This window comes from Vibrio sinensis, from assembly GCF_003605645.1.
Lineage (GTDB): Bacteria > Pseudomonadota > Gammaproteobacteria > Enterobacterales > Vibrionaceae > Vibrio > Vibrio sinensis.
On record NZ_QVMU01000003.1, the window covers coordinates 173,015 to 230,685 of the forward strand.

Annotated in this window: 51 protein-coding genes, 2 pseudogenes and 1 riboswitch (2 of these 54 running past the window's edge); of the genes and pseudogenes, 33 read left to right on the forward strand and 20 right to left on the reverse strand. The window is 42.5% G+C overall.

The window, feature by feature from the left end:
- On the forward strand, positions 1-340 hold the 3' portion of the coding sequence (locus DZ860_RS05800; RefSeq protein WP_243641820.1) for a YdcF family protein. The gene continues 320 nt to the left of window position 1, outside the view; 340 of the gene's 660 nt are visible here — the last part of the coding sequence; the start codon falls outside the window, past its left edge; its stop codon occupies positions 338-340.
- A 298-nt stretch (positions 341-638) separates the two neighbouring features.
- On the opposite strand, the gene clpA is transcribed toward DZ860_RS05800, so the two are convergent.
- Positions 639-2,912: an ATP-dependent Clp protease ATP-binding subunit ClpA gene (gene clpA / locus DZ860_RS05805; protein ID WP_120029976.1), complete on the reverse strand. Its 2,274-nt coding sequence runs from the start codon at positions 2,910-2,912 to the stop codon at positions 639-641.
- A gap of 40 nt (positions 2,913-2,952) precedes the next feature.
- The gene (gene clpS, locus DZ860_RS05810) at positions 2,953-3,273 is read right to left on the reverse strand and encodes an ATP-dependent Clp protease adapter ClpS (RefSeq protein WP_120029977.1); all 321 of its coding nucleotides are present in this window, start codon (positions 3,271-3,273) and stop codon (positions 2,953-2,955) included.
- Positions 3,274-3,734: 461 nt separating this feature from the next.
- On the opposite strand from clpS, the gene cspD reads away from it, so the two are divergent.
- Positions 3,735-3,956, forward strand: coding sequence for a cold shock domain-containing protein CspD (gene cspD / locus DZ860_RS05815; protein WP_120029978.1), 222 nt, complete (start codon positions 3,735-3,737; stop codon positions 3,954-3,956).
- 97 nt (positions 3,957-4,053) lie between these two features.
- On the opposite strand, the gene DZ860_RS05820 is transcribed toward cspD, so the two are convergent.
- The gene (locus tag DZ860_RS05820) at positions 4,054-6,279 is read right to left on the reverse strand and encodes an NADP-dependent isocitrate dehydrogenase (protein WP_120029979.1); all 2,226 of its coding nucleotides are present in this window, start codon (positions 6,277-6,279) and stop codon (positions 4,054-4,056) included.
- Between the two features lie 298 nt (positions 6,280-6,577).
- Between DZ860_RS05820 and DZ860_RS05825 the strand changes: the two genes are divergently transcribed.
- The 3 genes from DZ860_RS05825 to DZ860_RS05840 all read left to right on the forward strand — a co-directional run bounded on the left by DZ860_RS05825 (position 6,578) and on the right by DZ860_RS05840 (position 10,635).
- Positions 6,578-7,276 carry a pseudouridine synthase gene (locus tag DZ860_RS05825; RefSeq protein ID WP_120029980.1) on the forward strand — a complete coding sequence of 233 codons (699 nt, stop codon included), beginning with the start codon at positions 6,578-6,580 and terminating at the stop codon, positions 7,274-7,276.
- A 710-nt stretch (positions 7,277-7,986) separates the two neighbouring features.
- Positions 7,987-10,119, forward strand: coding sequence for a protein-disulfide reductase DsbD family protein (locus DZ860_RS05835; RefSeq protein ID WP_439333101.1), 2,133 nt, complete (start codon positions 7,987-7,989; stop codon positions 10,117-10,119).
- Positions 10,120-10,635, forward strand: coding sequence for a protein disulfide oxidoreductase (locus tag DZ860_RS05840; protein WP_120029982.1), 516 nt, complete (start codon positions 10,120-10,122; stop codon positions 10,633-10,635). It abuts the gene before it with no gap.
- A 144-nt stretch (positions 10,636-10,779) separates the two neighbouring features.
- On the opposite strand, the gene aspS is transcribed toward DZ860_RS05840, so the two are convergent.
- Positions 10,780-12,579, reverse strand: a complete 1,800-nt coding sequence (gene aspS, locus DZ860_RS05845; protein WP_120029983.1) for an aspartate--tRNA ligase — start codon at positions 12,577-12,579, stop codon at positions 10,780-10,782.
- Positions 12,580-12,925: 346 nt separating this feature from the next.
- Here aspS and DZ860_RS05850 point away from each other — a divergent pair, with 346 nt between their 5' ends.
- From DZ860_RS05850 to DZ860_RS05875, 7 genes and pseudogenes are all read left to right on the forward strand, one after another.
- Positions 12,926-13,792 carry a DUF72 domain-containing protein gene (locus DZ860_RS05850; RefSeq protein ID WP_120029984.1) on the forward strand — a complete coding sequence of 289 codons (867 nt, stop codon included), beginning with the start codon at positions 12,926-12,928 and terminating at the stop codon, positions 13,790-13,792.
- A 230-nt stretch (positions 13,793-14,022) separates the two neighbouring features.
- Positions 14,023-14,760, forward strand: coding sequence for a carboxy-S-adenosyl-L-methionine synthase CmoA (gene cmoA, locus DZ860_RS05855; protein ID WP_120029985.1), 738 nt, complete (start codon positions 14,023-14,025; stop codon positions 14,758-14,760).
- A gap of 120 nt (positions 14,761-14,880) precedes the next feature.
- Complete coding sequence (gene cmoB, locus DZ860_RS05860; RefSeq protein WP_120029986.1) at positions 14,881-15,852, forward strand: tRNA 5-methoxyuridine(34)/uridine 5-oxyacetic acid(34) synthase CmoB; 972 nt, start codon at positions 14,881-14,883, stop codon at positions 15,850-15,852.
- A 262-nt stretch (positions 15,853-16,114) separates the two neighbouring features.
- Positions 16,115-16,223: pseudogene (locus tag DZ860_RS24945) on the forward strand (ATP-dependent Zn protease); the annotation flags it as partial.
- Positions 16,224-16,405: 182 nt separating this feature from the next.
- A pseudogene (locus DZ860_RS24950) lies at positions 16,406-16,867 on the forward strand (ATP-dependent zinc protease family protein); the annotation flags it as partial.
- 8 nt (positions 16,868-16,875) lie between these two features.
- Positions 16,876-18,381 (forward strand): inactive transglutaminase family protein, encoded by a 1,506-nt coding sequence (locus tag DZ860_RS05870; protein WP_120029988.1) that lies wholly within the window; start codon positions 16,876-16,878, stop codon positions 18,379-18,381.
- Between the two features lie 3 nt (positions 18,382-18,384).
- The gene (locus DZ860_RS05875; protein ID WP_120029989.1) at positions 18,385-19,359 is read left to right on the forward strand and encodes an alpha-L-glutamate ligase-like protein; all 975 of its coding nucleotides are present in this window, start codon (positions 18,385-18,387) and stop codon (positions 19,357-19,359) included.
- Between the two features lie 151 nt (positions 19,360-19,510).
- On the opposite strand, the gene mukB is transcribed toward DZ860_RS05875, so the two are convergent.
- Genes mukB through cmoM form a run of 4 tightly spaced genes read right to left on the reverse strand, consistent with a single transcriptional unit; the run spans position 19,511 to position 26,820 of the window.
- Complete coding sequence (gene mukB, locus DZ860_RS05880; protein WP_120029990.1) at positions 19,511-23,971, reverse strand: chromosome partition protein MukB; 4,461 nt, start codon at positions 23,969-23,971, stop codon at positions 19,511-19,513.
- Positions 23,968-24,690, reverse strand: a complete 723-nt coding sequence (mukE, locus tag DZ860_RS05885) for a chromosome partition protein MukE (RefSeq protein ID WP_120029991.1) — start codon at positions 24,688-24,690, stop codon at positions 23,968-23,970. Before mukE ends, mukB begins: the two co-directional genes overlap by 4 nt.
- On the reverse strand, positions 24,671-26,008 hold the full coding sequence (gene mukF, locus DZ860_RS05890; protein ID WP_120029992.1) for a chromosome partition protein MukF: 1,338 nt from the start codon (positions 26,006-26,008) through the stop codon (positions 24,671-24,673). Before mukF ends, mukE begins: the two co-directional genes overlap by 20 nt.
- 2 nt (positions 26,009-26,010) lie before the next feature.
- On the reverse strand, positions 26,011-26,820 hold the full coding sequence (gene cmoM, locus DZ860_RS05895; RefSeq protein ID WP_165862856.1) for a tRNA uridine 5-oxyacetic acid(34) methyltransferase CmoM: 810 nt from the start codon (positions 26,818-26,820) through the stop codon (positions 26,011-26,013).
- A gap of 96 nt (positions 26,821-26,916) precedes the next feature.
- Between cmoM and elyC the strand changes: the two genes are divergently transcribed.
- Positions 26,917-27,720 (forward strand): envelope biogenesis factor ElyC, encoded by an 804-nt coding sequence (elyC, locus tag DZ860_RS05900; RefSeq protein ID WP_120029993.1) that lies wholly within the window; start codon positions 26,917-26,919, stop codon positions 27,718-27,720.
- Between the two features lie 154 nt (positions 27,721-27,874).
- Here the strand turns inward: elyC and torR are convergent, their stop codons facing one another.
- Positions 27,875-28,585 (reverse strand): two-component system response regulator TorR, encoded by a 711-nt coding sequence (gene torR, locus DZ860_RS05905; RefSeq protein WP_120029994.1) that lies wholly within the window; start codon positions 28,583-28,585, stop codon positions 27,875-27,877.
- 238 nt (positions 28,586-28,823) lie between these two features.
- Here torR and torD point away from each other — a divergent pair, with 238 nt between their 5' ends.
- From torD to DZ860_RS05930, 5 genes are all read left to right on the forward strand, one after another.
- Positions 28,824-29,471, forward strand: coding sequence for a molecular chaperone TorD (torD, locus tag DZ860_RS05910; protein WP_120029995.1), 648 nt, complete (start codon positions 28,824-28,826; stop codon positions 29,469-29,471).
- Positions 29,472-29,685: 214 nt separating this feature from the next.
- A complete protein-coding gene (gene purR / locus DZ860_RS05915; protein ID WP_120029996.1) occupies positions 29,686-30,693 on the forward strand; it encodes an HTH-type transcriptional repressor PurR in 1,008 nt (335 codons plus the stop codon).
- 143 nt (positions 30,694-30,836) lie between these two features.
- Positions 30,837-30,926, forward strand: a riboswitch (cyclic di-GMP riboswitch).
- A gap of 260 nt (positions 30,927-31,186) precedes the next feature.
- The gene (locus tag DZ860_RS05920) at positions 31,187-31,780 is read left to right on the forward strand and encodes a TfoX/Sxy family DNA transformation protein (protein WP_120029997.1); all 594 of its coding nucleotides are present in this window, start codon (positions 31,187-31,189) and stop codon (positions 31,778-31,780) included.
- 189 nt (positions 31,781-31,969) lie between these two features.
- Positions 31,970-32,665 carry a TVP38/TMEM64 family protein gene (locus tag DZ860_RS05925; protein ID WP_120029998.1) on the forward strand — a complete coding sequence of 232 codons (696 nt, stop codon included), beginning with the start codon at positions 31,970-31,972 and terminating at the stop codon, positions 32,663-32,665.
- Complete coding sequence (locus DZ860_RS05930) at positions 32,662-32,967, forward strand: DUF7577 domain-containing protein (RefSeq protein WP_120029999.1); 306 nt, start codon at positions 32,662-32,664, stop codon at positions 32,965-32,967. The genes DZ860_RS05925 and DZ860_RS05930 overlap by 4 nt, the downstream gene beginning before the upstream one ends.
- Here the strand turns inward: DZ860_RS05930 and DZ860_RS05935 are convergent.
- The 5 genes from DZ860_RS05935 to DZ860_RS05955 form a co-directional block, all read right to left on the reverse strand.
- Positions 32,964-33,764: an alpha/beta fold hydrolase gene (locus tag DZ860_RS05935; RefSeq protein ID WP_120030000.1), complete on the reverse strand. Its 801-nt coding sequence runs from the start codon at positions 33,762-33,764 to the stop codon at positions 32,964-32,966. The genes DZ860_RS05930 and DZ860_RS05935 overlap by 4 nt on opposite strands.
- A 158-nt stretch (positions 33,765-33,922) precedes the next feature.
- Entirely contained in the window at positions 33,923-35,383 is a 1,461-nt protein-coding gene (glgA, locus tag DZ860_RS05940) for a glycogen synthase GlgA (protein ID WP_120030001.1), read from the reverse strand.
- Positions 35,373-36,590 (reverse strand): glucose-1-phosphate adenylyltransferase, encoded by a 1,218-nt coding sequence (gene glgC, locus DZ860_RS05945; protein WP_120030002.1) that lies wholly within the window; start codon positions 36,588-36,590, stop codon positions 35,373-35,375. Before glgC ends, glgA begins: the two co-directional genes overlap by 11 nt.
- A gap of 495 nt (positions 36,591-37,085) precedes the next feature.
- Positions 37,086-39,713 (reverse strand): type I DNA topoisomerase, encoded by a 2,628-nt coding sequence (topA, locus tag DZ860_RS05950; RefSeq protein WP_120030003.1) that lies wholly within the window; start codon positions 39,711-39,713, stop codon positions 37,086-37,088.
- Between the two features lie 339 nt (positions 39,714-40,052).
- Positions 40,053-40,706, reverse strand: coding sequence for a Qnr family pentapeptide repeat protein (locus DZ860_RS05955; RefSeq protein ID WP_120030004.1), 654 nt, complete (start codon positions 40,704-40,706; stop codon positions 40,053-40,055).
- A 311-nt stretch (positions 40,707-41,017) separates the two neighbouring features.
- Here DZ860_RS05955 and DZ860_RS05960 point away from each other — a divergent pair, with 311 nt between their 5' ends.
- On the forward strand, positions 41,018-41,266 hold the full coding sequence (locus DZ860_RS05960; protein WP_120030005.1) for a DUF2498 family protein: 249 nt from the start codon (positions 41,018-41,020) through the stop codon (positions 41,264-41,266).
- Between the two features lie 92 nt (positions 41,267-41,358).
- Here the strand turns inward: DZ860_RS05960 and aroA are convergent, their stop codons facing one another.
- Both aroA and DZ860_RS05970 read right to left on the reverse strand, forming a co-directional pair.
- The gene (aroA, locus tag DZ860_RS05965; RefSeq protein WP_120030006.1) at positions 41,359-42,642 is read right to left on the reverse strand and encodes a 3-phosphoshikimate 1-carboxyvinyltransferase; all 1,284 of its coding nucleotides are present in this window, start codon (positions 42,640-42,642) and stop codon (positions 41,359-41,361) included.
- Positions 42,643-42,783: 141 nt separating this feature from the next.
- A complete protein-coding gene (locus tag DZ860_RS05970) occupies positions 42,784-43,239 on the reverse strand; it encodes a glycine zipper 2TM domain-containing protein (protein WP_120030007.1) in 456 nt (151 codons plus the stop codon).
- Positions 43,240-43,256: 17 nt separating this feature from the next.
- Here DZ860_RS05970 and aat point away from each other — a divergent pair, with 17 nt between their 5' ends.
- From aat to infA, 3 genes are all read left to right on the forward strand, one after another.
- Positions 43,257-43,970 carry a leucyl/phenylalanyl-tRNA--protein transferase gene (gene aat / locus DZ860_RS05975; protein WP_120030008.1) on the forward strand — a complete coding sequence of 238 codons (714 nt, stop codon included), beginning with the start codon at positions 43,257-43,259 and terminating at the stop codon, positions 43,968-43,970.
- Position 43,971: 1 nt separating this feature from the next.
- Complete coding sequence (locus DZ860_RS05980; RefSeq protein WP_120030009.1) at positions 43,972-44,670, forward strand: arginyltransferase; 699 nt, start codon at positions 43,972-43,974, stop codon at positions 44,668-44,670.
- Between the two features lie 79 nt (positions 44,671-44,749).
- Positions 44,750-44,968: a translation initiation factor IF-1 gene (gene infA / locus DZ860_RS05985; RefSeq protein ID WP_120030010.1), complete on the forward strand. Its 219-nt coding sequence runs from the start codon at positions 44,750-44,752 to the stop codon at positions 44,966-44,968.
- A 92-nt stretch (positions 44,969-45,060) separates the two neighbouring features.
- Here the strand turns inward: infA and DZ860_RS05990 are convergent, their stop codons facing one another.
- Together DZ860_RS05990 and cysS are read right to left on the reverse strand one after the other, a co-directional pair.
- Positions 45,061-45,639 carry a thymidine kinase gene (locus DZ860_RS05990; protein ID WP_120030011.1) on the reverse strand — a complete coding sequence of 193 codons (579 nt, stop codon included), beginning with the start codon at positions 45,637-45,639 and terminating at the stop codon, positions 45,061-45,063.
- A gap of 202 nt (positions 45,640-45,841) precedes the next feature.
- Positions 45,842-47,224: a cysteine--tRNA ligase gene (gene cysS, locus DZ860_RS05995; protein ID WP_120030012.1), complete on the reverse strand. Its 1,383-nt coding sequence runs from the start codon at positions 47,222-47,224 to the stop codon at positions 45,842-45,844.
- Between the two features lie 200 nt (positions 47,225-47,424).
- Between cysS and DZ860_RS06000 the strand changes: the two genes are divergently transcribed.
- From DZ860_RS06000 to DZ860_RS06015, 4 genes are all read left to right on the forward strand, one after another.
- Positions 47,425-47,919, forward strand: a complete 495-nt coding sequence (locus DZ860_RS06000) for a peptidylprolyl isomerase (RefSeq protein ID WP_120030013.1) — start codon at positions 47,425-47,427, stop codon at positions 47,917-47,919.
- Positions 47,920-47,964: 45 nt separating this feature from the next.
- The gene (lpxH, locus tag DZ860_RS06005; RefSeq protein WP_120030014.1) at positions 47,965-48,702 is read left to right on the forward strand and encodes a UDP-2,3-diacylglucosamine diphosphatase; all 738 of its coding nucleotides are present in this window, start codon (positions 47,965-47,967) and stop codon (positions 48,700-48,702) included.
- Between the two features lie 76 nt (positions 48,703-48,778).
- Entirely contained in the window at positions 48,779-49,993 is a 1,215-nt protein-coding gene (locus DZ860_RS06010) for an EAL and HDOD domain-containing protein (protein ID WP_120030015.1), read from the forward strand.
- A gap of 185 nt (positions 49,994-50,178) precedes the next feature.
- Positions 50,179-50,679, forward strand: a complete 501-nt coding sequence (locus tag DZ860_RS06015; RefSeq protein ID WP_120030016.1) for a YchJ family protein — start codon at positions 50,179-50,181, stop codon at positions 50,677-50,679.
- 120 nt (positions 50,680-50,799) lie between these two features.
- Here DZ860_RS06015 and DZ860_RS06020 read toward each other — a convergent pair whose 3' ends face one another.
- Positions 50,800-51,087, reverse strand: a complete 288-nt coding sequence (locus tag DZ860_RS06020) for a YeaC family protein (RefSeq protein WP_120030017.1) — start codon at positions 51,085-51,087, stop codon at positions 50,800-50,802.
- Between the two features lie 103 nt (positions 51,088-51,190).
- Here DZ860_RS06020 and DZ860_RS06025 point away from each other — a divergent pair, with 103 nt between their 5' ends.
- Positions 51,191-52,009, forward strand: a complete 819-nt coding sequence (locus tag DZ860_RS06025) for a DUF2989 domain-containing protein (protein ID WP_120030018.1) — start codon at positions 51,191-51,193, stop codon at positions 52,007-52,009.
- A gap of 52 nt (positions 52,010-52,061) precedes the next feature.
- On the opposite strand, the gene msrB is transcribed toward DZ860_RS06025, so the two are convergent.
- Complete coding sequence (gene msrB, locus DZ860_RS06030) at positions 52,062-52,457, reverse strand: peptide-methionine (R)-S-oxide reductase MsrB (RefSeq protein WP_120030096.1); 396 nt, start codon at positions 52,455-52,457, stop codon at positions 52,062-52,064.
- A 358-nt stretch (positions 52,458-52,815) separates the two neighbouring features.
- Between msrB and gap the strand changes: the two genes are divergently transcribed.
- From gap to DZ860_RS06060, 6 genes are all read left to right on the forward strand, one after another.
- Positions 52,816-53,811 (forward strand): type I glyceraldehyde-3-phosphate dehydrogenase, encoded by a 996-nt coding sequence (gene gap, locus DZ860_RS06035; RefSeq protein WP_120030019.1) that lies wholly within the window; start codon positions 52,816-52,818, stop codon positions 53,809-53,811.
- A gap of 197 nt (positions 53,812-54,008) precedes the next feature.
- Positions 54,009-54,890: a D-hexose-6-phosphate mutarotase gene (locus tag DZ860_RS06040; protein ID WP_120030020.1), complete on the forward strand. Its 882-nt coding sequence runs from the start codon at positions 54,009-54,011 to the stop codon at positions 54,888-54,890.
- A gap of 105 nt (positions 54,891-54,995) precedes the next feature.
- Positions 54,996-55,823, forward strand: a complete 828-nt coding sequence (rlmA, locus tag DZ860_RS06045) for a 23S rRNA (guanine(745)-N(1))-methyltransferase (protein ID WP_120030021.1) — start codon at positions 54,996-54,998, stop codon at positions 55,821-55,823.
- A gap of 73 nt (positions 55,824-55,896) precedes the next feature.
- A complete protein-coding gene (locus tag DZ860_RS06050) occupies positions 55,897-56,862 on the forward strand; it encodes a ChaN family lipoprotein (RefSeq protein ID WP_120030022.1) in 966 nt (321 codons plus the stop codon).
- Positions 56,863-57,110: 248 nt separating this feature from the next.
- Entirely contained in the window at positions 57,111-57,455 is a 345-nt protein-coding gene (locus DZ860_RS06055) for a hypothetical protein (protein WP_120030023.1), read from the forward strand.
- Between the two features lie 126 nt (positions 57,456-57,581).
- On the forward strand, positions 57,582-57,671 hold the 5' end (the start) of the coding sequence (locus DZ860_RS06060) for a BCCT family transporter (protein ID WP_120030097.1). Its footprint extends 1,806 nt past the window's final position; 90 of the gene's 1,896 nt are visible here — the first part of the coding sequence; the start codon lies at positions 57,582-57,584; the stop codon falls past the right edge of the window.

Below are 57,671 nucleotides of genomic sequence, written 5' to 3' on the forward strand. Positions count from 1 at the left end.
TATTCTTTTTACCGCAAAGCGATTAAGTGATCTTAGCCTCCATTTCGACAGTTTCATCTTAGTTCAAAAACCATACATGGAAAGACGTGCATTCGCTACTTTCCAAAAACAATGGCCACTACCTTTCAAACGAGTCAGCGTTACATCAACAAAGGCATCATTTTTCGATTACTTCACTCAAGATATCGACTTATATATGGTACTTGAAGCGATGCTCGGTGATTTTGAACGGATAAAGAGTTACCCGAAATTGGGCTTTCAAGTGGAACAAGAGATCCCATCTAATGTCGAAGCGGCGTACTGTGCATTAACTACCAGCCTAGTCACATCTCAGGTCTAGCCACATCCTAACCTAACTCCACTCCCAGTGAGCCGAACTAGCACGCTATTTTCTATATAATTGTTCGGCTCTATAATTGCTCGGTATAGTTGCCCTGTATGCCTCACCCGTTTCAGTTATCCGCGTACAAACGTTTAGATAACACGACTACTGAGATAGAGGTGCAGGGATAAAAGCTACAGAGATAAAAAAAGCCAGAACAGAGTTCTGGCTTTTTGTTGCAGTTGTGCCCCGTTCTGAAATGTGTTCACACGTGAGAACGAATGATGACAACTGCGATACTATTTAAAAAAACGGACTAGTGAACAGCCGGCTCTTTTTCTTTCTTAAACTTAAATTCAAGCTCATCGCCATTTAAGTCAACGCGTACCGTACCACCATCAACCAACGAACCAAATAACAGTTCATTCGCTAACGGTTTCTTCAATTGTTCCTGAATAACACGGCTCATTGGACGAGCACCCATTGATTTATCGTAGCCTTTCACCGCTAACCAATGACGTACGTCATCAGCCACTTCCATTGATACGCCACGCGCATCAAGCTGAGCTTGCAGTTCAACGATAAACTTATCAACCACTTGATGGATGACATGCTCATCTAAGCTGTTGAACCAGATAATATTATCTAGACGGTTACGGAATTCTGGCGTGAATACTTTCTTAATCACTGACATCGCATCATGGCTATTATCTTGCTGAATCAAACCAATTGATTGTTTGGTTGTTTCCTGCACACCAGCGTTGGTTGTCATCACCAAAATCACATTACGGAAATCAGCCTTACGGCCGTTATTATCCGTTAATGTACCGTTATCCATAACTTGCAGTAGCAAATTAAAGATATCTGGGTGAGCTTTTTCAATCTCATCAAGTAGTACCACAGAATGCGGATTTTTGATCACGGCGTCGGTTAGTAAACCACCTTGGTCATAACCTACATAACCAGGAGGGGCACCAATAAGTCGGCTCACAGAGTGACGCTCACCATACTCAGACATGTCAAAACGCAGTAATTCAATGCCCAATAATTTAGAAAGTTGCACCGTGACTTCTGTTTTACCTACCCCAGTAGGACCCGCAAACAAGAACGAACCAACTGGCTTATTCTCAGCACCTAAACCGGCACGAGTTAGCTTAATCGCTTCACTAAGCACATCAATGGCATCATCTTGACCAAAGACCAGCATCTTCATTTTTTCATCCAGCTTTTGCAGGATTTCTTTATCTGATGACGATACTGATTTCTCAGGAATTCGAGCCATTTTTGCAACCATAGCTTCAATGTCAGCTACGCCTACTGTTTTCTTACGACGGCTTGCTGGAGCTAAGCGGCTACGAGCACCCGCTTCATCAATCACATCAATTGCTTTATCTGGCAAATGGCGTTCGTTAATGTATTTTGCTGAAAGTTCTACCGCAGCACGTAGCGCTTTATTGGTATAACGAACTTCGTGGTGCGCTTCATATTTTGGTTTCAGACCAATCAGAATCTTGGTTGTGTCATCAATTGACGGTTCTACTACATCAATTTTTTGGAAGCGACGAGACAGAGCTCGCTCTTTCTCAAAAATATTGCTGTATTCTTGATACGTGGTTGAACCGATACAACGAAGTTTACCGCTACTCAATAATGGCTTGATTAAGTTCGCCGCATCCACTTGTCCGCCTGAAGCTGCGCCAGCACCGATGATGGTATGAATCTCATCAATAAATAGGATGGCATCATCTTCTTTTTCTAGCTGTTTCAAAATCGACTTAAAGCGCTTTTCAAAATCACCACGGTATTTAGTACCAGCTAGCAATGAACCGATATCAAGAGAATAGATTACGCTATTTTGAATAATTTCAGGCACTTGACCCTCAACAATTCTCCAAGCCAGTCCCTCAGCAATCGCCGTTTTACCAACACCAGCTTCACCAACAAGTAGTGGGTTGTTTTTACGACGACGGCATAAGACTTGAATCGTTCTTTCTAATTCTTTATCTCGACCAATTAACGGGTCAATTTGGCCTTGCTTAGCCACTTGATTCAAGTTGGTCGCAAAGCTCTCTAGTCTATCTTCTGAATTGACTTCTTCGGCATTGCTTTCGTTACCAAAAGAATCCGATGATGATTCGCCATCGCTTGAGCTTGACGCTTTGCTAATGCCATGGGAAATGAAGTTAACAATGTCTAAACGGCTTACATCGTTTTTCTTTAATAAATACGCCGCATGTGACTCTTGTTCGCTAAAAATGGCAACAAGTACGTTAGCACCTGTCACTTCACTACGTCCTGAAGATTGAACGTGGAACACAGCTCGTTGTAAGACACGCTGGAAGCTTAGCGTCGGCTGCGTTTCTCGCGTTTCATCATTTTCTGGAATTAAAGGGGTGGTTTGGTCAATGAATACATCCAGTTCGTTGCGTAGAACATCGATGTCAGCACGACACGCCGTAAGTGCATCTCGCGCAGCATCATTTTCCAGCAAGGCTAGCAGGAGGTGTTCGACAGTCATAAACTCATGTCGCTTGTCTCTAGCACGAGCAAACGCGCCATTCAGACTCGACTCTAATTCTTTATTCAACATAAGACCTCCTTAAAGAACAACTTGGTTGTTCGAACAAACGTTAGGCTTGTTCCATTGTACAAAGCAGTGGGTGCTCATTTTCCCTGGCATACATAGTGACTTGAGCCACTTTGGTTTCGGCCACCTCTGCGGTAAATGTTCCACAAATGGCTTTACCATCATAGTGCACCTGGAGCATCACTTGTGTTGCTTTGTCGATATCCATAGAGAAGAAGCGCTCAAGGATCTCTATTACAAAATCCATCGGGGTGTAATCATCATTGTTTAGTACAACGTTGTACATCGATGGCGGCTTAACTTTGGTTTTTTCTCGCTCCAGTAAATCTGAGTCTGGAGTAACCCATTCAAAATGCTTGCTCATGATTCATTTATGTTTAGAAAGTAGCTCAGTTATGTTAACACGTTACCATACGGAAAAAATGGTGCTAACTCTTAGTAAGGAAAAAAAAGAGGCAAGCAAAAAAAAGCCCTTACTTAGAGACTAATGCAGCAATTCTATCGCTGCAAATAAAAGATAGGTTTCCATCGCTAACTCACCACCAAGTGTTCAAAAAATAACCTAAAACACTTAATTTACCCCCATTAAATCATATGAAACACTCTTTTGAGTTGCACAAATGTAAAATGATCTGCGTATTTGTTTGTAAATATGTTGTAGATAATACCTTTTTACTATTGACTGAGTTGAATCATTGACTACATTGGTCAAATAGTGACTAAAAATTTGGCTGAGTCTGAATTGATATTCACTGTATGGACTACACAAGAGGGTCGTGTAGACATTAAACAACATCAGTAAATAATGCATGAGGGATGTATAGCATGGCTACAGGTACAGTAAAATGGTTTAATAATGCCAAAGGATTTGGTTTCATCTGCCCGGAAGGTGAAGACGGTGACGTATTTGCTCACTACTCCACGATTCAGATGGATGGTTACCGTACTCTGAAAGCTGGCCAACAAGTTTTTTTCGAAGTAGAAGAAGGTCCTAAAGGATACCACGCAAGCTTGGTGACGCCGGTAGAACTCGAGCAAGCGAAGTAATACCAAATAAAATCGTACCATCGATTAAAACGATAGAAAAACCCGCCAATTTGGCGGGTTTTATTATTAGTGATGCGACTTTAGTTCTATTCGCAATTTATCGGTTGATAATCGCGTTCAGCTTCGCACTTGGACGCATAAGCGGAGACACCTTATCAAACTCAGGGGCGTAGTAACCGCCTAAATCGCCAACGACACCTTGAGCATTATTCAATTCAGCAACGATTTGCTCTTCACTTGATGTTAAAGCTTCAGCAATTGAAGAGAATTCAGCAGCAAGTTCTGCATCCGTCGTCTGCGCAGCCAAGGCTTGTGCCCAGTACGTAGCCAAATAGTAATGGCTACCACGGTTATCTAGCTCACCTACCTTACGAGATGGTGACTTGTTGTTATCTAAGAACTGCCCTGTCGCTTTATCCAGCGCATCTGCCAATACTTGTGCTTTTGCATTTCCAGTCAAGTTGCCTAAATGCTCGAGAGAAGCAGCAAGAGCTAAGAACTCACCTAAAGAGTCCCAGCGTAGGTGGTTTTCTTTCTCTACCTGTTGAACGTGTTTTGGCGCTGAACCACCCGCGCCCGTTTCAAACAGACCACCACCATTCATTAGCGGTACGATAGAAAGCATTTTCGCCGATGTGCCGAGTTCTAAAATTGGGAACAAATCTGTCAGGTAATCACGTAAAACATTACCCGTTACAGAAATGGTATCTAGCCCTTCTTTGATACGCTCTAGTGAAAATTCACACGCTTCCAGTGGTGCTAAGATCTTAATGTCTAGCCCTGCTGTATCATGTTGAGGTAAATAAGCATTCACTTTTTTGATCAATTGCGCATCGTGGGCGCGGTTTTCGTCTAACCAAAATACCGCAGGAGCACCTGTCGCGCGTGCTCGCGTTACCGCTAATTTCACCCAGTCTTGAATTGGCGCATCTTTAACTTGGCACATACGGAAAATGTCGCCCTCTTCAACGCTTTGCTCTAAAAGCACCGCGCCTGAAGCGTCTACAACACGTACCGAACCTGCCGCATCAAGAATAAAGGTTTTATCATGCGAACCATATTCTTCAGCTTTTTGAGCCATTAGGCCAACGTTAGGTACGCTACCCATGGTTGTCGGATCAAATGCACCATGTTCTTTACAGAAATCGATCACCGCTTGGTAGATACCTGCATAACAACGATCTGGGATCAATGCTTTGGTATCTTTCTGCTTACCGTCTGGCCCCCACATTTGACCAGATGAACGCAACATCGCTGGCATTGATGCATCAACAATAATATCGCTTGGTACATGGAGGTTAGTAATACCACGATCAGAATCAACCATGGCTAATGGTGGCTGAGTTTCGTAAACCGCAAGCAACGCAGCCTCAATTTCGTCTATTTTATCTTGAGGTAGAGCTTGAATTTTTGCGTAAACATCACCGATACCGTTGTTTACGTCCACACCCAACTTATCAAAAAGCTTGCCATATTTAGCGAATACATCTTTGTAGTACACCTTGACTGCATGACCGAAAATAACTGGATCAGAAACTTTCATCATGGTCGCTTTCATATGCAAAGACAGCAGAATATCTTGAGTTTTTGCTTGCTCTATTTGTTCTTCAAAAAATGCAACCAATGCATTCTTGTTCATCACAGAAGTATCTATGATCTCTTTATCTTGTAGTGCAAAGGATGATTTCAGCTTTTTAACGCGGCCATCTTGTGCAACGAATTCAATTTTAACTTTCGTTTCACCGTCAATGGTGACCGATTTTTCACTGCCAAAGAAATCATGATCTTCCATTGTCGCGACATGCGATAACGAATCTTTCGACCATGCACCCATTGAATGTGGGTTTTTCTTTGCGTAGTTCTTGACAGAAAGTGGCGCTCGGCGATCTGAGTTACCCTCACGTAGTACTGGGTTTACCGCACTACCTTTGATCTTATCGTATGTCGCTTTAATGGCTTCTTCTTCGTAAGTACTCGGCTCTTCTGGATAGTTAGGTAAGTTATACCCTTTTGTTTGAAGTTCTTTGATCGCCGCTTGTAACTGAGGAAGTGATGCCGAAACGTTTGGTAACTTGATGATGTTTGCTTCTGGTGTTTTGGCCAATTCACCAAGCTCTGTGAGTGCATCATTAATACGCTGAGATTCATCTAAATGTTCTGGGAAATTAGCAATAATACGCCCAGCAAGAGAGATATCACGTGTATCAACGTTGATACCTGATGAAGCGGTGAATGATTGAATGATTGGTAATAAAGAATAGGTTGCCAACGCTGGCGCTTCGTCAGTGATTGTATAGATGATTGTAGGTTTTTCTGTAGGCATGAAATTTCCCTATTGTTCTAACAAACGCATTTATTCATGGGTTTGTGTATGGTCGCTTACGATTTGGTACAGCATCCCCTCAAAAGTTATTAGCGATTTTGCGCCTCTTCCTGCAATCTGCATCATTCCTTAAAATACAGAATCGTTGAGAGCGGATAGTTATAATTAAACAAAACCGAGATAATAGTCTATCATCTTGCTCGCTAATCCTGATTTTGGGCGCGCAAATGATAGATCAAATGGCGCATTATTAACACTAAATCTCACGTTTTATTTACATTTTTGTAGGGTACTTAACATGTCACACTCTCGATATAGTGACTCTTCCTCTTCGACACCACGTAGCAAAAATAGTGGTGATAAACGACGTAATTCGTCCGCAAATGGGCGTACTCACTCTTCCACGCATCGTCGAAAAACGACCAACACGAAACCAAGAGTGACAGCAGAAGAGAGGAAAGTAATTGCATTCAATAAGCCTTACGATGCATTGAGTCAATTCACCGATGGTGATGGCCGAAAAACGCTCGCGGACTTTATTCCGGTCAAAAATGTCTATCCTGCAGGACGCCTTGATCGTGACAGTGAGGGTTTACTGTTATTGACTAATGACGGTATTTTGCAAGCAAAGCTTACTCAACCCAGTTCAAAGTCGCCAAAAACTTATTGGGTGCAAGTTGATGGTGCACCGACTGAAACCGACTTAGATAAGCTACGCCAAGGCGTTGAGCTTAATGATGGAATGACATTACCAGCAAAAGTTGAGTTAATGGCAGAACCTGATATCTGGCAAAGAACACCACCGGTGCGCTTTAGAGCCAATATTCCGACGACTTGGCTCGCGATCACTATCGTCGAGGGACGCAATCGACAAGTTCGCCGCATGACGGCTAATATCGGTTTCCCAACACTACGTTTGATTCGCTATTCAACGGGTGATGTGACTCTTGATGATTTGCAGCCGGGTGAATGGAAAGAAATTCAACTCAAAATCTAGTCTACGATCTTTAAAGTCATTTGATTTGTGATCTTTAATTTGTGGCATGTCCAAAGCAGCGACATGCCCATACAAATGAATCATTACAAATCAACGGTTGAATTGTTGACGCGACTTACCTAACCTTGCGTCACATCCACATATTATGATTGATGAACGACTTGCCATTTAAACAACGTTATTTAGCACAATGGGCGCTATTGCTCGTCGGGTTAGTGATCACCACTTGCCTGAGTCAAACGCTATCCCAAATAACTCAACTAAATACACTTCAATGGAATCAGTTCAACAATAGTTTGACCCTAAATCAGTCATTCCAAAATAAAGCACCACAGCTAAAACAAGACGTTCGCGTCTTATACTCCGAGTATTTTTCCGCTCCGTCACAGAATAATAAGCTCACACAACCCAGTGACTCATGTAGTCTTGCAAGCCAGCTGTTGCCTCAGATCCATTCAAAGACCGATTGGATTGCTCCATTCATTGTTTTGGCTCTGCTGAGCTTTTTATTTATCTGCGCTCCAAGTCAATACTTGCTTCGTAGACATGTTAACTTTCCAACACCAAAGCGACGTTTACACGTTACACATTGTGTTTTCCACGAATAAACACTTCCCACTAAGTCATTCTTCCCTAAATACTTACTGGAGACATTCGTGTTAACTCATACTCGTGCTCGACCTTTTGGGTCTAAAACATCTTTATTTTCTATATGGCGTCACTATCTTGTTATAGCCACGCTAATTCTTTTGTCTGGTATCACTTCACTGCTAAGTGGGCCTGCTTACGCTCAATCGACAGGTTGGATCACTGATCCTACCCATCCTCCTGTACAGCTTCGATTTATGTCGACGGGGGAACACAACTTCAGCAATAAAACGGTTCAAGCCGTACTGGATATCGAACTTGATGGCGATTGGAAAACGTATTGGCGAAGTCCTGGAGAAGGTGGAATTGCGCCTGATTTGGATTGGTCAGCGTCTGACAATATTGAAAACGTCGAGTGGCACTGGCCCATTCCCGGATACTATGATCAGCTTGGTGTTACGACGCTCGGATATAAGTCCCACGTCAGCTTTCCTATCACATTAACGCTTACCGATATTAGCCAGCCGGCGGTATTTGAAGCGCGACTCCGTTTGCCATCTTGCACCAATATTTGTGTGATTACTGATTATCAGATCAAGCTGCCGATCGATCCAAAAACACTCTATATTGATCAACAAGCACTGTTTTTATTCAATCAAGGGATGAGCCAAAGCCCACGCGATTCAAGTAACTTAAAGCTTGATGGCCTTTATTGGGATGCGGCAAAACAACAGCTAGTTGCAAAAATCACCAACCGAATCTCATGGGAAACTCCCCAGTTATTAGTCGATGGTAGCCAAGTAGAAGATGAGTTTTTTGCAAAACCACACCTCTATTTTGATAAGGACAGTCAGCACAAAACGCTCACTGCAGTGTTCGATGTAACCAATTGGGCTGGCAATGTAGACTTAGAAAATAAATCCGTTTCACTGACCATATCCGATCAAACATTCGCCACTGAATTGGTTGCACCTATTGGCAATACACCCATTAGCTATTCAGACAACACCATGAGTTTCTTCTTAATGGTTGGATTTGCACTGCTTGGAGGGTTAATACTCAATATTATGCCTTGTGTATTGCCCGTACTCGGAATGAAGCTCAATAGCATCCTAATGTTCAACCAAATATCGCCCAACACACCACCGGGTTCGGTAAAAGAGATTGCATTCAAGCGAGAAGTCAGAACATCTTTTGTCGCATCCGCATTGGGGATTATTGCCTCATTTATGTTACTCGCTTTCACTTTAAGCGTTCTTAAATTGGGCGGTCATGCCATCGGCTGGGGTATCCAATTCCAAAACGTGGGCTTTCTGGCGTTAATGCTAGTGGTTACGCTCACTTTCTCTGCCAATTTACTTGGTTTGTTTGAATTTCGTCTACCCGCCAACCTTAATACCTGGATGGCAACAAAGGGGAATCATTCTTACGCGGGGCACTTTGTTCAAGGAATGTTTGCCACATTACTTGCTACCCCATGTAGCGCGCCATTTTTAGGCACTGCGGTGGCTTACGCTTTAGGGGCAAGCTACCAAGAATTATGGGGAATATTCCTTGCTCTTGGGGTTGGTATGAGTGCGCCTTGGCTATTATTCGCTCTCTTCCCTAGCTTGGTCAATTTTATGCCCAAACCTGGGGCTTGGATGTTCAAAGTAAAAATGATCTTTGGCTTAATGATGCTAGTGACGAGTCTATGGCTCGCCAGCTTACTCACGCCTTTCATTGGTCAGTTTGCTACGTTCGTGTTAAGTACTACGCTCTTACTGTCCATGATCATCGCGTTAGGCATTAAGTTTGGTAAACGGGTATTGATTCCGATTATTGGCATTATGACTGTCGTATTGGGCGCAGGTTTGATCATGGGAAGCCTCACTGCAGATCGCTGGGCAACGCCGATCATTGATGATTTAGCGTGGCAAAAATTACAAACGGAAAAGATCGTTCCATTAACTGAGCAAGGTAAAACCGTATTTGTTGATGTCACAGCTGATTGGTGTATTACGTGTAAAGCCAATAAGATCGGTGTGATCTTGCAAGATCCCGTGTATAGCACATTAAAGCAGGACGATATCGTATTAATGAAAGGTGATTGGACAACGCCGAGTGATGAGATTATGCAATATCTGCAAAGTAACGGTCGCTATGGTGTACCTTTCAATATTGTCTATGGTCCTAATGCACCTCAGGGCATTCCACTATCGGTCATTTTGTCTGAACAACAAGTCATGCAAGCCATTGATAAAGCGAGCCAATAAATGAATGTACCAACTAAAAAACCACGCTGGCGCTATTGGTTGAAAGAGTTTTTTTTCGCGTTAGTCATTATCACTGGAGGATCTTATGCGATGGATTTCTACCATAGTAGTGATGCTCCCGTTGGCCCTGCACCAGAAATTCAAGCGCTTGATATTAACGGTGACCTCATTGATGTAAACGCACTCAGTCACAATGGTGAACCTGTTATCGTCTATTTCTGGGCAACTTGGTGTGGATCTTGTAAATGGGTAAGCCCAACCATCGATTGGTTTGCCAATGATCATCAAGTCGTCACTGTCGCATTGTCGTCCGGTGAAAACTCTCGTATCCAAGCTTACCTAACTGCCAAGCAACTTGGCTTTCCAGTTATTAATGACGCCCAAGGAACCATAAGCCGGGAATGGGGAATCAGTGTTACTCCGACGATTGCTATCATCAAAGGCGGGGAAATAAAGTATATGACTGCTGGTATCACAACCCCTTGGGGGCTTTGGCTACGAACTCTATTCTCCTAGGCAAAACAATAATCTAGACAGAAGCAGGCACCTAGATAGAATCTGAAGCAAAAAAAATCGCCCACTATCAAAGTGGGCGATTTATTAAAGACTTATCAAAACAGACAAGAGCAAAAGATAAATAGGCTCAATTCAACCTATTGCTTATTCTGCGTCTTTCGCTTGTGTTTCTTCTGCCGCTTTCGCTGCTGCCGTTACTGCAATCGCAAGCTCTTCAAGAGAAGCTGGGTTCGCAAGGCTTGGAGCATTAGTCAATAGACATGCAGCCGCTGTTGTTTTAGGGAACGCGATAACATCACGGATGTTGTCTGTACCACATAGCAGCATCACTAGACGGTCTAGACCGAATGCAAGACCAGCGTGTGGTGGCGTACCAAATTTAAGTGCTTCTAGTAGGAAGCCAAATTTCGCTTTTTGCTCATCAGCTTCGATACCTAGGATGCTAAATACTGCTGATTGCATTTCTGCGTTATGGATACGTACTGAACCACCACCAACTTCGTAACCGTTGATAACCATATCGTAAGCATTTGAGTTTGCTGACGCAGGGTTTGCGATTAGCTCTTCAGCAGTTAAGCCTAGAGGAGAAGTGAATGGGTGATGCATTGCATGTAGGTTGCCTTCGTCATCTTCTTCAAACATTGGGAAGTCGATAACCCATAGCGGTTTCCATGCTGCTTTATCAGTAAGCTCAAGGTCAGTACCTAGCTTCAGACGCAGTGCACCCATCGCTTCAGTCACAACTCGCTTGCTGTCTGCACCAAATAAGATGATGTCGCCAGTTTCAGCTTGAGTACGCTCAAGTAGTTGTGCAACCACTTCTTCGTTTAAGAATTTAGCAACAGGTGACTGTACGCCTTCAAAGCCAGCTGCACGATCGTTCACCTTCATCCATGCTAGGCCTTTCGCGCCGTAGATACCAACGAAGTTAGTGTATTCGTCGATTTGCTTACGAGATAGCGCTGCACCACCAGGTACACGAATTACCGCTACGCGGCCTTTTTCATCGTTAGCTGGGCCAGAGAACACTTTGAAGTCAACATCTTTAAGGATGTCAGCCACGTCAACAAGCTCAAGAGGGTTACGTAGATCAGGTTTGTCTGAACCAAAACGACGGGCTGCTTCTTCAAATGACATGATTGGGAATTCACCCAGATCAACATTAAGTAGCTCTTGCCACATTTGACGAATCATCGCTTCAGTTTTTTCACGTACTTGCTCAGCTGACATGAATGAAGTTTCGATATCGATCTGAGTAAATTCAGGCTGACGGTCAGCACGTAGATCTTCGTCACGGAAACATTTAACGATTTGGTAGTAACGGTCAAAACCAGACATCATTAGCAGCTGTTTGAATAACTGTGGTGATTGAGGTAGCGCGTAGAAACTGCCTTTATGTACACGGCTTGGTACTAGGTAGTCACGAGCGCCTTCTGGCGTTGCTTTAGTTAGTACAGGAGTTTCGATATCTAGGAAGCCATTTTCATCTAGGAAACGACGTACAAAGCTTGATGCTTTAGCACGTAGCTTGATGCGATCACTCATTTCTGGACGACGTAGGTCTAGGTAACGGTATTTTAGACGCTGTTCTTCTGAGTTCTTTTGGTTGAAGTCTAGAGGAAGCACGTCAGAACGGTTAATGATCTCTAGCCCTTTAGCTAGAATCTCAACTTCACCTGTTGCCATGTCTTGGTTTACTTGGCTTTCAGGACGAGCGTTCACAACACCAGTCAATTTGATACAGAATTCATTACGAAGTTGGTTAGCTACTTCGTACGCGTCAGCCATGTCTGGATCAACTACTACCTGAACGATACCTTCGCGATCTCGCATATCAATAAAAATTAGACCGCCTAAGTCACGACGACGATTTACCCAGCCGCACAGTTCTACAGTTTGTCCTGCAAGGGACTTGTTCAGGTGACCACAGTAATGGGTACGCATAATGAAATTCCCAATCTCTTAATATTTGTTAATTACTTTCTACCCGTTCGCCAATGGAAGGGTAGAGCAAAGATCCATTTATACGCTGAAAGTCATTTTAAATCGACTATTCAGAATACGATTTATTACGATTAATCCTGTATTGACGTTTTTTAAGCCAACTAACGAGCAAAACAACATCAATTACAAAAAATTGGTTCAGATTATATCCCCAAATGCCATTAAGATACAGGGGGGACAGCGTCTGAGTTCTTGATAAACCGCCTCTGATAGTTGGAAGTAAAGATTGCACTTTGCTCGTGATGTTTCGTACAGTATCCCAAGGAAATATAACTTGCGGTATGGTATGGATTCTCTCCCGATTCGGCTTGGTCTCACGATGTGGTCGCACAATCAATGGCAACAAAGTTTTTACGGCAAAGGCACTCTACCTGCCGAACGTTTGCAACGCTACGCGCAAGTCTTTCACACCGTTGAGGGCAACACGACTTTCTATGCGACGCCATCGCAATCGACCGTCTTAAATTGGAAATCTGCAACCAGCGATCATTTCAAATTCACATTTAAATTGCCGCAAGCCATCACCCACCAGCAAATGTTGAGAGGCACTCAAGCACAATTAAAAGATTTCCTTCAAGTTATGGCTCCCCTGCATGAAAGAATCGGTCAATGGACGATTCAACTTCCCGCAGCTTTCTCTCCAGAATACCTCGATCGATTAAAAAAATTCTGTCGCTATTTCCCATCGGACTTCCCTCTCGGTGTTGAAGTTCGTCACCCAGAATTCTTCGTTAAGCAAGCGGCTGAAAAAGAGTTCAACCAATGGCTGATCAATACCGGAATCAATCGCATTATTATGGATAGCCGTCCTGTCTTTGCAGCCAAGGCTGATAATCCTGTGATTATTGATGCGCAGCAAAAGAAACCACGCGTACCGGTTCATGCCATTGCTACGGCAAATCATCCAATGATTCGTTTTATTGGCCACCCAGATTTAGATACTAACCTCGAGTTTTTCCAACCTTGGATAAGTAAATTACCCACTTGGCTATCTCAAGGAAAACAGCCCTATGTCATGATACATACACCAGACAACGTATTAGCCCCACAGTTAGCTCTAAAACTGTATCAAGCCTTACAACAACACACTTCACTCCCCGATTTAAACGCATTTCCTAACGACAACGGTCAGCCACAATTGCAAATGTTTTAAGTGAAATGATCAGTGGTAATGACACCAGCGCAAATTTTTCATAAAATACGCGCCTTTTTTAATGGCGCTCCTCGTACACAGAAAAAGGGCAATAAGCTCCTTTTTATCACTGATGCCCATCAGCCTAATTAGAATGTGGCTGAACGAGCAATAGAGTGAGCACCATTTTAGTGCTATATAAGCGCCATTCGGTAAGTTCGCCGAGATGATGAATTACGAGAGAATCGTTGATGAACCCAAAGAGCAACTCAGACAATATTTTTTCTGCTCCAATTGATAAAATTGGTGATTTCACGTTCGATGAGCGTGTAGCAGAAGTTTTTCCTGACATGATCCAGCGCTCAGTGCCAGGTTACAGCAATATTATCTCGGCGATTGGAATGCTAGCTGAACGCTTTGCCAAGCCACATTCAAACATTTACGACTTGGGTTGTTCATTAGGTGCTGCCACGTTATCTATGCGCCGCCATATCAACCAAGAGGGTTGCCAAATTATTGCTGTCGATAACTCTTCAGCGATGGTGGAACGATGCAAACTTCATATCAATGCCTACCGTAGTGATACACCGGTGGAAGTGGTTGAAGCCGATATTCGCGAAATCGAAATTGAAAATGCATCCGTTGTAGTTCTCAACTTTACATTGCAGTTTCTTTCTCCAGATGATCGCTATCGACTGCTTGAAAAAATTTATGCTGGCTTACGCCCTGGTGGCATTCTTATCTTGTCAGAAAAATTTGTTTTTGAAGATGAAACCGCCAATGAACTGTTGATTGATTTGCACCATGATTTTAAGCGCGCCAATGGATACAGTGAACTGGAAATCAGCCAAAAACGTAGTGCTATTGAAAATGTCATGCGTCCTGATTCAAAAAAAGCGCACAAAGAACGTTTTGCCAAAATTGGATTTTCCAGTTTTGATGTTTGGTTCCAATGTTTTAACTTCGGTTCAATGTTCGCAATTAAGTAATTAAGAACCAAGAATCCAATACCAGTTCGACTATGTGCGTACAGCTTGGAGCAGTAGCTTCAAGTGGTACGCACATAACGTTAGATTTCTAATAGAATTTTTTTATACAGTGACTCACCTATGTTTAATTTTGCTAATTTTTATCAATTGATTGCCCAAGACACTCGTCTTCAACCTTGGCTGAATGTTCTGCCGCAACAGCTAACGGATTGGCAAAACGCAGAACATGGCGACTTTGCCCGCTGGGTGAGAGCATTAAATAAAATTCCTAGTGATACGCCTGAGCAAATCGATATCCAAAACTCAGTAACGATTGCTAACAACCAAGCAATGCACCAAGGCGAGTTGAAAAGACTTGAGAATCTGCTGCGTACATTCCATCCTTGGCGCAAAGGCCCTTACCACGTTCATGGTATTCACATTGATACTGAGTGGCGCAGTGACTGGAAATGGGACCGTGTATTACCACACATCAGCCCACTTAAAAACCGCAGCGTGTTAGATGTTGGTTGTGGTAATGGCTATCATATGTGGCGCATGTTGGGTGAAGGTGCACGCCTGTGCGTCGGTATTGACCCATCTCACTTGTTCCTAATTCAATTTGAAGCCATCCGTAAGCTGATGGGCAATGATCAACGTGCTCACCTACTCCCTTTGGGCATTGAACAACTGCCTAAATTGGAAGCATTTGATACCGTATTCAGCATGGGTGTTTTATACCACCGCCGCTCGCCATTGGATCATTTAATTCAACTGAAAGATCAGTTGGTATCTGGTGGTGAATTGATTCTAGAAACATTAGTTATTGAAGGGGATGAGACATCGGTACTGGTTCCATTTGATCGTTATGCTCAAATGCGTAATGTTTATTTCTTCCCATCAGCAAAAGCATTAAAGCTTTGGTTAGAACAAGTCGGATTTATCGATGTGAAAATCGTTGATGAGAACGTGACATCAGTAGATGAACAGCGCACTACCGATTGGATGACTCACAATTCACTTCCGAATTATTTAGACCCGAATGACCCATCAAAAACAGTAGAAGGCTACCCAGCGCCACGTCGTGCAGTGTTGGTAGCAAAAAAACCGTAGATTTGAGAGAAAGTCAGCAATTTTTGACATTACTCTAACTCAATCAAGCGATTAGAAATTTAACCTAAGCGCGTAGTTTAATAAGGATGCCCATTGCATCCTTATTTTTTATCCCTACAATCTACCAAATAACGTAATTATGAGATCAATGGCTAAAAATCCTCACCAGATAAGAATTTGTTACTTTGCTGCTTGTGAGATTTTCGTCCTATAATCTAAACTCCTAATTTATAATAAACTAATTCGTTCCTAGGCTTTTTTAATGTTTATTCGATTGACTCCAGTTATCGCAATAGTTCTGCTTTCAGGCTGCACATTGACCAAAGGCGAACAATACCACCAAGAAACTCTCGCAGCGATTCAAAGCTCACAAACGAAGCTCGATACATCGCTGACTAATATTGAATCACAAATGATGGCTCGTCAGGCTGAAGATTACAAAGTCATGCAAGAGAAAATCAGTGATTTGACTATTCGGCTTGATACGATGCAGGCACAACTCTTAACTGAGTTGAAAAAAACACAAGCCGCTCCAGTAGCCCCTGTGCCAGTAGCGGTTGTGGCAGCAAAACCGACGCATGAAGTGGTACTGGGCGAAATCGAGCGCGTGACCATTGATAGCATTGATCAAACATTTGATGCCCGTGTCGATACCGGCGCAGCTACTTCTTCTCTCAATGCCGTTGATATCGAAGAATTTGAACGCGATGGTAAAAATTGGGTTCGTTTCCATTTATCCGATGGTGCAGCAACGCCTGCAGAAAGTAACTGGATTGAAGCACCTATTGTCCGTTTCGTTAAAATCCGCCAATCAACCAATGAAGAAGTTGAGCGTCGAGCTGTCGTTGAGCTTTGGGTTAAAGTCGGCAGTATCCATGAAAAAACACAGTTCACTTTAGCTGACCGCTCTCAAATGAGCCATCCAGTGCTACTCGGACGTGAATTTATTCGTGACATCGCCGTGGTTGATGTGAGCAAAAAATACATCCATACCGATGAACCAACTAAGAAATAAGGTAACTCATGACGTCTAAAGTACCCTTTTATATTTCAGTGGCGCTGCTGATCATCGTGGGCATTACGCTCAGTATGTTTCGGCACGAAAACTACGGTGTGCCTTGGACGCCAGGTGAAACACGTCAGATTTGGGATATTGAAGCCAAAATTGAATTCGTCGGCCTTGGTAAACCCGTTAAGGTTTCTCTTGCTGTACCGCACACTCAAACCGGTTACACTCTCATTAATGAGTCCTCATCTTCTCCCGGTTATGGCGTAGCCTATGTTAATACTGAGTCTGGCCGTCGTGCTGAGTGGTCTGTTCGCCATGCTGAAGGCCCTCAAAACATTTACTATAAAGCTCAATTCTTAGTTGACCCTCAAGCCAAGGTCGCTCAAATTCCGCCCACTGGTGCCATTGAGAAACCAGCATTTGATGCCCCTGTCGAATCGGCTGCCATCGCCCTCATTGAACGCGCTAGACAACGTTCTGCGGATGACGTCACATTTACTCGTGAACTGATTAAGCTGCTTAATGATGCCGAAGGCCAAAATGCGTCGCTGCTTTTGAACAAAATGAGCAAGGTTGAAATCGTTGATAAGATTCTGGCTTACGCTCAAATCCCGGCCAAGTTGGTTGGTGTTATTGAATTGGAAGATGGTCGTCGTCGTCAGTCTATTCAAGCGATGAACCAAGTCTGGGATGGTAAACAATGGATTTTGTTTAACCCTCAAACGGCTGATCAAGCTATCTCACCAAACATTCTTATCTGGGATGAATCTAACGTTTCTCTGCTCGATGTTGTCGGTGGACAAAATAGCCAAGTCTTCTTCTCGATGATTGCTCAGGAGGTTTCTCCTCAACAAGCAACCAACGATAAAGTCCAAGCAGATGGATTACTGAACCTCTCTATCCATAGCTTGCCGCTTGAAGAGCAAGCCATGTTTAAGACGATTATGTTGATCCCAATTGGTGCATTGATCGTGGTATTCCTACGCGTCATTATTGGCTTAAAAACGTCCGGGACGTTCATGCCGGTATTGATTGCTGTCGCTTTCGTTCAAACACAGTTAGTGACGGGCATTGTCGGTTTCCTACTGATCGTGGGTACGGGTTTAATTATCCGAAGTTACCTATCAAGGCTGAACTTATTACTCGTCGCGCGGATATCGGCAGTGATCATTACTGTAATTATGATTATTTCTGTCTTTACCGTTGTTGCCTTTAAGATTGGTTTAACCGAAGGCTTGTCCATCACGTTCTTCCCAATGATCATTTTGTCATGGACCATTGAACGTATGTCGATTCTTTGGGAAGAAGAAGGTCCGAAAGAAGTCGTATTACAAGGCGGCGGTTCACTATTGACTGCGGTTTTAGTCTACCTAGCAATGACAAACCCATATATTCAACACTTAACGTTTAACTTCATTGGGTTACAGTTAATTGTATTGGCTTGTATTCTTCTACTTGGTACTTACACCGGTTATCGCTTAACAGAACTTCGTCGCTTCAAACCGCTGATTGAGGATTAAGGGATGTTTTTTTCAAACTACACCTCACCTTCAAAACTGCACCATAAAGGCATTATGGGCATGAATAAGCGTAACCATAGCTACATTGGTCGCTATAACGATCGCTCTAAATATCCTTTAGTGGATGATAAGTTAAAAACAAAAATCATTGCTGAAGCGGCCGGTGCAACCGTACCTAAATTGATTGGTGTTATTCGCAACCAAGCGGATGTGGGTAAGATCCATGACATGGTAAAGGATTGGCCTGGGTTTGTGATTAAACCAGCCCAAGGTAGTGGTGGTAAAGGGATACTTGTTATCACTTCTCACAGTGATGGGACTTATACCAAGCCATCGGGTTCAACCATCAATAAAGAAAGTGTCGAGCGTCATATTAGTAATGCCCTAGCGGGGTTGTTCTCTTTAGGCGGCAAAAACGATGTGGCCGTGGTTGAGAACCTAATTAAGTTTGATGAATGCTTTGATGGTTTTAGCTACGAAGGTGTACCTGACGTACGTATTATCGTATTTAAAGGCTACCCTGTTATGGCGATGATGCGCTGCTCTACTGCCGCTTCAGATGGCAAAGCAAACTTACACCAAGGTGCGGTGGGTGTTGGGCTTGATATTGCAACAGGTAAAGCAATTCGAGCGGTTCAATTCGATCGACCAATTACTCATCATCCTGATACTGGTAAGGAGCTTGCTACACTGCAAGTTCCACATTGGGATCGCCTACTGATACTCGCTTCCAGCGCATGGGAAATGACGGGCTTAGGCTATTTGGGTACTGACATGGTATTAGATAAAGAAGAAGGGCCTATGGTACTAGAGCTCAATGCTCGACCTGGTTTGGCGATTCAAATTGCCAACGGGCAAGGCCTATTGCCACGTCTCAAGCATATCGAGAATCTCGGTATGCCTGGCGATTATCCAAAACCGGCTGAACGCGTGGCATACGCTGCCAAGCAATTTGGTAGCTCAGCTAATTTTGCTTAATTTTTTCTGACGTATTGCTATCTCAACCTGAATAAGAAAGAAGAAACGACATAAAAAAATAGCAGCCATTTGGCTGCTATTTTTTTATGTAAAGTTCATTTGAATCACTCAAGCTGCCCATCACTCTATTATGGTTGATGGGCAGCTTGGTTTATTCCATTTCTGCAATCAGCTCTTGAACTTCGCTTTTTGGTGATGTTTCTTGAGCGAAACCACGTAAACCAACTACGTGTACGTGTTCGTGATCCTTAAACACTTTACGGATCAGTTTGTACGTAGTGCCTTTTTCTGGGCTGATGTTCTCTGGTGCCGCAATAAGCAGCTGCATATCTAGACGGTCACACAGTTCAAATAGGGTCGAAATCGACTTACCATCTAAACGCGCGGCCTCATCTAAGAACAATAAGCGACATGGCACAATATCTTTACTGCGAAGACGACGTGACTCTTCCTCCCAGCTTTGGACCACCATCAACAGAATTGACTGACCAGTACCAATTGCTTCACCGGTCGATAACGCACCAGATTCCGCTTGCAACCAACCATCTGAACCACGACAAACCTCAACACTCAACTCTAAGTAGTTACGGTAATCCAGTAACTCTTCACCCAGTACTTGTGGCGATCGCTGTCCCATATCGATATGTGGGTTAACGCGTTGGAACAACTTAGCCATTGCTTCAGAGAACGTAAAGCGTGGGCTTTCAAACAAATCTTTGTGTTGCTCTTGTTGAGTCGCTAGGCCATTGAGTAGTACTTCATGACTTTCGCGAATCTTCACATTTAAGCGAACACCTTTCACCTGACCAAATGCAATATTCGATAAACCTTGGTTTAGCATACGAATACGGTTTTGCTCACGTTGAATTGTTTTCTTAATAATACTCGCCACAGAATCCGAACTGATCGCAAGACGGTTTTCACGTTGAGTCAGCTCTTCTGTTAAACGAGCTAGCTCCACTTCCATCTCTTCAATCGCTTCAACTGGATCATCAGTACGAATAATATCTTGACGAATACGCTCACGCAGATGTTGGTAAACTGCGATATAGAAGAGAACTTTGCGTTCTGGACGAGCATTGTCCTCAGATAAACGTAGCGAATCGCGCAAATCGTCGTTGTCAGCAACCGCTAAGCGCAATGCACCCAATGATTTATCTGACATTGAACGTAGCTCTTCAGCAGAAAGATAAGCCAGTTCACGCTTATGTAGACGACGTTCTACGTCATTCTCACGAGCTAAACGTAGTACTGAGCACCAGCCTGCTTTCGCTGCAACAACGAAAGTACGAACTTCAACGTACTCTTTTTGCACTTTCTTCAAGCGCTTAACTAAGCCTTTCATTTCAAGCTCAGTTGATGTGATAGTGCGCTCGTATTCGCTCTTACGGCTACGAGAAGCATGTAAACGCTCATGCAGTTCATCACGTCGACGTAGGGCACGCTCTTGAGCTCCCTCATCAGCCGTCACGCCAAATTCTTGCAATTCTTGTTTGAACTCTTGAACCGTTTCCAACTTCGCTTGATGTGAACTCTTCAATGATGCCAATACTTGGTTGTATTGGTTCATCTGACCTTGAGCTTGTTTAAGTTCATCACGTGAACGTGTACGCATGCGCTCTGCTTCAACCAATTTGGTTTTTAGCTGTTCACTCAATTCACTGCTCTTATTCAGCAGATCTACCGAATCAGAATAAGCAAAGTAATGACGGCGCTCGACTAAATCAGCCAAAGCAAAAATTTGCTTTTTCAATTCTTGTAACTGCGTATCTGCTGCTTTGTACTGGGCTTCTAAAGCATCAAATTGCTCAGGGTCGGCATCTAACGCTGTCGCAATGTTTGCAAGCTCAGCGACTGCTTTACCATGTGCGACAATAAATGCTCTCGCTTGCGCAAGTTGACTCAGTTTTTCTTCTAGTTCATCAAAGCGAGCTTGAAGAGTTTCGTCATCAAATACTGCCATGCTAGGCGCGAGTTTATCGAGAGCTGATAAAGCTTGTTTGCTGTTGGTTAACTGGCTGCGTTGCTGCTGCTCTTTCGCTTCTAAGTCAGCTAAAATACGAACAGCTTGATTACGTTTTTCTCGAACGATAACCAGTGCTTGTTCAGGATCTGCATCAAAGGCAACTTGAATGTGTTTCGCAACAAAATTATTGAATGCTTGATATAAACGTTGCAGTTTCTGTGAGTCGAAAGCTGCTTTTGCGTGCTCTTCAACCACTTCTTCTCGCTCACCACGTAACAACTCCAAACGTTGTTCACGCGCCGCGCGACCAAACAATGGAATTTCTGGTAAACGCGAGTAACGCATCTGGCGATCGTTCAATCGAACACACACAGCGCCTTCAAGCTCTTCTGCATTGAAAGAACTGTCATCAAAGGCATCAATATCACCTTCAATAATGTACAAGTCTTCTGGACAATCATCCAGTTCGACCAGCTTCTCTTCAATACCTGATAGATCTGAAACCACAATCGCATGACGAGATGGGCCGTACATCGCACTAAAATACGGCGCATCACCAATGGTAATGTCATCGTAAATCTCAGCCAGCAACACACCACCAAGGGTATCAGCCAAACCTTTTAAGCGTGGATCGTTTGAACCACCTGGCGATGCTAAGCGCTCAATTTCATTTTCTAAGACTTGGCGGCGTTCTGCCAGCTTATCTTTTTGAATCGACTGCTGCTTTTCTTGCTCTAGAACCAATTGCATGTGTGACATGACAGCTTGGCTATCATATAGGTCAGCACCACTTTGTTCTTTCAACGCTTCTAGAGCATCATTTGCTGCGATCCACGTTGGTGCGATTGACTCTAGTTTACGGATTTCAGCGGCGCTATCTTGCTCAATACGACGTTGGTCACCACGTTGTTCGCGCACATCTTCCTGAGCCATTTCTAAAGAGTCAATTTGCGCGACATGACGTTCACGTTCTTGCTCAAATGAAAGCTCATCGGTCAGTTCAATATGGTGTTGCTTTTGATACTCAGCAACCGCTTCGCGTGTTTGACGTTGTTGGTTCAAACGCTGCTCTAGATCGCGGTGCTGTGCGCGCCATTGCGATTCATTTTGCATGATTTGTTCAGCGTCACGACCTTTTTGCATCGCCAATTTAGCTTGGTTCGCGGCATCTTTACGCTCAACACTACCAACAATGCTACGAACTAGCTGTAATGCTTTCTCAAACTGCTCAGCCGCTGCCGAAGACATGTCTAGCTTATGCTTAACCGCCAACAAAGCATTAGTATTTTGAGACTCTTGCTCTTTTAGCGCCATCACCATTGCTTGTGCGTTTTCAGCAGTCAGCGTCTGGTCGCTTAATAGCGCTTTCGCTTTTTCTAGCGATTGCACCGCTTGTTGATATTGAAGTGCTCGCGTTTGCTGCACATCCAATGCTTGTTGGTAATCAGCAAGTTGCGATTTTAAGCTATCCACTTCTTCTTCTGAAACCGTGGCTTGCTCTTCAACCATCAAGACGCGCTCTTGCGCTTCTTCAACCACCATCATCTGTTCTTCAAGACGCTCACTCAGCTCTTCAAGATCTTCTTGATAGCGCGCAATTTTCTCTTGCTGACGCAGTGCATTTTGCACAAGTTGTAGATGGTCAAAAGCCGATTGGTAATCTTGTTCTAACGAAGACTCTTGCTCAACCAACAACTCAAGCTCTTCTTGAACTCGATTGAGTAATTTGTTCTGTTCAATCAAGGTTTCACGCGAGCCAAAAAGCTCTGAACGCAAAGAAAGAGTTTGATCCAACTTGTTACGACGATCATTGGCATGACGCATATAGTCGGCTGCAACGTAGTTGGTCGACTCTGTGATCAAGTGTTTGAACAAGTCACGATCAGATTGGGTGGTTTTAATCGCTTCTAGCGTTAGACGGTTTTCGCGTAATGCTGATTCCATATCTTGGAACGCTTTTTTCACGCCGCCATTTTGTGGTAACAAGTAGTCACGCAACGAACGGGTGATCGCACTTGAAATACCACCGTACAGTGACGCTTCAATCAAACGATAGAATTTAGAACGGTCGCTTGAGTTACGCAGTTTTTTCGGGATCACGCCAAATTCGAACATTTGAGCATGGTAGTCCACGATAGAACTAAACGCTTTAAACTGCACACCCTCATATTGAGCGATAACGTCTTTAACTTCATTAACTTGGCGAACACGCGCTTGTGTTTCTGATACGCTCTCAATTAGCACATCAGTGGGTTTTACATGACTTGGTAAGCCTTGAATAACAAAGGGCTTGATATCCACTTTCTTATCACGTCCAGCCACTTGCTGAAGCTTAACCGCAAACAGAAGACGTTGATTACGAGAGTTCACCACATCTAGAGCGGCATAACATGCGCCCGGCTGAAGTTTACCGTAGAGACCCTTGTCACGAGAAGACTGGCTACTGCCCGCTTCCGTCGTATTGCGAAAATGCAGCAAGGTTTGGTCAGGAATCAAAGCGGTAATGAATGCCGCCATCGTTGTTGATTTACCTGCACCGTTACCACCAGACAGTGTTGTTACCAATCCATCTATATCAAAGGTACGCGCAAAAAAGCCGTTCCAGTTGACCATAGTCAATGATTGATATTTGCCTCTTTCAATCATGCTTCACCTTCTAATTCTTCTTGCTCATTGTCATCGCTATCATCTTCGTCCATCAGCAAACTGCCTTGGCTTGGCTCTTGGGTATGAACTACCGCTTCACCATCACGAATCAAACGTAGCTGTGCATCGCGCATATCATCACCGACACGAACATCGGCACCAAAGCGAAATACCGCTTCACTGATACTAAATTTGCCCGTTTCACCAATGTTGATGATCATGCCAAGGCGACGTAAACGACGCAGCGAGGTGCGCACTTTTTCAAACAGTTTTTCTTTATCAAGATCAGAGCCATTAGCGCGGTTAGTCGCTAACTTCATTAACTTGTTTTCATCGGCTAAAGAGAGTAGCTCTTCGTACAATTCTTGATTGGTAAAAATACCCTCATGAGCAAGACGCTCTGGGCTCAAGTAAAGGAAACAAAGTACTTTACCCACCAGCATATCAAGCTCAGATAATACACTACGGCTGATCAAAGAAGTTGAACGTGGACGCAAGTAGAAAAAGCCTTCTGGCGCTTTCACTAATTCGGTATTGTAACGTTGATAAAATGAAGACAGTTCAACTTCGAAATCAGACAACAGTGCATGATTATCAAGGTCTTCACTTGAAATATGACGCCCTGCTCGCAGCATACTATCGAGTGCTGGAAACAGAGGGTTAGAAATTGCTTTTGCCAGATTTTCTGACATGTATTCGTTAATATCTGTCGATGACATTTGCTTGTACCTTTGCCCCGTATTCGTTAATCGCCTGCCAGTCTGGTTGAATCGCGCGGTAATCGGATTCTGAATAACCGAGTCTGACGGCTTGGTCGACGACCATGCGGGCTAAATCAAAGTGATGAGTGCGTGGATGCTCTGCGAGGTATTCACCAAGCACCTGGCCTAAATCAATCGGAGTACCTTGTTCTTTGAATACTTTCAGCATGTCAGCAATGCGCTCAGATAGCTCGTCATTGACTTGTTGAAACTCTTCGTACTCCACTTCCATCGGTACTTGTCCCATGACTTCATCGTCACGGAGAACCAACGCTTCATCGCGAAGATCGGTTAATCGCTCAGCATCTGCATAAGTGAGATACCAAGGCATATCGAAGTAATCTTTAAACGACTGACGCAATCTCGTGCTAAAGGCACGGTTTTTATCCATATCAATCGCGGTACGAATGAATTTATGAACATGGCGATCGTAACCGATCCACAAATCAATCGCTTGCTGACCCCAACGCGTAATCCGGTCAAGCTTCATCTGCAAGCCAAATAATGTCTCTTCGATGAAATCTAACTCTTCATCACCATAGACAATTTCTTGGATATCGAGAATTTGCGTTTGTAGCTCATCCCCTGCGGCTTGCAAGGTATCTTGTAACTCACGCAACGTTGTAGAGGTTTCTGAAAGTAACGCTTCACAGTTGTTAATCGCTTCACGCCAATCTTTATTCAAAAGATCCGCAATTTGCTGTTTCACTGACTGTTGCTGTTCATCCATAACACGCTGGTTAAGATCGATTTGATCAAAAATCTCACCCACTGAATATTTCAAAACACCATAAACGTTCTTCTTCCAATGTCCCGGCGTACCGCCTTTTTTAGCCGCTTCGATGGCTTTCGCCATTTCATCAGAGACCATAGACAATTGAATAGAAAAACGCAGTCTCGAAAATTCTCGATGGCGTATGTAGTAATCAGTGATACCAATCGCTAAAGGGGATAAACGATAAATACTGACGCCATCTGTCACTTCACTGGTAAAACGGCTAATTAATCGCTGTTTCACCATTTCGTTGATGGCGTTGTTCGCGCGAAACGCAGAGGCTTCACCTGTATCTTCAAAAAGTCGAGTGACGATAGTAAACGCGTCATGGAGTTCACCTTCACCCAATTCTTCATCGAATCGTTCTTCACTCAATACGGCGATAGCAATTAAAAATGCCAATCGCTCAGAGGTAAGATTCAATGAGAAGTCATGCTGCTTTACCCAACCGACTAATTCATCGATGGGTTGCTCTGCAGCATTGAGAGTCATCTCACTCATTGTTAGTCCTGTTCTTGTTTTTTCTGAGCCCATACATGAATGTATCGGCCTAATGAGAGGTAGGGTTCTTGTCTGCAAAATTTTGTTTCAAGAGCCAATACATCTTCATACTGGTACTCACCCATATTTTGCATATTACCTATGTAATCGCTAAAGCATCGGATACCAGATTTACCACAAATGTCGAAACCCGCTTGCTCCACCCATTGGTAGACTTCTTCAGGTTTCAATCCACTCTGTGGCTGTAATTTAAATCGCTTACGATGTGGCATATCATCCAATACGTGGGGAATATTGCCACACACTACGTTCTTATAAACTAGACCGTGATGGTTATAGAACATCACAGAGACAACACCACCCGGCTTAACTTGCTCAAGTAATGTTTCTAGAGCATGTTTAGGATCGACCAACCACTCCATCACCGCATGAAATAAGATCAAATCAACTGGCTCACTCATGTGCTGCGCAATATCTTGCACAGGTGAATGAATCAGGCGATATTTATCTAGCAAGCCATTTTGTTCAATGTCTTGTTTGGCTAATTGCAGCATTTCAGAAGATAGATCACATAAAGCGACTTGATGTCCGAGCTTAGCCAATTTTTGTGACACTTGCGCTAAGCCCCCACCCGCATCAAGGATGGACAGTGTTTTTTTATCGCTTTCTAAGCGTTGTAATACTTGCTCAAGATCCTGCCAGACAATAACTTGGCGGATCTCGCCCTTATCAGAGCCATAGATGTTTTTTGCAAATTTGTGGGCAATATCGTCGAAATTACGGTCTTCAGTCACGGTGGCTTGGGTTATCATGTCTAATCGTGCTGCTATTCTGTCACAAGAAATGCAGGAATAAAGAGGGTTTCTCTTAAATAATCATCAACTGGTGTTTTTTCGGACTATTTTAGTATGTTTGAGCTGAAAAAAATCGTATCCGCCCTTGTAATGCCTTTACCGGCTTTACTCATTATCGGTTTTATTGGGCTGATGCTCATTATGTTTACAAGGAAACAGAAAACAGGCTGTTTTGTTGTCCTCTTTTCTTTTATCGGTATTTTCTTAATCGCATTCCAGCCAGTTTCGTCTCGTTTACTGATGCCAATTGAGAGACAGTACTCTGCTTTCTTGCCTGTCGATGGATCGATTGATTATGTCATGGTGCTAGGCAGTGGCCATGTGGTGGATGATACCATTCCACCAACATCAGAACTTAGCCGCACAGGATTAATGCGACTCGCTGAGGGTATTCGTATCATGCGTATCTACCCTGGAGCCAAACTGATTTTATCGGGTTACGGCGGCGGAAGCGAAGAAAGTAATGCCCGCATGATGGCAAAAGTTGCGTTAGCACTGGGCGTATCTAAATCAGATATTATTTTGTTGGAAACAGCAAAAGATACGTGGGAAGAAGCGCGACAAGCCGCAGCCTTTGTTAAACACAAGAAGTTGGTTCTAGTCACTTCGGCAAGCCATATGCAACGTGCATTGAATGAGTTCCATTCTGCTGGAATCGATCCATACCCTGCACCAACTAACTATCTCGCGCAAAAGAACGTTGATCAAGCTTGGGTGAAATACACCCCTAGAGCAACCTACTTAGAGCAAACTGAACGTTTCTGGCACGAGAGTCTGGGGCTTATTTGGCAATCACTTCGTGATTGGGTCTCTGACTACGATGAAACAGCGGTCGAACCCGCAAAATCAGGCGTTTAACTAAAACTAAATCAGACGTTCGAAGTCAATCTAGAAATTCATTATTCTCGTTATCGTCCGAGGCTCGTTTTAACAAAACACTGTAAATTGACATAAAAAAACCGAAGCCAAAAGCTTCGGTTTTTTATTTTCACTATATCTGCATTAACGATGATTAATCGCCAGCAAACATATATCCTTCACCATGAACCGTGACAAAAATCTGCGGGTTTTTCGGATCAAACTCCATTTTTGCACGCATACGTCGAATTAAAACATCAATCGTACGATCGTTTGGCGCATCAACACGATGGCTGATCATGTTAAGAATACGTTCACGGCTCAAGACTTGATTCGGGTAAGTCGAAAGCGCTACCAAAAGCTCATATTCTGCTTTTGTTAGTTTTACTGGCTCTCCATTTCGACTCAAAGCACGACGCTGAACATCAAATGTCCACTCACCGAAGCGAACAACATTTTCATCATGCTTATTTAAATCGATACCACCTGAATTACGAGCGCTTGAGATACGCCAAAGTAAATTCTTTACTCGAACCAATAATTCACGAAGTTCGAATGGTTTCGTTACATAATCGTCTGCACCCATTTCTAGGCCAACGATTTTATCAATGCTGTCCGTGCGTCCTGTTACCAGGATAATTCCAATGTCTGACTGACTGCGAAGCTCACGTGTTAACATCAAACCATCTTCACCAGGAAGATTGATGTCTAACATCACAAGATCAATCGCATGAGTTTGTAGTAGTTCACGCATTTGACTTCCGCTATCTGCTTCACTAACGGTATAACCTTCATTTTGAAAGTAACCGACTAGCTTGCTGCGAGTCACTGCATCGTCTTCTACAACTAAAACGTGATTGCTCATCTACACCACTTATTTTGCATTTGGAATTGTTAGCATGTGTATTCTATTCATAAATAGTAACATTTCTAGTATTTGTTACATTAAAATCAAGAAAGATGATTTTTTATTGATTCAAGACAAAACTAGCCCAGATGTTAATAAAATGCCATCTTTATGCTTATTTTGACACATCTTGCGTTATCTCTATTCATATTTATTGGTTAAAATATAGGTAGAGTGATATTAGGAGTCTCTTTTGATGCAAGAAATTAAAGCGTTTAATGAAAAGCGTGCTGAAATCTATTGGTGGTTTTCAAGTCTGTTCGCAAAAGAACTAACAGAAGCAGAACTGGAGCAGTACCACAGCCCAGAGATCCGCACATTTCTTACCGGTTTAGGTGAAAACCCAACGCTCAATGTCGCAGCTACACGCGTCAATGATGCATTAAACCGTTTACTCGATCGCGAAGATGCTCAATTAGAGCTTTCAGCTGATTTCTGTGATTTATTTTTAAAGTCCGATAAGGATTCAGCACTCCCTTACGCCTCAATGTATATTGGCGAAACAGGATTATTGGACGACAAACCTGCGCGTGATATTGAAGCTGTGATGGCTCAGTACAATGTAGCAGTACAAAAAGATCTCAATGAACCCGCTGATCACTTAGCGATTGAATTGGATTTACTAGGTAATATCATCATTCGTTCTAACGAGTTAGAACAAGAACGTCATTTGGATGAAGCATTAGCTGACCAACACACTTTTATTGAACAACATTTATTAAGCTGGGTTCCGAAATTCAGCACTAAATGTCAATCTTTCGATGAGTTTGGCTTCTACTCAGCCGTCGTTGCACTGTTAGTTTCGTTCTTAGAGCTCGATCGCGACTATCTTGCTGGTGAATAAATAAAACACCTCTCTCGCTTCCTTGATGAGAGGTGGATTTTTATTTGCTCTGACTACCGTTGCGGTCTAAAATCGTCTCCGCAAACGATAAAAATGATGATAATAATGACAAACCGCTGCTTTAGAGCGGTTTTTGTTTTTCTGAGACTTTCTGCCAAATTAATCTAGACGTTGAATAACATCAGGTGGCAGCAATAATAAAGGACAGTACCTTATGGCCACAATAAAAGACGTTGCACGCCTTGCCGGCGTATCCACCACAACTGTTTCTCACGTAATCAATAAAACTCGCTTTGTTGCTGAAGCGACTCAAGAAAAAGTGATGGAAGCAGTAGACGAATTAAATTATGCACCAAGTGCAGTAGCACGTAGTCTAAAATGCAATACCACTCGCACCATTGGTATGTTAGTTACACAATCAACAAACCTATTTTTCTCAGAAGTGATCGATGGTGTTGAAAGCTACTGTTACCGTCAAGGTTACACGCTAATTTTGTGTAACACTGGTGGTATCTATGAAAAGCAACGTGATTATATTCGCATGCTGGCAGAAAAACGTGTCGACGGTATCTTAGTGATGTGTTCTGACTTCACTGAAGAACTGAGTGAAATGTTAGAGCGCCACAAAGACATTCCTAAAGTGGTTATGGACTGGGGTCCAGAAAGCTCACAAGCAGATAAAATCATCGATAACTCAGAAGAGGGTGGCTACCTAGCCACTAAATATCTTATTGACCATGGTCACACTGACATTGCATGTTTGAGTGGACATTTTGAAAAATCTGTATGTAAAGAACGTATTCTCGGTTACCGCCGAGCGATGAATGAAGCCAACCTTTCAATCAATGATGATTGGCTACTAGAGGGTAACTTTGAGTGTGACACCGCCGTTCTTGCAGCCGACAAAATCGTCGTTATGGACAAAAAACCAACCGCAGTTTTCTGTTTTAATGACACAATGGCACTTGGTTTGATGAGTCGATTACAGCAAAAAGGTCTGCGCGTTCCTGAAGATATCTCTGTCATTGGTTACGACAACATTGAGCTTGCGGAATATTTCTCTCCGCCACTGACTACTGTTCACCAACCTAAGCGTCGTGTTGGTAAAAACGCGTTCGAAATTCTACTTGAACGCATCAAAGATAAAGAGCACGACAAACGAATCTTTGAAATGCATCCAGAAATTGTAGAACGCAACACTGTAAAAAACCTTAATAAATAGTAAGTTAACCATAGCAAGTCAGTAAAAAAAGCTGGCTTGCAGCACAGTTTAACGTTAAATTCCTGAAGCAAGATCACACTTTTGAAGTGTGGTAGTGATGCTAAGTCCTCAATTTAATTTAATCTTTAATTGAGCGAATTAAGCCACGCACAGGGCAAACCATTCTGAAAAGGTGGGACGCAAAGCTACCGGTCTAAACAATATTTTTATTGCATGACAGCGGGGTTGCCGATGGCAAAATGCAAACAAGGCTGAACATCAGTTTTACCTGCTGACGTATTAACATTGTACTTGGCTATAACTATTTTTAATCGACCAAAATGATCGATTTTAGATATCTTAGTGCCATAATTCTCAAGAGTAAGAGTCATCAACCTCTTACTCTCAAGATTGTGCAAAGACTGATCTCTGCAGGTATTAAAAATGCTGCATTAGTTGCTATTCTCTCGGACCTGATTTGGTGGCGTATACATATACACCGAGAAAGTACTGCATGGACAAACCAATTTTAAAAGATTCAATGCGACTATTCGAGCCGCTAGGCCGAATCAAATCTCGTTCTATGTTTGGTGGATTCGGGATTTTTGCAAACGACACTATGTTTGCTCTTATAGTCAATAACAAGCTACATATTCGAGCTGATGATTCTTCAGCTTCGGAATTTAAACTTCATGGATTGGAACCTTATATATACAAAAAAAGGGGCTTCCCTGTCGTTACTAAATATTTTGCGATCCCGGAGCTGTGGTTACCTGACTCTGAGAAAGTTTTGTCTGTCGCAAAAAATGCGTTAGACAACGCGCACAAAGAGAAGTCTACTCAAGCTAACGCTCGTCCAGATCGTATTAAAGATCTCCCTAACCTGAGATTAGGTACTGAACGCATGCTTAAAAAAGCGGGCATAGAGTCGGTTGAGCATTTAGAAACGAAAGGCTCTGTGGGCGCTTTTAAAGCTATCCAAGCTACTCATACTGCTGATGTAAGCATTGAATTACTTTGGGCTCTTGAGGGCGCAATTAACGGTACCCATTGGTCTGTTATCCCACAGACAAGGCGTGAGGAGCTAATGGCTCACTTAGCCAATTAGATACCCCCCACTCACCTCAAGCGACTTTGTATCTCGAAGACCTTTAGTTGTAAGAAACCAAAAATTATAAAACCCAACGGTTAATTTCATCGTTGGGTTTTTTATTTGAAAGTAATTCCCTGTTACCCTGTTCTTATCCTCTATACGACTTCGCAGCGAACCGTCATGCGGTATTTGGAGACTCACTTTATGAATAAGAAAATTATCCTTGGTGTATTACTTGTTGGTTTAATTATCTTTCTGGGTATTAACTTTGGTCATTACCTCACGCTTAGTAACGCAAAACTTCAGCATGCTGCGTTGCTCAGTTACATAGATGAACATTTTCTCATCTCTGCTGTGATTTACTTTTTCGCCTATCTCGCGATTACCGCTTTTTCCATACCAGGAGCAGCTGTCGTCACACTACTTGGCGCAGCATTGTTCGGTTTTTGGGTCAGCTTGGTTCTTGTCTCATTCGCCAGCACACTTGGTGCAACCTTAGCTTTTCTGAGTAGTCGATTCTTATTGCGAGATTGGGTCCAGGCAAAATTTGGTGACAAACTCTCCACCATTAACTCAGGTGTAGAAAGAGACGGCGCATTTTATCTTTTCTCCTTACGCCTAATTCCTGTATTTCCATTTTTCTTGATCAATTTATTAATGGGCTTAACCCCAATCACAGCGGCTCGATTCTACCTTATCAGTCAAATCGGCATGCTTCCTGGGACCGCTGTATATTTAAATGCAGGGACACAACTAGCTCAAATTGACAGTCTATCTGGAATTGTGTCACCGATGGTTTTGGCCTCATTTGCAATATTAGGTCTGTTCCCGATTGTCGCTAAATGGATTATGAACAAAATTAAACCGTCACCAGACGTGAATGGAGATTCGCTATCTTGAAGATATATTCCGCGGCAAACCCACCAGAAGCTCATATCGTCTGTGAGCTTCTTAAATCGCACCAGATTGACTGCGAGGTTCGAGGTGAGGGATTGTTTGGGTTACAGGGAGAATTGCCGTTTGGAGAAGATAGCGAGCCTTATGTGTGGCTCTATAACCAGAGCAAACAATATGAAGCGCTAAATTTAATAAAGGAATTTACTTTTCCTATCCAATCAGGGAAAGAATGGGTCTGCCAGCAATGCGGTGAGACCATTGAGCCTCAATTTGCTCTTTGCTGGCAATGCGGAACCCAAAGTTAAGCGTAGATATGTTGACGAATGAATGCGATTGAATGTTTATTAAACTCTTCTGGGCATTCAATATTGCAGACATGACCACAGTTTTCGATTTCTAGTAAACGGCTTTGTCGATGAACTGCCACCATTTCTTTAACGGGTTGTATGAACATATAGTCTCGTTCACCCATCAAGTACAACGTTGGAATTGGCAATTCTTTATCTTTAAAATAACGCATCAATGGATTCACTTCAGAAGCCAGAATAAACCAACGCTTAAACTCTTTCTGACATAGCTTTTTCGCTTCACGAATGAACAGATGTCGGGACTGTTTTTGCGTTCTTTGTGGCATCACAATGTAAGCAAACAAACGATAAAGCCACATGTACGGCAATACATGTTTAAACAGGTTGCCTACTTTCACTAATACTTGAGAACGTGTATTTAAGCGCGTAACCGCCCCACCCAATACCATCGATTTAACCCGATCAGAGGCCAGTTCAGCAATATTGCGTACGATGATCGTCCCAAGCGACATACCCACGAAATGTGCGGCTTGAATTTTCAGATGATCCAGCACAACGAGAATATCGAGAGTCACTTCTTTAAACGTATAGCGGTTAGTCATCAACTGTTTAAGCAACTGATTTGATTTTCCATGACCACGTAAATCGACAAGCAATACGTTAAAATGTTCTTTATAGGCTTTTATTTGTTTAAACCAAATAGAGGAGCTTCCCCCAGCACCATGCACAAACACAACCCACTCTTTGCTTGTGGCATGTTGATAGGTTTTATGAAAAAGCAAAGTATCGTTCATAACGAATCAGTCGACATATAGAAACTTTCGAAGAGGTGCAGACTAGCACACTCTGAAATTTGATGTGCTGCTTGAGAAGACAAATTGTAGTGTACGGTAGACAAAAAAATGTAAATATAATTAAAAAAGACGCCCGAAGGCGTCTATCTGTTCACATCCTATGCATCTAATGCGGCGTAATACAAAGAGAGATACTCTTGCGCCGCGGTGCTCCAAGAGAAGTTCTGTTGCATCGCAAAGAGCTTGAGTCGCTCAATTTCTTCTGGGTATTGTAAATACAGCAATAACGACCGCTGCATCACGAGCAAAAGAGCATAAGGTTCTGGCTCATGGAAAATGAATCCCGTCGCTAAATCAGAGTTGGTATCATAATCCACCACACTATCTTTCAAACCACCTACAGCTCTCACGATAGGTAATGTTCCATAGGCCATACTATAGATTTGGTTTAGCCCACATGGTTCAAATTCTGACGGCATTAAAAAGAAGTCGGAACCTGCTTCCACCAAGTGCGCTAAATCATTGTCATAAGCTTCAAGAAATGCAAATTTGTGCGGAAATTGGGACGCTATGACGCGTAACTGCGAAGCCAGCGATGGGTCGCCAGTTCCAACAATAACGATTTGAACATCATGCTTCAAAAAATCCGCCAAAATAGGCAACAAGTAGTGGATGCCTTTTTGATTCGTTAAGCGACATACCATGCCATACATGGCAGTATCCTTAACTTCTAGCCCCGCTCTCTCTTGCAATGCACGCTTACATGCTTGCTTGCCCTCTTGCATACTTTTCGCTTCAGCTTTGTATGTCTGAGGCAAAGAAAGATCCGTCGTCGGGTTCCAAGATGAATAATCGCATCCGTTCAAAATACCGACTAGATCGTGCGCTCGCTGGGAAAAATATTTCCCCATTCCATGACTGCCCAGCTCCGTTGTAAGCTCCTGCGCATAGGTAGGACTCACAGCGTTAATTTTACTGGCATTCATGACGCCCGCCTTCAGCATGGTGACATGAGACGGACTCACCGCTGCATCAGGAACATAATATGAATGAAACTCTGGTAACGATTGAACTTCATCGTAGCTAAATAAGCCTTTGAATACCGCATTATGAATAGATAGCACACTTTTCATCCCTTGATAAAAAGCATGTTCACCATAACGATGATTCAACAAAAATGGGATAAACCCCGTATGCCAATCATTCGCATGAACTATCTGAGGCTGGAAACCAAGTTTCGGCAACATATCCAAGCTTGCAGCACTAAAAAACGAAAAACGAGCGCCATTATCTGCATACGCTACGTTGTTTTCAGCATACATTTCAGAACGGTCAAAAAATTGAGCACATTCAATTGCATAAACAGTCACTCCAACAACACTAAGCTCTCGCACTTGGTATTCAGTATGAGGCCAATGCTCAAGAGTGGTCGATAAAACCACCGTCGCTTGTTCAATACCCGCTATTTTGCTGTAAGCAGGCATTGCAATACGAACATCTTGATTCAAACCGAGCAGCGCTTTCGGTAATGCTTGCGCCACATCTGCCAAACCACCGCTCTTGATTAATCCCTCGACTTCCGATGCCACAAAGAGAATCGACAAATCTTTAGTAACCAACTTTTGCTCCTTTCGGAATAACAACAATACCATCGTCTGAAACATGGTACTTCTTACGATCTTCTTGTAGGTTTACACCAATTTGAGTGCCCGGTGCAATATCGGCATCTTTATCAATGATGACTCTGCGTAATACACAACCATCACCGACTTTAACGTCACCGAGTAAAATACTCTCACTAATGTCACAAGCAGAAGCGATATTGCTGCGGAATCCCAATACCGATTTCTCAATACGAGATCCACGAACGAAACTGCCATTACATACTAAACTGTCGATAATTTGAACTCGCCCGTTAGATGAATCAGTAAAGGTCGCGGGTGGTAAAGGTGGGTAATACGTATGTAGAGGCCATTTGCGGTTATAGAGCGAAAACGGTGCATCTTCAGCAAGAAGATCCATATGAGCTTGCCAGTACGCATCGATCGTACCAACATCTCTCCAATAAACCTCTTCTCTCTCTCCAGTAATGCGGTTGGTACTAAAGTCATAGACAAACACATCACCACGAGGGAACATTTTTGGAATGATATCTTTTCCGAAGTCATGAGAAGATTCTTCGTTATCGGAATCTTCTATCAATTCCGAGAACAGCGCTGACGCTTCAAACACGTAGTTACCCATTGAAACAAGAGCAAAATTCGGGTCACCTGGGATTGATTTCGGATTCGCTGGTTTTTCTTCAAAACCGATCATTCGACCGTCCGCATCGACTTCAATCACGCCAAACTCTGACGCTTCAGACAAAGGCATACGCAATGCAGATACCGTCAATGAGGCTTCTTTATCTTTGTGAAAATCAAGCATCTGCTTGATGTCCATTTTATAGATGTGATCAGAACCAAAAATACACACATGTTCCGGCTCAGATAACTGCATAAAGCGAAGATTTTGGTAAATAGCATCAGCGGTACCTTCATACCAACGCTTACCTGTGCGCATCTGTGCTGGAATAGGATCAATAAACCGATCGGTAATACCATTTATATTCCAACCTTTTTTGAGATGGTGGAATAACGATTGTGATTTAAATTGAGTGAGAACGTAGATTCTCATTAGGTCGGCATTAACAAAATTGTTTAACGCGAAGTCAATAAGCCTATAACTCCCGCCAAAGGGAACGGATGGTTTGCTTCGAGACTCAGTTAGAGGTCTCAATCGAGAACCTTCCCCACCAGCAAGAATCATTCCTAAAACACCAGCCATTAATTTTCTCCATTATATTTTTGTCGTTGATAAGTCATTGCAACTCACCATTATCTTTATTCGTTAGCCGAATCCTGTGCTAACGCCGATGACCAATGCTTCAAACTGAAGCTCCCCCGATCATCTTTCGCTCCCTGCTATTATTGTAAATATATGCAAGTCGCTGCTGGTAAACTATCGTATCCATCCCAGATTACAATTTAAAATATGCTATACCATCAAACGGACATGAGTTACTTTTCAACGCCCTGACCTAGCTCACACTACCGCAATCTAACAACACGAAGAATTAACAAACACAGAACATTATTGCGACTAAAGTCGTGTTGTTGATTGTTTCACAATCATAATTTAGATCGATTTCATTTTTATGACTCATAAGGTAGTCATGTAGCGACAAATCTGATTACCTCACCGCAACATAAAAACGCTTCCATATCTCCTAGAAACAAAAAAAGCAGCGAAATCGCTGCTTTTTTGGTAACTTACAATCCACTATTTCGCAGATTTTTTACGCTTATCTGTAATTTCCCACTTACCATCGACAAACAACGCGGTATAACCCGTTGGCTTTCCATCGACTTCAGAGCGAACATAATTTTCTTTTGACTTACGACTAAAGCGAACCACCATAGGCAGACCATCTGGGTCGTGCTGTGGGGCATCAGTCAAATAGAAAAACTTCGGTGAAATACGGTCTTTAAAACGTACCAGTTCTTCAACTAAAGGCGCTCGTGTTTCACGCGATTTAGGGAAAGTACTTGCAGCTAAGAATAGACCCGATGCACCATCACGTAATACAAAGTAAGCTTCAGATTTTTCACACGGTAATTCTGGTAGATGAACCGGCTCTTCTTTTGGAGGAGCGACTTCGCCATTTTTTAGAATCTTACGAGTGTTCTTACATGTTTCGCTAGTGCAATCCATGTATTTACCAAAGCGACCATTTTTCAAAACCATGTCTGACCCACATTTGTCACACTCGACAACTGGACCGTCATAGCCTTTTACTTTGTACTCACCAAATTCGACTACGTAACCTTCACAGTTAGGGTTGTTACCACATACGTGAAGTTTGCGTTTATCATCGATTAGGTACGCGTCCATCGCTGTTTCACAGATAGGACAACGTTTCTTCGCTCGTAATGCTGCAGTCTCAACGTCTTCTTCAAGAACATTGATGATGCCTTCTTCATCACCTAGGTTAATCGTGGTCTTGCAACGCTCTTTTGGTGGCAGAGCATAACCCGAACATCCTAAAAATACGCCAGTTGATGCGGTACGGATCCCCATATGACGTGAACAAGTCGGACACTCAATATCGGTATATACGATATGATTTGGCTTCATTCCGCCCAAGTCTTCTTCTTGCTCAGCCGTTTCAAGATCTGTCGTGAAATCAGCAAAGAAATTATCCAATACCGATTTCCAATTCGCATCACCAACCGCAACTTGGTCAAGCTTCGCTTCCATACGAGCCGTAAAGTCATAGTTCATCAAGTCATTGAAGCTACCATCGAGACGATCCGTCACAATTTCGCCCATCTTTTCTGCATAGAAACGACGTTGCTCAACTTTTACATAACCACGATCTTGGATAGTTGAAATGATCGAAGCGTACGTAGACGGACGACCAATTCCGCGTTTTTCCAATTCTTTAACCAACGCAGCTTCTGTGAAGCGTGCCGGTGGCTTAGTGAAATGCTGTTTAGGATCCAATTCTACCAAATCAATTTTATCGCCAACTTGAACCGCTGGCAGAATTTGGTCTTCATTTTTACCCATCGGACGTTGAACACGAGTCCAACCGTCAAATTTCAAGATTCGGCCTTTCGCTTTTAGCGTATATTCCGCCGCTTTCACGCTTACCGTAGTTGAGTCGTATTGCGCTGCTGTCATTTGACAAGCCACAAATTGATTCCAAATTAATGAATACAATTTATGAGCATCAGCTTCCATACTTTGCAGATCATCCGCTTTTACTGCCACGTCAGAAGGACGAATTGCTTCGTGCGCTTCTTGAGCACCTTCTTTGCTACCGTAAAAAACTGGTTTTTCTGGCAAGTAAGCTTCGCCAAACTCTGAACCAATATAGCCGCGTAACGCCTCTACAGCCTCTGAACTCAAGTTGGTCGAATCAGTACGCATGTAAGTGATGTAACCCGCCTCATACAAGCGCTGAGCAAGCATCATGGTCTTTTTCACACCATAGCCTAAGCGTGTACTTGCTGCTTGTTGCAACGTGGAAGTAATAAACGGAGCAGATGGCTTACTTGATGTTGGGCGATCTTCACGTTTACATACTTCATAGCTCGCTTTCTCTAGAGCTGCGAGTGCGACTTGAGTTTCAGCCTCATTAACAGGTTTAAAAGCAACACCTTGTTTCTGTGCTACTTGCAAACGGAAATCAATGTTGCTTGGTGTCTTCGTATTTGCGTGGATATCCCAGAATTCTTCAGGGATAAAAGCTTTGATTTCGCGCTCACGCTCAACAAGTAGCTTCACCGCTACTGATTGAACACGTCCAGCTGATAAGCCTCTCGCGACTTTTTTCCACAACAATGGCGAAACCATAAAGCCAACGACACGGTCCATAAAACGACGTGCTTGCTGGGCATTAACGCCATCCATGCTCAACTCACCAGGGTTTTGGAAAGCTTGCTGGATTGCATTTTTGGTAATTTCATTAAACACAACGCGTTTGTATCGCTCTTCATCGCCGCCGATGATCTCACGAAGGTGCCAAGCGATGGCTTCTCCTTCGCGGTCCAAATCGGTTGCGAGATAAACGTGGTCTGCGTCTTCTGCCAATTTTTGCAGTTCTGCCACGACTTTTTCTTTGCCAGGCAGAATTTGGTAGTTCGCCTCCCAGCCGTGGTAAGGATCGATACCCATTTTTTTGATTAGCGCTTTACGATCTTTTTCTTTCTTGATACGTGCTTTTTCTTCTGCGCTTAAATCTTTGGTAGATACCGCTGCCGCTTTTTGGCCTGTGCTTTGGCCTGCCGTAGGCAGATCACGCACGTGGCCGACACTGGACTTAACAATAAAGTCCTTGCCCAAATATTTATTGATGGTCTTGGCCTTGGCTGGCGACTCCACAATAACGAGTGACTTACCCATAGTTGACTCAAATGTCCTTTAATCGCTGTTGCGCACTTATAGCACGACATACTTAAAATATTGCTTCTTTTTTTACTATCGAGGCAGATTACAAGAAGATCAATATCTTTTTTTAAATTAACTTTTGACTGGTCGACAATTCATCAATTCATGAAGGGCCACATACTAAACGCCGTAATCGTTGATCTGCCAGAAAACTAAGCAGTTTTATGTAGCCGGTCACAAAACACTTTCAATAGCGCCGTTCTGCAACTCAACAAAAAATGAAATGTCGAAAACTGTTGCTCGTTCTTTGAAACAGCAGGATAAACCTCAGCCACTTCAAAATCATCGGGCTCATTAGGGTAAGACAATTAAACCAAATGGAGCAAGGAGCTGCTCCTGCTGCCAATCGCAAATTTTCACTCCAAATAAAGAGACACGGCGCAAATCTAATCCTTCTAACTCAACATGAGTGAGATCTGACTGTTCGAGATTAAACGTTCCCCACTGTTCTGGTGAAAACTCCCCACGAGACAAGTCTGAACCTTTAAAACTTGCACCAGATAAATTCGCTCCATTCCAACGATTTTCAAACAGCTCACATTTTTCTAAGTTCACTCTCTCAAAATTGGTATAGCTTAAATTACACCCATTGATGTATGCAGAGCAGAAAAACACTTGGTGACTCACTCTATTGGAAAAATTGGCCTGTTGAAAATTTGCTCCTTTTAAATCGGACTGGCGAATTTCAATACCAAAACAATCTGCGCCAATAAAGCAACACATGGCCAGCATACAGTGGTTAAAACTGGCATCTTTCAAGTTAGTATATCGAAAACTGCATCCCTCAATTGATTGCGATTCAATGAATCGACACTCATTAAATTGGCTTTCTCTCAAATCAGCCCGATCAAATTTGCAATCAAAAAAACTGCATTGTTCAAAGACGGCTTGCTGTAAATCCTGGCCTGAAAAATCATGACCTGAAAAGGTTTGTTTGGTGTATATCATACTGGCTCCTTAGTCTCGTCGAAGACTACCACCTTAAGATGTTGATTTTCCACAAAAATAACAAAAGAAAAATCAATAACTTACAAGACGCTCAAATCGTCATTTTAAGGGCTCAAATAGCCATTTTGAGGTGGTGTTTTTCTCTTTGCTGCACGCCACGTTGAAAAAAATAATTTAGCGTAACTGCTGTCCATCTAGGCGCTTAAGCTATTTCAATCATTGGAGAATCAAACAAGAGCTATTACAATCACGATTACTGATAAAAAAGAGCATTTTTCTCTCTTAACTAGCAAGAATGTAAGCAGGAAATCATGAGCGATAAAAAAGAAATTTCAGAACTTGAGTTGTTGTTGATCGCTAACCACATTATTCAAGACCATGATGATTACATCGAAGACATGCGCGCTGACAGCGTAGATGAAAAAGATGAAGTATTGGTTTTCAAAGGTCATTACTTTTTAGACGACAATGGGCTGCCGACAGCGCAGACAACGGCGGTATTCAATATGTTTAAATACCTTGCTCATCATTTATCTAAAGAGTTCACGATAAAGAAATAGAACGATACTCAATCGATTGAACACCCTGATCACCAAAAAGCCTTGGGTTCTAACCAAGGCTTTCATTTTTACGCTTGTCTCATTTTGATAGGCTAATCGTGGCTCAACATCGCCAATTTTTCAAAATAGTCTGGGAATGTTTTTGAGGTACACTTAGGGTCATTGATGGTGACCGGTGTATTGCTCAATGCAACCAATGAGAAACACATTGCCATACGATGGTCATCATAAGTATCAATCGCGGCATGAGTTAACGTCTCTGGAGGCGTAATCGTAATATAGTCTTCACCCTCTTCGACGATTGCCCCCACTTTTCTTAACTCTGTTGCCATCGCAGATAAGCGATCAGTCTCTTTTACTCGCCAGTTGTAAACGTTGCGAATCGACGTCACCCCTTTTGCAAACAGTGCGGTCGTCGCTATGGTCATTGCAGCATCAGGAATATGATTGAAATCCATATCTACGGCATTCAATTGACCTACTCGTGAAATAACGTAATCATCACCCCACTCAATTTCTGCACCCATTTTTTCAATCGCGTCAGCAAACTGAATATCACCTTGAATGCTGTTTTTACCGATACCCGTCACTTTAATCGAGCCACCTTTAATAGCGGCAGCTGCTAAAAAGTAAGAAGCTGATGAAGCATCGCCCTCAACTAAAAAATCACCAGGTGCAATGTACTGTTGGCCGGCTTTAACGACAAATTCTTGATAATTACGATTTTCTACGACAACACCAAATTGCGCCATAATATGTAACGTAATATCGATATAAGGTTTAGAAACTAAGTCACCAACAATCTTAATCGTCACATCATCTTGCGCGAGAGGTGCTGACATTAAAAACGCCGTTAAAAACTGACTAGAAATCGATCCATCTATTTCTACTGTGCCACCTTTTAACCCGGTTCCTGAAATTTTCAAAGGTGGGTAATTGGTGTTTTCAAGATATTCAATTTTTGCTCCGGCCTGACGCAACGCATCAACAAGATGTCCAATTGGACGCTCTTTCATACGCGGTTCACCTGTTAACAAAAACTCACCTCGACCTAAACATAACGCCGCAGCCAATGGACGCATCGCAGTTCCGGCATTACCTAAGAAAAGTTCAATTGGTTCTGCTGTAGAAAATGCACCGCCTAAACCTTGAACTTCACACTCAGTTTTATCTGCTGATAGTGTGTACTGAACACCAAGTTGACTCAGTGCATTTAGCATGTGACGGATATCATCACTATCAAGTAAATTCGTTAGGCGAGTTGTCCCATTAGCCAAGGCAGCCAATAGTAATACACGATTTGACACACTTTTAGAGCCGGGTAAGTTAACCTCACCATCGACTTTATTGATGGGTTGTAATGTAAGGCTTTCCATTTAAACTGACATTCCTTGCACACTCTCGCTTCCTACAAGAGCGTTGAAAATTTTTCGTACTGGCAGACTACCCAAAATTACGACGTAAAACTAGAGGCTACCAAGATCACAGAAAAAAAAAGCCTGTCACTCCCCCTATCATCAGTATTCTTTATCTACTCGAACACCATCATCAAAATATAGAATACGTACACGATCGCCAGCTGAAAACAACATGGTATTGTCTACGTCTTGTATGACATCAATGAGCTTTCCTTGCTCTGTTTTAATTAATATTTCGACTAATCGATACTCAACTTGATATTCTTGATTCGCCTGATTTCTTGCGATGCCAGCTCCGGCTACGGCTCCGACTGCGGTGGCGACCTCTTTTCCCGTTCCGCCACCAAATTGATGGCCAACAACACCACCGACCACTGCACCTAATAATGTTTCCCAGCCTGAGCCTTTTGACCTTACGATATCTTGCTGAGTGATGTATCTCACCGTATCAACTTGGCCAAATACCACCTCATTAACGGGGCGAGCTTGATTTCTCTGATATGCAGCATTGGCAAACAGCGGGAAAATTAATAACATCCATAACCACTTTTTCATTTTAATGCTCTCCCATTATGGCAATTTACTTAACTGAGTTAGATAACGACTGTTGGTTTCCCGCTCCAAAAGAAGCTTTGGCCGATCCTAATGGTTTGCTCGCCTTTGGCGGCGACCTCTCGCCTACTCGACTGCGATTTGCCTATCAAAACGGCATTTTTCCATGGTATGGCCCGGGTGAACCCATCTTATGGTGGAGTCCATCACCACGCGCAGTGTTTGATCCTAAGACATTCAAACCGGCAAAAAGTCTTCAAAAATTTCAAAGAAAAAATCAATACCAAGTTAGCATTAACCACGCGACGGATAAAGTCATCGACCTTTGTGCTTCATTAAGACCTGAAGAAGAGACTTGGATCAATGATGATATGCGCGCTGCCTACAAACAACTTGCCCGGCTTGGACATTGCCATTCTGTTGAGGTATGGCAACATGGGCAACTAATTGGCGGTTTATACGGTGTCAGTGTCGGCGCATTATTTTGTGGTGAGTCAATGTTTAGCATCGAAACCAATGCTTCAAAAATTGCACTCTGGCATTTTTGTGAACATTTTTATGCTCATGGTGGTCAACTCATCGATTGTCAGGTGATGAACTCTCATCTTGAATCTCTTGGAGCACAAGAGCTAAATCGTGATGATTTCCTTGAAAGCCTGCTATCTTTAAAGAAGCTGAATATTAAAGAAAATTGCTATAATTCGCAGTGGTTAACGCCAAACAATGAGGAATAACATGAGCTCGGATCTGCAACAAATTCGGATTGGGTTTACCGATGAACATCCTTGTAGCTACCTGACAACAGAAAAAGAGCGCGTGGCTGTCGCTTTAGAACCGACGATGCATTGCTCATCAAGCTATGAAGTATTGCTCGCAAATGGGTTTCGGCGTAGCGGAGATACTATCTATAAACCTGCTTGTGAGCACTGTTCTGCATGCCAAGCTCTACGTGTTTCCGTACCTAATTTTATACCATCAAAAAGCCAAAAAAGAATCCGTTCAAAAGCTCAACATCTTCATTGGGAATTGAAACAAGAAATGGATGAGAATTGGTTTGATCTCTATGAAGATTACATTTGTTCTCGTCATCAAAATGGCAGTATGTTTCCGCCGAAAAGACGCGAATTTTCACAATTTGCTCATTGTTCATGGCTAAATACTCAATATTTGCACATCTATGATAATAACCGTTTGATTGCGATTGCCGTCACCGATGTTCTTTCAAATAGTGCGAGTGCCTTTTATACCTTTTATGACCCAAGTCACGAATTATCCCTTGGCACGCTTGCAGTCCTTTTCCAATTGGAATATTGCCAGCAACAAGGAAAACAATGGCTTTACTTGGGCTATCAGATCGATGAATGTGCCGCTATGAACTACAAAGTCCGCTTTCAACGCCATCAAAGGCTAGTAAATCAGCGTTGGCAAGGGTAGAATACGGCCAACTTTATATAATTCATTTTAATCGACGCGCATATGTCGGTTGGAATTGTCATTTTGAAAAGAGGAATAAATGGCTAAAGAAGACGTAATTGAGTTGCAAGGTACAGTCCTTGATACTCTTCCAAACACAATGTTTCGTGTTGAACTAGAAAATGGCCACGTAGTTACTGCTCACATCTCCGGCAAAATGCGTAAGAACTACATCCGTATTCTTACTGGTGACAAAGTAACTGTAGAGATGACTCCATACGATCTAACTAAAGGTCGCATCGTCTTCCGTGCTCGTTAATCTCTGATTAGCGCAAGCAACAAAAAACGGAGCTTATGCTCCGTTTTTTGTTGCTGCAATTTTAGCTATTACAATAAAGAAACTATCTAGGATTATTTACCTAACGCTTCTTTGTAATGCTGACGGCAAACAGAAACATATCGATCGTTACCACCAATCGCCACTTGATCACCCTCTTTAATTGCTTCTCCGTGTTCATCCGTACGAATCACCATATTGGCTTTACGCCCACAATGACAAATTGTCTTTAGCTCGACCAGTTTATCAGCCCAAGAAAGTAGATACTTACTCCCCTCAAAAAGCTCACCTAAAAAGTCAGTTCGTAAACCGTAACAAAGCACTGGAATATGCAACTTATCAACCACTTCTGTTAATTGATATACCTGCTGCTTAGACAGAAATTGGCATTCATCAATCAAGATACAGTGACGTTTTTCCAATTCATTCAAGGCTAAAATTTCTTGATAGAGATCTGAGCTCGCATTAAAAAGCTGTGCATCCGATTGTAGTCCAATTCGTGAACTTACCTTACCAATACCGTAACGGTCATCGAGTGCCGCGGTAAATATCAGCGGATTCATACCACGTTCTTGATAATTAAAAGAAGATTGTAGAAGGGTGGTTGATTTACCCGCATTCATTGCGGAGTAATAGAAGTACATCTGTGCCACAGAGATATTCCTGTAAAAATAATAAATTTGGTAGAAAAAAGGGCTGACAAATCAGCCCCTTTAAAAATGATGGTCCATCCAATAACTTATTGACGTTATAGCTAGGCGACTAGGAAGAAAAACCTCTGAGCATAGGTTCACTATGTGATGAGGTTTTCGAGTGCAGTCAACAACGCTACAACATCAAGAAGGACGTAGAGCCTTATTTGCGACGCCAGGTTGTACCTTCAGCACCATCTTCTAGCTCAATACCCATTTCGTTCAATCGGTCACGAGCAACGTCGGCGTTAGCCCAATCTTTTGCTGCACGAGAGTCATTACGTAACTTAATTAACGCTTCAATTTCAGCGACTTCGTTGTCTGTACCAGCATCACCTTTAAGGAATGTTTCTGGATCTTGGTGAAGAATACCAATCACATCTGCCAATTCGCGCATTAGCGCACCTAGCGAACTTGCTTTTTCTATATTACTGGTTTTCAGGCGATTGACTTCACGCGCCATATCAAACAATACAGAGTAAGCTTCTGGTGTGTTGAAGTCGTCATTCATTGCTTCCGCGAAACGAGTAACGTATTCCTCACCACCAGCTGGAGAAGCGCTCAAATCCAAGCCACGAAGTGACGTGTAAAGACGCTCAAGAGAAGCGCGAGCCTGATTCAAGTTCTCTTCGCTGTAGTTTAGCTGACTACGGTAGTGACCAGACATTAGGAAGTAGCGAACCGTTTCAGCATCGTAGTGTTGAAGTACATCGCGAATGGTAAAGAAATTGCCTAAAGACTTAGACATTTTCTCTCTATCTACCATAACCATACCGCTGTGCATCCAAGTATTCACGTATTGAGTACCGTGTGCGCAGCATGATTGTGCAATTTCATTTTCGTGGTGTGGGAATTGTAGATCTGAACCACCACCATGGATATCGAAGTGGTTACCAAGAATAGAAGAGTTCATAGCAGAACATTCGATATGCCAACCTGGACGACCTGCACCCCATGGTGATTCCCATGTAGGTTCACCCGGTTTTGACATCTTCCACAAAACAAAGTCTAACGGGCTACGTTTCGCTGATTCAATATCAACACGCGCACCTGCTTGCAGTTGATCGAGATCCTGCTTAGACAGCTTGCCGTATTCATCAAACTTTTTCACTTCAAACATTACGTCGCCATTGCTAGCAACATAAGCAAAGTCACGCTCAATAAGACGCTCTACAAGATCAATAATCTCAGAGATGTATTCAGTTGCACGAGGTTCAACATCAGGGCGTTTCATGTTTAACGCATCAAAATCCGCGTGCATTTCACCAATAAGACGCTCAGTAAGAGAATCACAGCTCTCACCGTTTTCATTCGCGCGCTTGATAATTTTATCGTCGATATCTGTGATATTGCGTACGAATGTTAAATCATAGCCAAGGTAACGTAGGTAGCGAGACACTACGTCAAAAGAAACAAAAGTACGACCATGACCAATATGACAGAGATCGTAGATGGTTACCCCACAGACATACATGCCGATCTTCCCAGCATTGATTGGTTTGAATTCCTCTTTCTGTCTTGTGAGTGTGTTATATATCTTCAACATGATCTCTATCTAATCTTAAGTGAAACAAAATAGAGAATGATTATATCAAGTGATCCTGATATAGGTAATCCCAACATCAACAAAAAGAACACATAAACCTCGCAAGATCGCGGCTTTCTACCATTTTGTGCATATAAACTTCATAGAAGTTGAGATAGAATCCGAGATTCAGATAAAAAAACACTGTTTAAGGAAATATCATGATCATCCTTCACACTAATTTTGGTGACATCAAAGTTCAACTGAACGAAGAAAAAGCACCAGAAACAGCTGCAAACTTTCTGCAATACTGCCGCGATGGTTTCTACGACAACACAATTTTCCACCGTGTTATCGACGGGTTCATGATTCAAGGTGGTGGCATGGAATCTGGCCTTCGTGAGAAAGCAAGCCGTGCAACAATCAAAAATGAAGCAAACAACGGTCTAAGCAACAAAGTTGGCACGCTAGCAATGGCGCGTACAATGGAACCGCATTCAGCAAGTTCTCAGTTCTTCATTAACGTTAACAACAATACATTCCTAGATTTCCGTAGCGAAAGTCTAGATGGTTGGGGTTACTGTGTATTCGCAGAAGTTGTTGAGGGTATGGATATTGTTAACCAGATTAAAGGCGTGAGCACTGGTTCATACGGTATGCACCAAGATGTACCACTAGATGACGTGATCATCACTGGTACTACAATCGAAGAATAATAGATTGTTTGGAGAGTGTTTTTACACTCTCCATTTAAAAAACTTATGACGACATTATTTATATCAGATTTACACCTCTCCCCAAACACTCAAGACATCACAGCATGTTTCGTACAGTTCATGCGTAATGAAGCCATTCATGCCGATGCACTTTATGTACTCGGTGATTTATTCGAGTTTTGGATTGGTGATGAAGACCGTTCTGAATTTGCTTTATTGATTAAAAATGAGTTTAAAACGCTAGTTGCATCCGGTGTACCTTGCTTCTTTACTCAAGGCAATCGTGACTTCCTCGTTGGGCAACGTTTCGCTAAATATACTGGTGTCCAGTTGCTTGGTGATGAAACCGTCATCGATATCTATGGACGAAAAGCGGTCGTATTACACGGTGACACTCTGTGTACTCAAGACACTCAATACCTCGAGTTTCGCGCCAAAGTACATCAGCCATGGCTACAATGGGTTTTTAATAAAATCCCGATGTTTATTAAGAAGAAAATTGTCGCAAAAGTGCAATCCGGTATTCGTGATGAAAAAGAGATGAAATCTCTTGATATCATGGATGTCACTCCCAGCGAAGTTATTCGTGTCATGGAAGCGCATCAGGTCGATCTCATGATACATGGTCACACTCATCGCCCTGACGTTCATACCTTTGAGATCAATAATCATCCTATGACACGCATTGTCTTAGGGGATTGGTACCAACAAGGTTCGGTTCTCGTGGTCAATGACTCAAATTACGACTTACAAACACGGCCATTTTTTAATCAATCTATTTAGTTAGTTTGAACTAGCGCAAGGTAATAGATTTTATATTTAATATCATTGCGTTAAGACTATTCGCTCGAGATCTACTTTGAAATACTCTTATATTGCTCGCCAACCGATCTTAGATCGCGATAAGCAAACCGTTGGTTATGAATTATTATTTCGTGACGGACCTAATAACACATTCCCAGAAATTGAGCCTGAGCTTGCGACCAGTCGACTCCTTTCCGACCATTTTCTGTCAACGCACTACGATACACTTGGCGATAAACTAGGCTTTGTTAATTTCCCTTATGATAGCTTAGTGAACAAAGTCCCTACCTTATTTCCAGCGCAAAGTTTAGTCATCGAAGTATTAGAAGATTGTCCTCCAACACAGGAACTACTCGATGCGATTCGTGAGATGTCTAACTTGGGCTATACCATTGCTCTGGATGACTTTGTTCCTCGTAAAGAGTGGAAAGCGTTTTTACCCTATATTTCGCTAATCAAATTTGATATTCGAGCAATCTCCATTGCCAAAGCTGGCATGTTTATCAATTCGTTGTCTTCGACTAACATTCAGTTTATTGCTGAAAAAGTAGAAACACATCAAGAATATGAAGAAGCTAAATTAGCAGGCTTTGACTATTTCCAAGGCTATTTCTTTAGCAAGCCTGAATTGCTGCAACGTAAATCTTTAGAGCCATCGTTCATTACGATTGTTCAGTTGCTGGTTGAAATATCAAAAGAAGAGATCGATTATCGCTCAATTGAGCAATTGATTAGCAAAGATGTCTCGATGTCTTACAAACTGCTCAGCTATGTAAACTCTTCATCGACAGTTATCACTAAAATTCAATCTTTTAAGCAAGCACTGATTTATTTAGGTGAAGATCGCCTGCGTAAGTTCATCTCTTTGGTGTCACTTGCTTCAACACAAGATTCAAAACCTGAGTACCTATACAGCTTATCGATTCAGCGAGCTCGATTTTGTGAATTAATCACTTCTCATATCGATGGCCAATTAGAATCAGGCCAAGCGTTTTTAACCGGAATGTTTTCCTTGTTGGATAGCTTACTTGATCGCCCTCTGATTCAAATTGTTGATGAAATTTCGATCGATGAGTCGATTAAACTCGCACTCACCGAGCAAAAAGGAGTGCTTGGTAAAGCACTTATGCTGATCAAGGCCTACGAGCTTGCTGAGTGGAACACAGTCTCAGCACTCGGTCGGGATCTTCAGATCAGTGATGCCGCCCTAACAGAGTGTTATAACCTATCGGTCAAATGGACAGCTGAACTGCTAACCGTCAATAACTAGTAGACACTTCCCCTAATCACCTAAGACAAATACGGTGATTGGGGAGAATCGAATGTCACCAACAGCCTGTCACGTCATATAGAGTGAGTCTCTCATCTCGTCATTGAGTGATAGAGAAACTAGATCCTCTTAAAACTTGAGTTTACACTTAGCAAAAATTTACCCGCGAGTTTAATGGAAACGTCATGACATCATGCCCATGTGGTTCAACAACACTTTATAGTCACTGCTGTGAACCGATCCATCTTGATCACAGTAAAGCGATAACACCAGAGCAATTGATGCGTGCTCGATACAGCGCCCATGTTCATCGCTTAGTCGATTTTATCGTTAATACCTATCATCCAAGTTGCCATGCTGAATTAGAGCGTGAGGGAATCGCTGAGTCTGCCAATAGTGATTGGTGTAAACTTGATGTGATATCAACAGGATCAGGCACTAATGAAAGTGAGGGCTTTGTGACATTCAAGGCCTATTTCAATCAAGACGGACAACAATTCTGCCTTGAAGAGTGTTCCCGTTTCGTTCGTGAAAACGGTCTATGGTACTACATCGATGGTCGTTTCCCCGAAGAACAACAAGAGATAGACCCTCGATTACTTCAATCGGTGAAAGAGCTAAAAGTTGGCAGAAACGATCCCTGCATTTGTGGTAGTGGTAAAAAATTCAAGAAGTGTTGCGGCTAATCGGGCTAAGCGATGGCCGAGTATCCTCAATACCCAATAGTTAGACTACAAAATATTTAGGTAATAAAAAGGTAGGTGGCTCACCTACCTTTTTAAACTCAATAACGATCTAAAAACAGGCTATACATCGTGGTTAGGGTTCACGCGAACAATATCTTCTTGTCCTGGTTGGAATTGTTTTTTGAAATCCGCCTTTGATTTAAAGCTAATTTCGCCGCCTTTTGCCACACTCATGTGCTGTGCATCATCATTATATTTTGACTGATACAGCATCACAGCTTGCATGCAAGAATCTCGCTGCTCTTGCGAAATTGGTGTACCCTCTGGCCACTTACCAGTTTCAACCGCAAAAAGTAAACGCTCATAGGCTTCTGGTGTAATAGCGTTTATGAGTTGTTCTGCATCCATGTTGCTTTCCTTGTAAACTTGTTTTGTCTGAACATAACGAGCTGACCAATAGAGTCAAGAAAACAACAAAGAATTAGTCTAAGTGATCACAAGCATACTCAATATGAACTATCAAAAAACTATCATTATCATGAGCGCTGCACTGGTTTTAAGTGGCTGCTTTGAAAGCAGAAAAAACACAGAAGAGCTTTGTGCTAACAACCCGAGTTTGCGCTGTGAATCTCTCAATATGGATGATGGACGTTGTCGGGTGCCCCGAACAGATTTAGTTTGGCATCGCTTTGCTCTTCTTCAACAGCAAACAGATGCCATGGTTGTGAAAGAATATCAACTGGTCGCTGAGTACAAAAAATGTCTTGAATTGGCCGCTCAAATAAAACCGTTGGAACAATCTAAACGTAAAGAGCAACGTTTTATTTCACTCGTTCATGCTAATGATGAGTTGGTGCGCATTACTGCCCTATTGCAACAATCAAGCTCACCTGATGTGCTCTACTTTCTGTGGACTCAACTCAGTGATAATCAAGCAAAACGTCGTTTCTTACAATTGGAGGGATCACCAACATTAGAGACTTCGGAGCTTCAATACGCGCTGGCAACCTTCTACACAACCCGTCAGCCACTGAAAACCATTGAGCTACTGAATCGTTCATTAGAGCTCTCCAATCCAAATGAGATCAACGTTGATGTAATCACTTCGCTTGCCAGCATTAACTACCGAATCGACGCTAAAGAAAAAGCATATATATGGGCGACCATTGCAAAACGTTTTGATGCGCCCACAGCCGACGATACAAATTTCAAACTGCTTTACGGTTTTCCAGAAGAAAAATACCAACAATTAGACCATATTGCTCAGCAGGTTTACTCAGCGATAACCAATGGGAATTACAACCGTAACCTGCTGGTTCAGTTGAACTAATCATTGAATTTCAAATCATGTTCTTTGAAAGTTATACACAGAGAACAGTAATTTAATCACCATTTTCTTCGAAATTGTTGAAAGTTAACGACACTGAATTTACACAAAATCGTTCTCCTGTGGTCTTCGGACCATCAGGAAAAACGTGACCGACATGGCTGTCACAAGTCGCACATCGAATCTCTGTTCGAACCATTCCGTGACTCAGATCTTGTAAATAGCGTAAAGCCCTTTCATTTATAGGGGCATCAAAGCTAGGCCAGCCGCAACCTGAATCGTATTTGTTGTCCGAAGAGAACAAAACCGCATTACAGCAAGTACATTGATACTCTCCAGTTTGCTTATTGTGTAATAGCTTTCCACTAAAAGGCGCTTCGGTTCCTTGTTGTCGACAGACTCTATACTCTTCCTCCGACAAGCGCTCAAGCCAGTAACTATCTGGCTTCATGGAAGTTTTTGATTGTTGAACCACGGGTCTACTTCTCCTTTTTCTAGCTATTTATTCTCTTTCTATTTTTTAAAAGCGAATGAACATTTCTCTTTGTAGCACATCATTTTTGAGCATGGTAGTATGAGTAAAATAGCAGCAATACTTTAGAGTTCTAAGTTATTTTACGTCAATTGGTTAGTATAAAATCAGTTATTCGCTCAAAACATCATCATTTGCGACTAATTGTGAAAAAAAGCGTCGGTTTTTTTTGACTTTAAACAAGTTAAGTCCGATTATCTGTTGCAGATGTTTACTGGATTCTGTAATTTTACTACCAGTTATCTTTAATCAGAAATTAAGTTGTGGAGCAACTATAATGACTATCAAAGTAGGTATTAACGGCTTTGGCCGTATCGGCCGTTTCGTTTTCCGTGCTTCTGTTGAGCGCGCTGACATCGAAGTTGTAGGTATTAACGATCTAATCGACGTTGAATACATGGCTTACATGCTAAAATACGACTCAACTCATGGCCGTTTCAACGGTACTGTTGAAGTAGTAGACGGTAACCTAATCGTTAACGGTAAAACTGTACGTGTAACAGCTGAGCGTAACCCAGAAGATCTTAAATGGGACGAAATCGGTGTTGACGTAGTTGCTGAAGCAACTGGTCTTTTCCTAGACGACGCAACTGCTCGTAAGCACATCACTGCTGGCGCGAAGAAAGTTGTTCTAACTGGTCCTTCAAAAGACGCGACTCCAATGTTCGTAATGGGCGTTAACGACGCAACTTACGCTGGTCAAGACATCGTTTCTAACGCTTCTTGTACTACTAACTGTCTAGCTCCTATCGCTAAAGTACTAAACGACAACTTCGGTATCGTTTCTGGCCTTATGACTACAGTTCACGCTACTACAGCAACTCAAAAAACTGTAGATGGTCCTTCAGCTAAAGACTGGCGCGGTGGCCGTGGTGCTTCTCAGAACATCATCCCATCTTCAACTGGTGCAGCTAAAGCAGTAGGCGTTGTTCTTCCAGAACTAAACGGCAAACTAACTGGTATGGCTTTCCGCGTACCAACTGCTAACGTATCTGTAGTTGACCTAACAGTTAACCTAGAGAAAGGCGCATCTTACGAAGCTATCTGTGCAGCTATGAAAGCAGCATCAGAAGGCGAACTAAAAGGCGTTCTAGGCTACACTGAAGATGCAGTTGTTTCTCAAGACTTCATCGGCGAAACTCAAACTTCTGTATTTGATGCAGCAGCTGGTATCGCACTAACTGATAACTTCGTTAAAGTTGTATCTTGGTACGACAACGAAATCGGTTACTCAAACAAAGTTCTAGACCTAATCGCTCACATCTCTAAGTAATTATCACTTAGATAGCGTTTAGCGAGACTTTTCTTTGAGAAAAAATCGTAAAAAAGGCGGCTCTTGAGTCGCCTTTTTAGTACCTGTAAGGTTACATTTGCTCATTGTATCCAAATGACTTCAAGCAAATTTCATTCATCTGGTTGTTTTTAATAAGCAACTAACTGAATGTGATTTCTTCAATTAAGGATAATCCGATGAACTTGACTACACTCCCAGCTTTAACCGTACTGTCTGACAACGTTACTATTGTTGAGCAAGACCAAGTTAAAATTGTTCGCATCATCCATGACAAAGCAACCGCTGGAATTGCTTTACATGGCGGTCACGTTGTCTCCTACCAACCAGCTGGTCAGCAAGATTTGATCTGGATGAGTGATAATGCCATCTTTGATGGAAAAGCAGCATTACGTGGTGGTATTCCGGTTTGTTGGCCTTGGTTTGGTCGCATTGCAGCCCCTGCACATGGCTTTGCTCGCACAGCAGAATGGGAACTAGTAGAACACCGTGAAAATGAACATGGTGTCATTGTTGTGCTTGGTTTACAGCCAAATGAAGCCACTTTTTCCGTTTGGCCACACCAATTTTCAGCCCGTTTGACTGTCGAAATTGGTGATTCTCTAAAAGTTACTCTTGAATGTGAAAACACCGATACCCAACCATGGGTATTTTCCGGCGCATTGCATACTTACCTTAATGTCGGTGATGTACGCGATATCAGTATGAGCGGCATGGGTAGCGATTATATTGACAGTTTACAAGGCGGCCAACTGGTTCAGGGTGGTGAGACTCTCACTCTGACCGATACAATTGATCGCATTTATACTAAGCCTGATGCCCTCATTAAGCTTAACGATCCAAAGTTAAACCGTACTCTATCAATTGAAAATCATGGTCATAACAGCGCGGTCCTTTGGAACCCTTGGCAACAAGGTGCACAAAGCATGAGTGATATGACTGACGATGGTTACCTATCAATGATGTGTATTGAATCGACATTGCATGCCCTGCGCATTGAAGAGGGCAAAAACCTACAACCAGGTGAAGTCCACCAATTGATTACCGAGATTTCTGCATAACCGATGCCCGAATCCCGATAAACAGGAGCCAGAACTATTCTGGCTCTTTTGCTTGCTATTGATTCTTGATAGACTTTGCCGCCTATTTTTCTGTCCGAGTTCTTTATGTCTTACTTGTGTCCCCTATGTCATCAGACACTCGCTTTTACCGAGCGTACTTTCCGATGCGAAAATAATCACGTCTTTGATTTAGCCAAAGAAGGCTACGTCAATTTGATGCCTGTACAGCATAAGCGCTCGAAAGATCCAGGTGATAGCAAAGAGATGATGCAAGCTCGACGTCGTTTTCTTGAAAATGGTCATTATCAACCAATGCAACAACGTGTTGCTGAACTCTGCGCGCAAGGTATTGAAAGTGAAGAGTTTACTCTGCTCGATATCGGCTGTGGTGAGGGTTACTACACCAACGAAGTAGCTCAGCACGTTACCGCTAAAAGCCCAAATGCGCAGATATATGGTCTAGACATCGCTAAGATAGCGATTCGCTTTGCCGCTAAACGCTATGACAATTGCCAGTTCAGTGTCGCATCAAGCCACCGTCTTCCTTTCGCTACACAAAGCTTAAATACCATTTTGCGAATTTACGCTCCGTGTAAAGCTGAAGAATTGGAACGCTGTATCAAAGAAGATGGACTGGTTATTACAGTCACGCCTGCAGGCCGCCATCTGTACCAACTTAAAGAGCGTATTTATCAAGATGTCCAACTGCACAGTGAAGAACCTGAAACCATTGAAGGCTTCAGTCTCGTTCATCAAGAGCAATTGAACTACATGATGGATCTGACTGATGGCGACGGTTTTGATTTACTTCAGATGACACCATTTGCGTGGAAAGCGAGTGATGAACTCCGCGAGCAATTGAAGTCGGCTACACTGTTTCAATGTGAGGCTGACTTCATGTTGAGAATCTACCAAAAGAATGCTGCAAATTAATAGATAATAATTCTTATTTGCATTGCACTTTAAGCAAGCCTCCATTATTCTGCGGTTCTTTATGGAGGCTTTCATGCTTAAACTTTTCAGGCGTAACCATCTCATACGCCGACACTTCAACTTCAAAAGCACTCTCTCTGTTTTCATCTGCTTACTATTAAGCGCATGTACTTCGTCATCGCGCTCCGTAACACACTACTATGACTATCAACTCTATAGCCCACAAGGCGAGCCTATTGCTCTATCAGAACTTCCTAAGCGCCTTGTAGATGCAGACGTTATTCTTGTCGGAGAATGGCATACGCATTCCGCTATCCACCGCTTCCAGACCGATCTTTTTCAACAACTTCTCGACCAAAATCCCTCAGTAACACTTTCAATGGAACAGTTCGCTCGTGATAAACAATCGATCGTAAATGACTATTTAAAAGGGGATATTGGCGAGCAGACACTGATTAATCAAGCTAACGCGTGGCCAAATTACTCAAGCGACTATCGTGCATTGATCGAACTTGCCAAACAGCAGCAACAAGATGTGATTGCTGCCAACGCCCCGAAATCGATTGTTCGGTGTATTGGACGTAAAGGGCTGGAGTATTTAGACAAAATTTCACCACAACAACGACTCAATGTGGCAAAAAACGTCGATATCGGCCCATCTGATTACAAAGAGAAGTTTATGGCTTCAATGCACCACGGTTCGCCAGAGCAAACTGATCGTCAGTTTTCAGCTCAAGTGGCTTGGGATGAAACCATGGCAGAAAGCATCACGGATTACCTCAAAATACATCCGAATAAACAAGTACTGCATATCGCGGGGAAATTCCACGTAGAAGATGGATTGGGCATAAAAACTTCGATACTCAGAAGAAACCCAAATCTTAAGGTAGCAGTGATTACACCTAAAACCGAAATTTCATCGTCGCTAGATTACCAATTACAAGTGCTTGCTCCTCCAATCCGTTACGTCAAAGCGGAAAATAGAATGCAAGCATATAAAGCGCTAGGACATAGAAATGCGGATCTTAGCTGTGAATAAATCTGTTTCCTTTTGTGATTTTGACACTTATTTCAACTTCTAATTATTTATGCGCTCTTTTGGGCGCGTTTTTTGCTTATCTTTGCCTAAGTATTGTTATTGTACGATACACCTAAGGAATGTGATGCGTTAACAACATAGGTGTAACTTTAAGTGTGACGATATATTGATAAAAAATACGCATATTTCACACAAGTTTTATCACTTGTGGTCGATATACTCTCTGAGGAAGAAGTAAGGAGAACATTATGACGCCTATCGGTTTGGAATCAGCTAAGCTGTCCCAGAGCCCATCTATCAAGCCTCAAGCCACGAATAACGTTGCTGAAGCAAGCAGTCCGACACCGCTTAAAGTAGAACAAAACACGGTGACTCTTTCTGAAGAAGGTAAGGCCTTACTCAGTGCGCTTCAAGAGATTGAGCATAATAGCAAAGCGGACAAAACCGTTTCCGACAAGGTGGAATCTTTTGCTCATGGAGCATTAGGTATGGATCACCCTGATACCATCGAAGAAGAAGATTCATCCTATTCGGCTGGGCAATATCTTTCCGCAGCGGCAACGGTTGGTGGAATTTTATTAGCCTTAATTTAATCGAATCCATTTTTCACACCTCATTACGTAAATAAAAACTTTTTCCGTTACGACAAATAGGGTCATTTGTTGGCCTGTCACATTTGTTTCATAATGTTAAAAATTTTATTATGGATGATGCTTACTGTGAAAAATTCGTTTTCACTGATTGATAAACCTACTTTTTTTGGTGCAATCGCCTTACTTCTTTCTATCGTTATTCCTCTCATTCTTTTC

What these genes read in the sequence shown, in the direction of transcription:
- aat (WP_120030008.1), top strand. Translation starts at nt 43,257, where the DNA reads ATGGCAATTTACTTAACTGAGTTAGATAACGACTGTTGGTTTCCCGCT.
- DZ860_RS05935 (WP_120030000.1), bottom strand. Translation starts at nt 33,764, where the DNA reads ATGAACGATACTTTGCTTTTTCATAAAACCTATCAACATGCCACAAGC.
- DZ860_RS05825 (WP_120029980.1), top strand. Translation starts at nt 6,578, where the DNA reads ATGTCACACTCTCGATATAGTGACTCTTCCTCTTCGACACCACGTAGC.
- DZ860_RS06055 (WP_120030023.1), top strand. Translation starts at nt 57,111, where the DNA reads ATGACGCCTATCGGTTTGGAATCAGCTAAGCTGTCCCAGAGCCCATCT.
- aroA (WP_120030006.1), bottom strand. Translation starts at nt 42,642, where the DNA reads ATGGAAAGCCTTACATTACAACCCATCAATAAAGTCGATGGTGAGGTT.
- clpS (WP_120029977.1), bottom strand. Translation starts at nt 3,273, where the DNA reads ATGAGCAAGCATTTTGAATGGGTTACTCCAGACTCAGATTTACTGGAG.
- purR (WP_120029996.1), top strand. Translation starts at nt 29,686, where the DNA reads ATGGCCACAATAAAAGACGTTGCACGCCTTGCCGGCGTATCCACCACA.
- DZ860_RS06025 (WP_120030018.1), top strand. Translation starts at nt 51,191, where the DNA reads ATGAACTATCAAAAAACTATCATTATCATGAGCGCTGCACTGGTTTTA.
- DZ860_RS06020 (WP_120030017.1), bottom strand. Translation starts at nt 51,087, where the DNA reads ATGGATGCAGAACAACTCATAAACGCTATTACACCAGAAGCCTATGAG.
- DZ860_RS05840 (WP_120029982.1), top strand. Translation starts at nt 10,120, where the DNA reads ATGAATGTACCAACTAAAAAACCACGCTGGCGCTATTGGTTGAAAGAG.
- aspS (WP_120029983.1), bottom strand. Translation starts at nt 12,579, where the DNA reads ATGCGTACCCATTACTGTGGTCACCTGAACAAGTCCCTTGCAGGACAA.
- DZ860_RS06015 (WP_120030016.1), top strand. Translation starts at nt 50,179, where the DNA reads ATGACATCATGCCCATGTGGTTCAACAACACTTTATAGTCACTGCTGT.
- DZ860_RS05960 (WP_120030005.1), top strand. Translation starts at nt 41,018, where the DNA reads ATGAGCGATAAAAAAGAAATTTCAGAACTTGAGTTGTTGTTGATCGCT.
- mukF (WP_120029992.1), bottom strand. Translation starts at nt 26,008, where the DNA reads ATGAGTGAGATGACTCTCAATGCTGCAGAGCAACCCATCGATGAATTA.
- DZ860_RS05850 (WP_120029984.1), top strand. Translation starts at nt 12,926, where the DNA reads ATGGATTCTCTCCCGATTCGGCTTGGTCTCACGATGTGGTCGCACAAT.
- topA (WP_120030003.1), bottom strand. Translation starts at nt 39,713, where the DNA reads ATGGGTAAGTCACTCGTTATTGTGGAGTCGCCAGCCAAGGCCAAGACC.
- cmoA (WP_120029985.1), top strand. Translation starts at nt 14,023, where the DNA reads ATGAACCCAAAGAGCAACTCAGACAATATTTTTTCTGCTCCAATTGAT.
- torD (WP_120029995.1), top strand. Translation starts at nt 28,824, where the DNA reads ATGCAAGAAATTAAAGCGTTTAATGAAAAGCGTGCTGAAATCTATTGG.
- DZ860_RS06050 (WP_120030022.1), top strand. Translation starts at nt 55,897, where the DNA reads ATGCTTAAACTTTTCAGGCGTAACCATCTCATACGCCGACACTTCAAC.
- DZ860_RS05970 (WP_120030007.1), bottom strand. Translation starts at nt 43,239, where the DNA reads ATGAAAAAGTGGTTATGGATGTTATTAATTTTCCCGCTGTTTGCCAAT.
- mukB (WP_120029990.1), bottom strand. Translation starts at nt 23,971, where the DNA reads ATGATTGAAAGAGGCAAATATCAATCATTGACTATGGTCAACTGGAAC.
- DZ860_RS05820 (WP_120029979.1), bottom strand. Translation starts at nt 6,279, where the DNA reads ATGCCTACAGAAAAACCTACAATCATCTATACAATCACTGACGAAGCG.
- torR (WP_120029994.1), bottom strand. Translation starts at nt 28,585, where the DNA reads ATGAGCAATCACGTTTTAGTTGTAGAAGACGATGCAGTGACTCGCAGC.
- DZ860_RS06040 (WP_120030020.1), top strand. Translation starts at nt 54,009, where the DNA reads ATGAACTTGACTACACTCCCAGCTTTAACCGTACTGTCTGACAACGTT.
- DZ860_RS05870 (WP_120029988.1), top strand. Translation starts at nt 16,876, where the DNA reads ATGACGTCTAAAGTACCCTTTTATATTTCAGTGGCGCTGCTGATCATC.
- rlmA (WP_120030021.1), top strand. Translation starts at nt 54,996, where the DNA reads ATGTCTTACTTGTGTCCCCTATGTCATCAGACACTCGCTTTTACCGAG.
- glgC (WP_120030002.1), bottom strand. Translation starts at nt 36,590, where the DNA reads ATGGCTGGTGTTTTAGGAATGATTCTTGCTGGTGGGGAAGGTTCTCGA.
- DZ860_RS05920 (WP_120029997.1), top strand. Translation starts at nt 31,187, where the DNA reads ATGGACAAACCAATTTTAAAAGATTCAATGCGACTATTCGAGCCGCTA.
- DZ860_RS05980 (WP_120030009.1), top strand. Translation starts at nt 43,972, where the DNA reads ATGAGCTCGGATCTGCAACAAATTCGGATTGGGTTTACCGATGAACAT.
- mukE (WP_120029991.1), bottom strand. Translation starts at nt 24,690, where the DNA reads ATGTCATCGACAGATATTAACGAATACATGTCAGAAAATCTGGCAAAA.
- cysS (WP_120030012.1), bottom strand. Translation starts at nt 47,224, where the DNA reads ATGTTGAAGATATATAACACACTCACAAGACAGAAAGAGGAATTCAAA.
- elyC (WP_120029993.1), top strand. Translation starts at nt 26,917, where the DNA reads ATGTTTGAGCTGAAAAAAATCGTATCCGCCCTTGTAATGCCTTTACCG.
- DZ860_RS05875 (WP_120029989.1), top strand. Translation starts at nt 18,385, where the DNA reads ATGTTTTTTTCAAACTACACCTCACCTTCAAAACTGCACCATAAAGGC.
- DZ860_RS05925 (WP_120029998.1), top strand. Translation starts at nt 31,970, where the DNA reads ATGAATAAGAAAATTATCCTTGGTGTATTACTTGTTGGTTTAATTATC.
- msrB (WP_120030096.1), bottom strand. Translation starts at nt 52,457, where the DNA reads ATGAAGCCAGATAGTTACTGGCTTGAGCGCTTGTCGGAGGAAGAGTAT.
- clpA (WP_120029976.1), bottom strand. Translation starts at nt 2,912, where the DNA reads ATGTTGAATAAAGAATTAGAGTCGAGTCTGAATGGCGCGTTTGCTCGT.
- DZ860_RS06000 (WP_120030013.1), top strand. Translation starts at nt 47,425, where the DNA reads ATGATCATCCTTCACACTAATTTTGGTGACATCAAAGTTCAACTGAAC.
- lpxH (WP_120030014.1), top strand. Translation starts at nt 47,965, where the DNA reads ATGACGACATTATTTATATCAGATTTACACCTCTCCCCAAACACTCAA.
- DZ860_RS05955 (WP_120030004.1), bottom strand. Translation starts at nt 40,706, where the DNA reads ATGATATACACCAAACAAACCTTTTCAGGTCATGATTTTTCAGGCCAG.
- cspD (WP_120029978.1), top strand. Translation starts at nt 3,735, where the DNA reads ATGGCTACAGGTACAGTAAAATGGTTTAATAATGCCAAAGGATTTGGT.
- infA (WP_120030010.1), top strand. Translation starts at nt 44,750, where the DNA reads ATGGCTAAAGAAGACGTAATTGAGTTGCAAGGTACAGTCCTTGATACT.
- gap (WP_120030019.1), top strand. Translation starts at nt 52,816, where the DNA reads ATGACTATCAAAGTAGGTATTAACGGCTTTGGCCGTATCGGCCGTTTC.
- cmoM (WP_165862856.1), bottom strand. Translation starts at nt 26,820, where the DNA reads ATGATAACCCAAGCCACCGTGACTGAAGACCGTAATTTCGACGATATT.
- cmoB (WP_120029986.1), top strand. Translation starts at nt 14,881, where the DNA reads ATGTTTAATTTTGCTAATTTTTATCAATTGATTGCCCAAGACACTCGT.